The 57,671-nt window shown below is 57.5% G+C and carries 40 protein-coding genes and 1 pseudogene (2 of these 41 cut by a window edge); 27 read left to right on the forward strand and 14 right to left on the reverse strand.

What is annotated here, in order from left to right:
• The 5 genes from ACZ1GU_RS10495 to ACZ1GU_RS10515 form a co-directional block, all read left to right on the forward strand.
• Window positions 1-1,057: the end of a YadA family autotransporter adhesin gene (locus tag ACZ1GU_RS10495; RefSeq protein WP_472647939.1), read on the forward strand. The gene continues 2,063 nt to the left of window position 1, outside the view; 1,057 of the gene's 3,120 nt are visible here — the last part of the coding sequence; its start codon lies beyond the left edge, outside the window; it ends in the stop codon at window positions 1,055-1,057.
• Window positions 990-1,949, forward strand: coding sequence for a YadA-like family protein (locus tag ACZ1GU_RS10500; protein WP_472647940.1), 960 nt, complete (start codon window positions 990-992; stop codon window positions 1,947-1,949). Before ACZ1GU_RS10495 ends, ACZ1GU_RS10500 begins: the two co-directional genes overlap by 68 nt.
• Before the next feature lie 549 nt (window positions 1,950-2,498).
• The gene (locus tag ACZ1GU_RS10505; protein WP_472647941.1) at window positions 2,499-5,633 is read left to right on the forward strand and encodes a S8 family peptidase; all 3,135 of its coding nucleotides are present in this window, start codon (window positions 2,499-2,501) and stop codon (window positions 5,631-5,633) included.
• Window positions 5,634-5,658: 25 nt separating this feature from the next.
• Window positions 5,659-6,789 carry a tetratricopeptide repeat protein gene (locus tag ACZ1GU_RS10510; RefSeq protein ID WP_472647942.1) on the forward strand — a complete coding sequence of 377 codons (1,131 nt, stop codon included), beginning with the start codon at window positions 5,659-5,661 and terminating at the stop codon, window positions 6,787-6,789.
• A gap of 168 nt (window positions 6,790-6,957) precedes the next feature.
• Window positions 6,958-7,401, forward strand: a complete 444-nt coding sequence (locus ACZ1GU_RS10515) for an ion channel (protein ID WP_472647943.1) — start codon at window positions 6,958-6,960, stop codon at window positions 7,399-7,401.
• Between the two features lie 20 nt (window positions 7,402-7,421).
• Here the strand turns inward: ACZ1GU_RS10515 and ACZ1GU_RS10520 are convergent, their stop codons facing one another.
• Entirely contained in the window at window positions 7,422-8,516 is a 1,095-nt protein-coding gene (locus ACZ1GU_RS10520; protein WP_472647944.1) for a serine protease, read from the reverse strand.
• A 75-nt stretch (window positions 8,517-8,591) separates the two neighbouring features.
• Window positions 8,592-9,167, reverse strand: a complete 576-nt coding sequence (locus ACZ1GU_RS10525; RefSeq protein ID WP_472647945.1) for a hypothetical protein — start codon at window positions 9,165-9,167, stop codon at window positions 8,592-8,594.
• 90 nt (window positions 9,168-9,257) lie between these two features.
• On the opposite strand from ACZ1GU_RS10525, the gene ACZ1GU_RS10530 reads away from it, so the two are divergent.
• From ACZ1GU_RS10530 to ACZ1GU_RS10540, 3 genes are read left to right on the forward strand one after another with little or no spacing between them, the layout of a single operon-like run.
• The gene (locus ACZ1GU_RS10530) at window positions 9,258-12,605 is read left to right on the forward strand and encodes a caspase family protein (protein ID WP_472647946.1); all 3,348 of its coding nucleotides are present in this window, start codon (window positions 9,258-9,260) and stop codon (window positions 12,603-12,605) included.
• On the forward strand, window positions 12,602-14,638 hold the full coding sequence (locus ACZ1GU_RS10535) for a caspase family protein (protein WP_472647947.1): 2,037 nt from the start codon (window positions 12,602-12,604) through the stop codon (window positions 14,636-14,638). Before ACZ1GU_RS10530 ends, ACZ1GU_RS10535 begins: the two co-directional genes overlap by 4 nt.
• A 1-nt stretch (window position 14,639) precedes the next feature.
• Window positions 14,640-15,785, forward strand: coding sequence for a S1 family serine peptidase (locus tag ACZ1GU_RS10540; protein ID WP_472647948.1), 1,146 nt, complete (start codon window positions 14,640-14,642; stop codon window positions 15,783-15,785).
• 40 nt (window positions 15,786-15,825) lie between these two features.
• Here ACZ1GU_RS10540 and ACZ1GU_RS10545 read toward each other — a convergent pair whose 3' ends face one another.
• From ACZ1GU_RS10545 to ACZ1GU_RS10555, 3 genes are all read right to left on the reverse strand, one after another.
• Entirely contained in the window at window positions 15,826-16,086 is a 261-nt protein-coding gene (locus ACZ1GU_RS10545; RefSeq protein ID WP_472647949.1) for a hypothetical protein, read from the reverse strand.
• 34 nt (window positions 16,087-16,120) lie between these two features.
• Window positions 16,121-18,055 (reverse strand): TIR domain-containing protein, encoded by a 1,935-nt coding sequence (locus ACZ1GU_RS10550; RefSeq protein WP_472647950.1) that lies wholly within the window; start codon window positions 18,053-18,055, stop codon window positions 16,121-16,123.
• Between the two features lie 85 nt (window positions 18,056-18,140).
• Window positions 18,141-20,006 carry a hypothetical protein gene (locus ACZ1GU_RS10555; RefSeq protein WP_472647951.1) on the reverse strand — a complete coding sequence of 622 codons (1,866 nt, stop codon included), beginning with the start codon at window positions 20,004-20,006 and terminating at the stop codon, window positions 18,141-18,143.
• A 757-nt stretch (window positions 20,007-20,763) separates the two neighbouring features.
• Here ACZ1GU_RS10555 and ACZ1GU_RS10560 point away from each other — a divergent pair.
• Both ACZ1GU_RS10560 and ACZ1GU_RS10565 read left to right on the forward strand, forming a co-directional pair.
• A complete protein-coding gene (locus ACZ1GU_RS10560) occupies window positions 20,764-21,660 on the forward strand; it encodes a hypothetical protein (RefSeq protein ID WP_472647952.1) in 897 nt (298 codons plus the stop codon).
• Entirely contained in the window at window positions 21,609-23,186 is a 1,578-nt protein-coding gene (locus ACZ1GU_RS10565; protein ID WP_472647953.1) for a hypothetical protein, read from the forward strand. Before ACZ1GU_RS10560 ends, ACZ1GU_RS10565 begins: the two co-directional genes overlap by 52 nt.
• 561 nt (window positions 23,187-23,747) lie before the next feature.
• Here the strand turns inward: ACZ1GU_RS10565 and ACZ1GU_RS10570 are convergent.
• The 3 genes from ACZ1GU_RS10570 to ACZ1GU_RS10580 form a co-directional block, all read right to left on the reverse strand.
• Entirely contained in the window at window positions 23,748-25,727 is a 1,980-nt protein-coding gene (locus ACZ1GU_RS10570; RefSeq protein ID WP_472647954.1) for a tetratricopeptide repeat-containing sulfotransferase family protein, read from the reverse strand.
• 97 nt (window positions 25,728-25,824) lie between these two features.
• A complete protein-coding gene (locus ACZ1GU_RS10575) occupies window positions 25,825-28,494 on the reverse strand; it encodes a TonB-dependent receptor (RefSeq protein WP_472647955.1) in 2,670 nt (889 codons plus the stop codon).
• A gap of 351 nt (window positions 28,495-28,845) precedes the next feature.
• Window positions 28,846-30,543 carry a BCCT family transporter gene (locus tag ACZ1GU_RS10580; protein WP_472647956.1) on the reverse strand — a complete coding sequence of 566 codons (1,698 nt, stop codon included), beginning with the start codon at window positions 30,541-30,543 and terminating at the stop codon, window positions 28,846-28,848.
• Window positions 30,544-31,373: 830 nt separating this feature from the next.
• On the opposite strand from ACZ1GU_RS10580, the gene ACZ1GU_RS10585 reads away from it, so the two are divergent.
• The 5 genes from ACZ1GU_RS10585 (at window position 31,374) to ACZ1GU_RS10605 (ending at window position 36,732) form a co-directional block, all read left to right on the forward strand.
• Window positions 31,374-32,552, forward strand: a complete 1,179-nt coding sequence (locus ACZ1GU_RS10585) for a hypothetical protein (protein WP_472647957.1) — start codon at window positions 31,374-31,376, stop codon at window positions 32,550-32,552.
• On the forward strand, window positions 32,440-34,221 hold the full coding sequence (locus ACZ1GU_RS10590) for a hypothetical protein (protein WP_472648762.1): 1,782 nt from the start codon (window positions 32,440-32,442) through the stop codon (window positions 34,219-34,221). The genes ACZ1GU_RS10585 and ACZ1GU_RS10590 overlap by 113 nt, the downstream gene beginning before the upstream one ends.
• Before the next feature lie 25 nt (window positions 34,222-34,246).
• Complete coding sequence (locus tag ACZ1GU_RS10595; protein ID WP_472647958.1) at window positions 34,247-34,489, forward strand: YadA C-terminal domain-containing protein; 243 nt, start codon at window positions 34,247-34,249, stop codon at window positions 34,487-34,489.
• Window positions 34,490-34,774: 285 nt separating this feature from the next.
• A complete protein-coding gene (locus tag ACZ1GU_RS10600) occupies window positions 34,775-35,734 on the forward strand; it encodes an RICIN domain-containing protein (RefSeq protein WP_472647959.1) in 960 nt (319 codons plus the stop codon).
• A complete protein-coding gene (locus ACZ1GU_RS10605) occupies window positions 35,731-36,732 on the forward strand; it encodes a hypothetical protein (protein ID WP_472647960.1) in 1,002 nt (333 codons plus the stop codon). Before ACZ1GU_RS10600 ends, ACZ1GU_RS10605 begins: the two co-directional genes overlap by 4 nt.
• Before the next feature lie 46 nt (window positions 36,733-36,778).
• Here the strand turns inward: ACZ1GU_RS10605 and ACZ1GU_RS10610 are convergent, their stop codons facing one another.
• Entirely contained in the window at window positions 36,779-37,432 is a 654-nt protein-coding gene (locus ACZ1GU_RS10610) for a LuxR C-terminal-related transcriptional regulator (RefSeq protein ID WP_472647961.1), read from the reverse strand.
• A 221-nt stretch (window positions 37,433-37,653) separates the two neighbouring features.
• Here ACZ1GU_RS10610 and ACZ1GU_RS10615 point away from each other — a divergent pair, with 221 nt between their 5' ends.
• The 6 genes and pseudogenes from ACZ1GU_RS10615 to ACZ1GU_RS10640 all read left to right on the forward strand — a co-directional run bounded on the left by ACZ1GU_RS10615 (window position 37,654) and on the right by ACZ1GU_RS10640 (window position 45,033).
• Window positions 37,654-39,504 (forward strand): sensor histidine kinase, encoded by a 1,851-nt coding sequence (locus tag ACZ1GU_RS10615; RefSeq protein WP_472647962.1) that lies wholly within the window; start codon window positions 37,654-37,656, stop codon window positions 39,502-39,504.
• Between the two features lie 146 nt (window positions 39,505-39,650).
• The gene (locus ACZ1GU_RS10620; RefSeq protein ID WP_472647963.1) at window positions 39,651-41,564 is read left to right on the forward strand and encodes a hypothetical protein; all 1,914 of its coding nucleotides are present in this window, start codon (window positions 39,651-39,653) and stop codon (window positions 41,562-41,564) included.
• 863 nt (window positions 41,565-42,427) lie between these two features.
• A complete protein-coding gene (locus ACZ1GU_RS10625; RefSeq protein WP_472647964.1) occupies window positions 42,428-43,234 on the forward strand; it encodes a phospholipase D-like domain-containing protein in 807 nt (268 codons plus the stop codon).
• Window positions 43,207-43,878 (forward strand): phospholipase D-like domain-containing protein, encoded by a 672-nt coding sequence (locus ACZ1GU_RS10630; RefSeq protein WP_472647965.1) that lies wholly within the window; start codon window positions 43,207-43,209, stop codon window positions 43,876-43,878. The genes ACZ1GU_RS10625 and ACZ1GU_RS10630 overlap by 28 nt, the downstream gene beginning before the upstream one ends.
• Window positions 43,878-44,589 (forward strand): annotated as a pseudogene (locus tag ACZ1GU_RS10635) (endonuclease/exonuclease/phosphatase family protein). Before ACZ1GU_RS10630 ends, ACZ1GU_RS10635 begins: the two are co-directional and overlap by 1 nt.
• A 126-nt stretch (window positions 44,590-44,715) precedes the next feature.
• Complete coding sequence (locus ACZ1GU_RS10640) at window positions 44,716-45,033, forward strand: TraR/DksA family transcriptional regulator (RefSeq protein ID WP_472647966.1); 318 nt, start codon at window positions 44,716-44,718, stop codon at window positions 45,031-45,033.
• 34 nt (window positions 45,034-45,067) lie between these two features.
• Here the strand turns inward: ACZ1GU_RS10640 and lptB are convergent, their stop codons facing one another.
• A complete protein-coding gene (gene lptB, locus ACZ1GU_RS10645; protein WP_472647967.1) occupies window positions 45,068-45,835 on the reverse strand; it encodes an LPS export ABC transporter ATP-binding protein in 768 nt (255 codons plus the stop codon).
• Between the two features lie 136 nt (window positions 45,836-45,971).
• On the opposite strand from lptB, the gene ACZ1GU_RS10650 reads away from it, so the two are divergent.
• The gene (locus ACZ1GU_RS10650) at window positions 45,972-47,201 is read left to right on the forward strand and encodes a DUF8173 domain-containing protein (RefSeq protein WP_472647968.1); all 1,230 of its coding nucleotides are present in this window, start codon (window positions 45,972-45,974) and stop codon (window positions 47,199-47,201) included.
• Here the strand turns inward: ACZ1GU_RS10650 and ACZ1GU_RS10655 are convergent.
• From ACZ1GU_RS10655 to ACZ1GU_RS10670, 4 genes are all read right to left on the reverse strand, one after another.
• Window positions 47,191-48,267 (reverse strand): NAD(P)-dependent alcohol dehydrogenase, encoded by a 1,077-nt coding sequence (locus tag ACZ1GU_RS10655; protein WP_472647969.1) that lies wholly within the window; start codon window positions 48,265-48,267, stop codon window positions 47,191-47,193. The two genes, ACZ1GU_RS10650 and ACZ1GU_RS10655, sit on opposite strands and share 11 nt — an antisense overlap.
• A 90-nt stretch (window positions 48,268-48,357) precedes the next feature.
• On the reverse strand, window positions 48,358-49,290 hold the full coding sequence (locus ACZ1GU_RS10660; protein ID WP_472647970.1) for a 1-phosphofructokinase family hexose kinase: 933 nt from the start codon (window positions 49,288-49,290) through the stop codon (window positions 48,358-48,360).
• Window positions 49,291-49,313: 23 nt separating this feature from the next.
• Window positions 49,314-51,704 (reverse strand): phosphoenolpyruvate synthase, encoded by a 2,391-nt coding sequence (ppsA, locus tag ACZ1GU_RS10665; RefSeq protein WP_472647971.1) that lies wholly within the window; start codon window positions 51,702-51,704, stop codon window positions 49,314-49,316.
• 41 nt (window positions 51,705-51,745) lie between these two features.
• A complete protein-coding gene (locus ACZ1GU_RS10670; protein WP_472647972.1) occupies window positions 51,746-52,192 on the reverse strand; it encodes a DUF2267 domain-containing protein in 447 nt (148 codons plus the stop codon).
• 183 nt (window positions 52,193-52,375) lie between these two features.
• Here ACZ1GU_RS10670 and ACZ1GU_RS10675 point away from each other — a divergent pair, with 183 nt between their 5' ends.
• From ACZ1GU_RS10675 to ACZ1GU_RS10695, 5 genes are all read left to right on the forward strand, one after another.
• Window positions 52,376-53,398, forward strand: coding sequence for a sodium:calcium antiporter (locus tag ACZ1GU_RS10675; RefSeq protein ID WP_472647973.1), 1,023 nt, complete (start codon window positions 52,376-52,378; stop codon window positions 53,396-53,398).
• Between the two features lie 86 nt (window positions 53,399-53,484).
• A complete protein-coding gene (locus ACZ1GU_RS10680; RefSeq protein ID WP_472647974.1) occupies window positions 53,485-54,198 on the forward strand; it encodes an ABC transporter ATP-binding protein in 714 nt (237 codons plus the stop codon).
• Entirely contained in the window at window positions 54,195-56,102 is a 1,908-nt protein-coding gene (locus ACZ1GU_RS10685; RefSeq protein ID WP_472647975.1) for an ABC transporter permease, read from the forward strand. Before ACZ1GU_RS10680 ends, ACZ1GU_RS10685 begins: the two co-directional genes overlap by 4 nt.
• Window positions 56,099-56,560 (forward strand): ABC transporter permease, encoded by a 462-nt coding sequence (locus ACZ1GU_RS10690; protein WP_472647976.1) that lies wholly within the window; start codon window positions 56,099-56,101, stop codon window positions 56,558-56,560. The genes ACZ1GU_RS10685 and ACZ1GU_RS10690 overlap by 4 nt, the downstream gene beginning before the upstream one ends.
• On the forward strand, window positions 56,560-57,671 hold the 5' portion of the coding sequence (locus ACZ1GU_RS10695) for an efflux RND transporter periplasmic adaptor subunit (RefSeq protein WP_472647977.1). The gene runs 46 nt beyond the window's last position; only the first 1,112 of its 1,158 coding nucleotides appear in the window; it begins with the start codon at window positions 56,560-56,562; its stop codon lies off the right edge, out of view. Before ACZ1GU_RS10690 ends, ACZ1GU_RS10695 begins: the two co-directional genes overlap by 1 nt.

Genomic DNA, 57,671 nt, shown 5'->3' on the forward strand with positions numbered 1-57,671 from the left:
AGCGCTCGACCGCGACGCCAGCACCGGCATGAACGCCAGCGGCGGCGTGGCGATTGGCGATGCTGCCAATGCGGGCACAACGCGCACGATCGCAATCGGTCAAAACGCTAGCTCCACCGGAATCTCCGCTATCTCCATCGGCTCAGGCGCAAGCGCCGCCAATGGCAACGCCATGGCGCTTGGCGTGAACTCGGTGGCTGGTGGGAGCGGCTCGATCGCGCTCGGGAGAACCAGCTCGGCTCAAGGAATTGAAGCAATTGCGATTGGCGCTCAGGCGGAAGCGGACGGCCAAGGCGCCACGTCGGTCGGCGAGAACAGCGAGGCGATTGGCGTATTCGCCACGTCTTTGGGCGCGTTCGCGATGGCCAGCGCAGACGATGCAACCGCGCTCGGCAAGTTCGCACAGGCCAGCGCCACTGGAGCGGTGGCGCTCGGCGGCGATGGTGAAGACCTGAACAATGAAGGTGCGCGCGCAACTCAGGTGGATTCGACCGCGCTCGGCGCCGATGCCTTAGCAGGCCACGCCAATGCGGTTGCTTTGGGCGCAGGGTCGACCACCAACGCAGTCAACACTGTCTCGGTTGGCAATACGACGCTCAAACGCCGCATCACCAATGTCGCTCAAGGCACGGATGACAATGATGCCGTCACGGTCGGACAACTCAATACGGCGCTCGCCGGCGTCGGTGACGCCAATGCGGCTCAAGCCGATGCGACACAGGCTCTTGCCGACGCTGCTGCGGCCCAAGCAACAGCCGATGCGAATACAGCCGGTATCGCTTCAAACACTACGGCAATTGCTGGCAACACCGCTGATATCGCAACCAATGCGGCGGCGATTTCGACGAACACTGCGGGAATTGCGCAAAACTCGACCGATATTGCTGCTTTACAGGCGTCTTCGGGGGCTAATGCGGCTGAACTCGCCTATTTTGCTGTAAGCAGCACTGGCTCTGGAGCGACAGCAACGGTACGATGGCGCAATCGCTTTGGGCGCTTCGAGCAATGCAAGCGGCGTAGGCGCAATTGCTATCGGCGGCGACGGAGCGGATGCTGATGCAGATGGCGCGCAGGCGACTGCAGCTCGGGCTAGTGCTTTTGGTGCAGACGCTTTGGCGCAAGGCGAAGATGCAACGGCGATCGGCAGCGGAACGCGGGCTGGCGCTTTGCGAAGCGCAGCCTTTGGTCGTGGTTCGAGGGCGCTTGCAACGAGTTCGACGGCGGTCGGCGACACTGCCTTTGCTCTGGGCGGACGCGCCACAGCAATTGGTCAGCGCGCGCTCGCAAGTGGCGGTCGGTCAACCGCGGTAGGCTTTGACACCGAAGCAGGAGCCAATGCGACAGCTGTGGGCGACACGGCCAATGCCAGCGGTGTTGGCTCGACAGCGGTCGGCTTCCGCGCAACTGTCACGCACGCCAATTCGACAGCGGTCGGCGCGAACGCGACCACAACAGCTGACAGCCAGGTAACCCTTGGAGGCACGGGCTCAAGTGTTCGCATTGGCGACATTGATGCGAGCACCGCTGCCCAGGTCGGTCCGGTTGACGCGGTCACGGTCGATGCCAATGGCACGCTGGGCAAACAGGCGGTTGCAACTGCTGCGTCGGTCGACAATGTGCGGGTTGCGCTCAATCAGGTCGCGATGGTCTCGACCGCGCAATTTGATGCGCTGAGCGGACGGGTAAGCACTCTGTTCGATCTCACCGAGACGATCGACAAGGATGCGCAGCGCGGCATTGCCTCGATCGCTGCTCAGGCCAACCCGCACTTCCCGAGCGAAGCGGGCAAGACCAGCTATGCCAGCAATGTTGCAACCTATCGCGGCGAGGTTGGTGTCTCTGCAGGCCTGATGCACCGGTTCGACGGGGACTTCGCCATCACCGCTGGTGTCACATATGCAGGCGGCAACTCAACCAGCGTGCGCGCCGGCATCGCGGGCGAGTTTTGATCGGCTGAAAAGGATGGGCGGGGCGACGCAATCGTCGGCCCGCTCCCTCTTTGGTGCCAGTCGAACTTGAACAATTCACCAATTGACACGGCATGCCCTGTTGGCACTTCCGCATTCTATGCGGTCATGTTTCCAGCCCGTCCCTTCTTGCAGATCAGAGCGTCGGATTTCTAACGTCTTATTCAGGCACAAGCCCAAACGACCACCCGCTCTCATACAGTGAGACAAAGGGCCTGGAGCTTGCCCCCGAATCGCAGGATTGTAGCGGTTAGGCATTCCCGCTCGTCAAGGTCATCCGAACCGTCAAAACAGTTACCAATCATTTTTGGGCAGATTTGCCGCAACAGGGTTACTTTACTCGCCCTTAACGATCGAAAGCGGCGCGATCCGCTCAAACAGCCATATTTTCAGGTGCAATTGCCACCTTCATAAATCGTTCAAAATTCTTTCAATTTTAACCTTCTCCGCAAACCCAACTCGAGAACCTCATCGGCTAATCCAAGGGCGTGACTGGAGCAATTTGCTCCCAATAACCGATGGATTGAACTGATGAAGTCATTGTTTTTCAGCACCGCGACATTTGCCGTTGCCGTTTCGCTCGCCACTTCGGCGCATGCGAGCGAGAGCGATGCGCATGTGATGCCTGAGAATGACGCTGCTATTGACCGGGATGCAGCTGAGCCATGGCTCGATATTAGTGAGCTCAAATCCACTGACGCGATCACGTTAGCATCCGTTAACACTGACACGCCGCTTACCGTGCCTGCCTTACAAGTCGCGCCGCAGATCAACATCCAAGCGAATGCCGGTATCGTAACGCCTCGGACCCTTACTCCACGCTATGGTGACATTGACGCTTTTTATGGCGACATCGACGCTTTCTATGGTGACATCGATGCTTTCTGGGGTGACATCAATCCGTTCTACGGCGACATCAACCCCTTCTATGGAGACATCAATCCGTTCGAAGGTGATGTAAACGCACGCTACGGAGACATCAGCCCATTCTACGGCGATATCGGCGCGTTTTGGGGCGATATCGATGCTTTCTATGGTGACATCGGCGCTTTTGATGCGACCAACCTGAAGTTGCTAGGCGAGTTCTGGGCAGCAAACAGCGCGTCGATGGCAAACGCTGACGAGGTGTGGAGCGCGCTAAAGTATGAACGTGATGGCGGACGATATTTCCTCGAATACGATGGTACACCAAATCGGATTCTAAAAGCGCTCGGCGCAATGATTGATGAGGCCGAGACTCAGTTTGGTGCCAAATATGAAGCCGAAACGGGTAAGTCATTCCGCAACGACCTGGTCACCGAGATTTTCGCTCGTCATGGCGTTGATCTGAAAAATAAGACCTCACTCGCTGGTAAGTCTGCTGGCGACCGGGCCAAACTATTCCTCGATTGGCACGATACGCTGACCGGCTATTCCGGCATCGATGCTGTCGATCACTGGATGCATACGGTCAATTGGACCCCAGCAATCACACAGATCCAAGGCCGAGGAAAAGGGACCATTATCGGCATCGTCGATGGCAGCTTTGCCGCCGACGCAGACCTAGGGACCAACGTCATCTGGTCGGGTGGTTACAACAGCGCGGTTGGTGGTCACGGAGTGGGCGTGGCCAGCTTGATCGCAGGCGAGCATGACGGCCAAGGTGTGATGGGCATCGCGCCAGGCGTGAACATCGCGAGCTACAATCCATTCACAGCAGATGGCACTGCCTCTTACACAGATGTCACCAACGGCATCATAAGTTTGTTCGATCTCGATCGTCATGATTTGAACGAAACGGGGCAGGTGAGCATAATCAACCTGTCGCTTGGCGAAAAGGGCTGGGTCCTCGCGCAAGGCATGGCGGACGTCCTGCGGCACGACAAGATTAAGTCTGAACACAACAAGACGGTCTTCGTGATCGCTGCCGGCAATGAAGGCATCAGCCAGACAGCGAATGTCGAACTCAAAGACCCGGAAAAGCTCGCCTTGATCCTCGTCGGTTCGGTTCGCCCGGATGGCCAGATTTCTTCCTTCTCGAACCGGCCAGGCAGCGCCGTCCTGTTAGATGACGGACAGATCAAGGAAGGCAACGAGTTCTTCAAGCGCTTCATCGTCGCGCCTGGTGAATTGATCCTAATGTCCGACGGCAAAGGCGGCGTTGTGCGTCACTCGGGCACGTCATTCGCTGCCCCGCTAGTTTCTGGCGCGGTTTCGCTGCTGCATGACCGCTGGCCATGGCTCTCCAAGAAACCCCTTGAAACGACCGAGATCATCTTCCGCTCGGCCCAAGATTTGGGCGCACCAGGCCCCGATGAAGTATATGGTTGGGGACTGCTTGATGTGGCCGCTTCGCAATCGCCACTCGACTTCAACCAGATGAAGTTCAAGCTCTACAAGCGCGAAGGCTCTGGTTGGAAAGATGAGTCGCTAAACCCAGCGCAGCTTCTCAGTCTGGGCATCCCGACATGGTGGGAAACCAATGGTGTCTTCTTCACGGCGTTTGAGGACATCGGCAGTACCCACCGTGACTTTGCAATCCCAATGTCCTCTTTGACGCGTGGTCAATCGACTGATGAGCTTGGCAACGGCCAGCAGAGGCTGCAAGATTTCGTAGGCGGTCGTTTTGCGAAATGGTTACTCAGCGGCGGCAAGGACAAGAACGGAAACGGGAAAGCCGGTATTTCGCAAGTCCACTCCAGCTTGGCTGAGACGAGCGGCCAATGGAGCATGCGCTTTGATGCGATTGCACCGAATTTCGGCCAAGACGGCGCAGTACGCCCTGTCCACAACGCCGCTACGCTGACCGATCCAACGGGCGTGGTGTCGTTCACCGTGGGTCAGGGCCAAGGCGCGCTTGCCATTTCCGGCGGCGAGTTTGGCATGATCAGCGATCACAATCCGGTGACCGGCGGTGTGAACCCGGTACTTGGCTTTGCTTCGGGTGAAATGTTTGCCCAGGCACAATACAAGCTCGCAACGTCGACGACGGTGAGCTTTGGCTACAGCAAAGAGAACGAGGACTGGGAAGACCTCGAAGGCGTCTCTGAAATTGAACGCTCGATCCAGCGTCAGCTTGGTGCTCGCAAGGCCGAGGCCTTCACCGTGGGTATTCAGCAAAAGATCGCCGACGGTCTCACCGTCGATGCGCAATGGACCCGTTTGACTGAGAAGGATGCTATCCTTGGAAACCAAACGGGTATCGATGCCTTCCTCGGCGAAGGGTCAAAAACCGATGCACTCACGCTCACCGCTTCGATGAATCTGGGCGAAGGGTTCTCATTGGGCCTTTCAGCAACCGGCGGCGCAACAGAGGTTGACGAAGGACAGTTACTCGCAACATCGCAGCGCACGCTCAGCACTGCCGGCCAATTCTCGATCAACAAACGTGGATTGATCGGGGAAAGCGATCTTCTGCGGGTCTCGATTGGCCAGCCGCTCAACATTGACCGCGGCGAGCTGGAATTCAGCAGTGAGCAGGTGGTCAATCGCCTGACCGGAGAGCGCGGGGTCGTCACGCAGACGATCGGAATCGAGACCAAGCGCCGCCATACTGCGGAACTGGTCTATGCCGCACCTGTCAGCCGAAATTCCGAGTTCGGCTTGATCGGTCGCTACATTAGCGACGGTGTTCAGGGTGAAGAAGCAAACTTTATGGTCGGCGCAAACTTCGGTTTGCGGTTCTGAGATGGGGCTAAGGGGTATCAGAGCGATGACAAACAATAACGTCGATCAAGCGAAAATTGAGGGAAAACTGGGCATGATTAAGGGTGCGAACAAAGCGGTTGCGACATTGGCTGCTACTATGTTCCTCGGCCTTTCTACACCGGCCATTGCAGGTAGCGATCTCGGCACTGACGGTTTCGAGAGCACGATCGCACGGGCAAAATCGCAGATGATGGCCGATCCGGCTACAGCCTTGAACCTAGCGCGTGAAGCGAAGGTTTCAGTGGATGGCGATTCCCGAGTGTCAGCGCGCAACAGCCTGACGGCTCGTTGGCTCGAAGGTGAAGCGCTGATGCGGCTCAATCGCGGCGATGAAGCTTCGAGCCTGTTAGACGCTGCGCTTGCAGAGGCCTCTGCATCGTTCAGAGAAGAAAAGATCTATGCCGACCTTTTGCGTTCGGCTGCGTCATCCAAGGCTCGCGCCGGAGAGTTCGAAGAAGCTCTGACCCATTTCGAACTCGCAAGTGATCGCTACGCCACCCTCGGTGATTTGCGCAGCCGCGCAATCGTTCTCCAGAATATTGGATCGCTGTATTCCAAGGCGCGCGAATTCGAGAAGGTCCTGGGTTACTATCGCCAGGCGGTCGAAATCTTCACCGACGAAGGTCCACTTTCGCTGTCGGCTCACAATAATATTGGCAATGCCCTCAGAGGCCTTGAGCAATTTGACGAAGCCGAACAGGAATTCGAAAAGTCGCTGGCCATCGCGAAGAAGATGTCGAGCCCGCTACTTGAAGCGCGCATCCTCACCAACCTGGCTGCAACGCAGGTCCAGCATGGCATGGTGGAAAAAGCAGAAGCAACCGCTCAGCGAGCGCTTGCGCTTTGCGAAGAGCATGCTCCGCGCTGGCAGCCGTTCGCTCACGGTGTGCTCGCACAGGTCGAGCTGCAGCGCGGCAACATCGAGGCTGCCGAAAGCCATATCGCTCAAACGTTTGCCGACCAGCCCCTCGACAAGACAGACGCGCTGTTCAGGGACTTCCACGATACCGCCGCTCAGATCTATGCGCAGAGCAATGAAAACGAACGCGCTGGACTTCACGTCGCCGCATACGAGCGCATCAATCTCCAAGCTCAGGAGCTTCGCCTGAAGGGCATTGGTCAAGCAAGCCGCTAAGAAGTCGACGACCCTCCAATTTGCGGCGCAAACAAAGCCGCAACTCGGTTTTCGGGAAGCCTGTGCTTGCAGGCCGCATCCCTTGCGTGGCAAATGATTTGCTGCAAACGTAACGCTCAATGAAAGTCATGCTGGCGCGCTCAATCGTCGCCGCACATGGGGGATTGAGTGGGTCAGGTCATCGCCGGTACTTTGATTTCGTTCCTCCTGGTGGCGGCGAGCCTTTGCCTGCACTTGGCTGTTTTGCGCTCAATGAGCCGCCATTTCTCAAAGCCGGATCTTGCAGTGAAACGTCCGATGATCATCATAATGACGGTGATCTTCTTGACCCACGTGGTTGAAATCGCGCTTTTCGCAGCAGCATTCTATGCCATGGGCAATGTGGGCTTAGGACAGCTTTCAGGCGCCTATCACTCCACTGCCGTCGACTATTTCTATTTCTCTATCGCCACCTATTCGACGCTGGGGATTGGCGACATCGCGCCTGACGGCGCAATGCGAATGGTCGCAGGGATCGAGGCGCTGGCCGGCCTGCTCCTCATCGCGTGGAGCGCTTCCTTCACCTATCTGATGATGGAGCGATTGTGGGCGCGCGAAGAAACAGACGATTGAGCAAAGAGTAGCAGCCCTTTTTACCTGCGCCATACTCCGGGCCGAACCCCGACCTGCGCGGTCTCAATCCAAAGCGCGTAATGCGATACATCAACATAAACGCCCGGGAGCTTTTCAGACCCGCAGCCCTTGCCCCAGGACACTAAGCCGACGAGCCTTGCAAGGCCGTTTGACCGGCGTTGGATCAAAGGCCCGCCGCTGTCACCTCGGCATGAGTCGCCATAGACATCGGATTCCTGCGGGCGCGCCCACCCCAGGCCGCAGATCATGCCAGACGCGAGGCTTCGCTTGAGGTCCGAATATCTCCTACAAGCTTTAAGAGAGAGATAGTTCACCGGAACATATTGCAACTTCGACGGTGAGCGCTGGATATTACCGTCCTTGTCGAGACGCAGGTTTTCAGCACCGACTTCAAGCGGTCCGGTGACGCCCCAGCCATAGACAAATAGCGGTCGCTCTTTGAGTGATGCCTCTCCATGAATGTCTCGCTTGAAAAGCTTGATGCTCTTGAGCTGGCCAGACTTGATCGACCCCCGTTTTCCGCGAGTGGAAATTCTTATCATGGCGATATCATGCTTCTTGATGCCCGGCTTGTATTTGCGATGGATCACAACTGCATCGATCGGATAAGTGGCGCCTCCTGACGTCAGCGATTGCGTTCCCATCCTCACCCGCCGGTCCGTCAGAACCTTGCGCACTCTGTCGCCGTCGAAGGGCTTTCCAAACACGCAATGCGCGGCGGTCACGATCCAGAGTTCACCCAAATATGCGCCGCCACATCGGTGGTTCAGTTCGTATTCGTTTCGCTCGTTGAGATACTTCTTTTGCTCGCCATTCCGGTTGTTCGCGGCAATCGGTGAGAGCCGGGCATCGCGTGCCTTTTCAGCCGCAGTATAGGGCACCGTTGAATAGATCTGCACCTGCCATGGGGCAGTCCCGGGTGGTGCTTCCGAACCTCGAATGATCGGTTTTGCGCGGCGATTGGGATATTCATCACCTTCATGCTCAGGCAGCACGTTGGGATCAAACCGCTCTTCTTCCAGCGGTGGCGGAGGATGCCCGGGTTGGCCGGCAGCCATGGCCATAATGGCCAGCATTCCAAGAGACTTCTTCATTATCACAATCCGCTCGCTCTTCTGTTGCATCTGGCAGCGCGGTCCGCGGGGCTCTCATCGTCGAGAGCAACAGGCTCAGAACTCATTTGGAAACGGTTTATCTCCGCCGGGGACATCCAGTGCATGCCGTCGGCAGGCGCTGCTGAGATCGTAAACCAATAGAATTCGGTACGATACGCCGATCGCATTGAAGAAGCTCAGAAAGTCCTGATGGTCCTCATGGTCGCGCGGGAGATCGGTCGCTTGATATGCCGGCGGTTCTCCATCTTCCCAGCTGTGGACGCCGACGCATGCCCCCGGTTCAATGATCCGGCGTTTTCCAGCGAGGAAGAAGTCCGTGCCGCCAGAGGCAACCAATCCGTCCGAAGGGATTACTGTGGTGAAACCATCACGGTGCAGCTTCCACGCAGCATCCATATAGTCGTTGTCATCGTCCGAGCCGGGCACGAACTGCATAATCAGAACTTTGATCTCTGGGTGGTCACGGCGGGCCCGGTCGATGTGTTTGCCTGTCTCAGGAACCAGAGTTCCAATTGCAGAGAAGTAGCCGGACCCGGTCGCAAGCATCAATGGTTCAATATCTGCCTGCTGCGAGTTTGCACTCAGCACAAAGCAGGCCGGTAACAGCGCCAGAATCCTCGGTCGAAGCATGCTCACTCCCCAAGTTAGAAATCACCTGCGACCCTTGACAGGATAGGACAGGTTTGAAAGCATGTAAAACAACGTGGTGAGGGACAGATAATGGCATTTATTTCAAATGCTTACAGTAATGTCCGCATAATTATTGGAGCGCTGTGCCTGGCTGCGCTCATCTCATGCACGCCAGTCGAAGAATTCAAGCCCACACGCGAATTTGCCCCTACCCCAGTCGAGCTACGACCCAAAATCGTTCTCCAGAGTCTGCCGACCAAAGGGATAGAGGTCGCGGCGTGGACCCCTGATAACGAATACATCGTGACCGCAGTTGGGCCGACACGCTCCATCGCAATTTGGGAGGTGGCGAGCGGTAACATTGTCGACCGCATCAGGATGCCCGCCGAAAATGGCAGGACAGGCGCCCTGTTGCGATTGAGCGGGATGGAAGTGTCGCCCGACGGGAACACGGTCGTGATAGAGGGGCTGTCAGCACTATACGTTGCCGAGGGCGAATATGCGGCTCCCCGCAGCATGCGATACGAGCTGAATCTGGAAGAACGCACGGTCGAAATCGCGCAATCTACGTCTGATCCAAACGTCGATTTGGAGCAGGACAATATCGAAGCCGCGGTCGATGCCCTCGAAGCGGTGTTTGAAAATGACGACGAGCTATTCGACACGCCCGAAGATGCGATAGTCGGCCTACCACCTCTGCCTGATTCTCCCGATGGCATTTGGACGCTGGCCCGGCTCCCCGTCCCTTCGGAACTCGAAGAAGGGGGGATCCCGGAAGGCGGCCTCGTTCTGACCAACATGGTGGACGGATCGCGCCGCGAGCTGCTCCATCAGCCGATGCAGAAATATGATGCGGCCACGCTCTCACCCACGGGGCGTTGGCTCGCGATGACCAACGACAAAATGATTGATGATGAGGAGTCCGGCTTCGAGCAGTCGATTATCGAGATTTACGATATTCAGACCGCGACATTCGAGCCGCAGGTCAAAATCATCGGAGACTACAGCGACATCCAGTGGCTATCAGACGAACGCTTCGTCGTAACTGAAACCTCCGCCCCCAATGATGGCATGCGCGATGGCGCTCCAGATCAGGGACCTGCTCCCGATGCTATCGTGGTCAAGGCACAGGGCGGTGAAATTGAAGATCGGATTGAGCCGCGATGCTATCTGGTCGCTGTTGCCGATGGCGGCTTTGTCGGAGCGGGTCAGCAAATCTGCCGGTCCTTTCCCCAGGGTGGCTGGGGCTTACAAAAGTATAGCGCTCAATCTCAACAATGGAGCAGCTTTGGACCTAGCGAGCTAGCAGATAGCAGAGCCATTGATCTGATTGAAATCTCCGCGGACGGTTCGTTGCTGGCAGTGACGGAGGCAAACAGCTCTGACGAAGGCGGTTTTGCGCTGATCGGCCACATCCTCGATGCCGAGACTGGCCAACTACTTTTCAGCCGAACTTTTGAGGATCTGGCATACACCGAGATGGTCACGTTTTCCGCTGACGGGGAAGACGTGTTTGTCTCAGGAAACGGGCAGGTATTTCGCTGGCAACTGGCCACCGATGATTGGGGCCCGATGGAAATTTCAACGCTCGACACCACAGTACTGAACCAGAAAGGAGACCTGTTCGCAGTCGCAGGCGAAGCCGATGACGCGATCGGGCTGCTTGACTTTGCCGGAGGAGAGCTCTTGCCCTCGCTGGAGTTTGGCAATGTCTCCTCCGGCGGCTTCTTCCCAGACAAGCCTCTATTTTGGGCATTCTCTGCCGAAGAGGGGTTGAGGCTGTGGGATACGCGCGATTGGTCGATCGTGCTAACTACCTATTTCTTCGACGATCAGGGTTTTCTCGCGGTCACGCCAGATGGGCGATATGACAGCAATGTTCATCCCTATGGTGCGAAGTTTCGCTGGCTTGTTCCGGATCAGCCATTTGTCTCGCTTAACCCGGATGCTTTCAGTCGCGACTATTACACACCCGGCCTGACCGAGCGGTGGATCGCGTGTTCGGTCGACGAGAATTGCGCAGGCACATTCGAACCAACCAAACCGATTGCCTATCTCAACCGGCAATTGCCTAAGGTCGCGATTGTCGATGTCCAGCCGGGTGAAGTCCCCAGTGAAGCGATTGTCACAGTTGAAATCCGCCGTGATTTGTCGCCTGGTTCGGATGAAGAAGACTTGCCGTGGGTATTTGATCCGCGCGTATTTCGCAATCATCAGTTGGTGTTTCGCCAGCCCTCCAGCAAAGGCGAGCAGCAGGCTGATCTCGCCGACTGGCGAAGCGCAAATGCGATCCAGTCCGGAACAATCGACTCAAACGGCACCGTTCGCCTGACCAGCACCGTGTCGCTGGGTACGAGCGAGGCAGACATTGACACATCCCCGGTCTTCACAGCGTATGCCTTCAATGAAGACCGCATCAAATCTGAGACTGCCTTCTTCCGTTATGAACGACCTCAGGTCGAGCGGCGCGTGCCGAGAGCCTATGTGCTCACAATCGGCATCGACCACTATCAAGAAGCTCGTCTCAATCTCAATTTTGCAGGGAACGACGCAGTATTGATGGCGGAAAGCCTCAACCAGATTCCGGGATATGAGATGCGCAGACTGGCCGTGCGCACCCTGGGTGACACAACCTCATCGGATCCCAGCGAGCAAGAGGTGGGCTTGGCTGCGAACCAGCCCGATTTCATTGACCCTTCTGTCTTTCGCGACCTGCTTGAGGTTCTCTCGGTGGAAGACGCCAGTGATGCGCGCGCGCGGTTGATGAGCGTCGGCATTGATGCCTCTATGCTGGAGCAAGCGACGCCGGATGACTTGGTGATCATCTCATATGCAGGGCATGGCTGGACCGACGAAACGGACGAGTTTTTCATCGTTACATCGAACGCGGTCTGGTCCGATGAGGCCGGTACTCCAGATACCGATAGCCTCGTCTCCTCCGTCCAGCTTGCGACCTGGATGAGCAATATTGACGCTGGCACGATGGCGCTGGTGATTGATGCGTGCCATTCAGCTGCGAGTGTCGAAAACGGGACATTCAAGCCGGGCCCGCTTGGTGATCCCGGTCTGGGTCAACTGGCCTTTGATAAGGGGGTGTTGATCCTTACTGCGACGCAAGCTGACGACGTAGCGGTCGAAGATGCGAGCTTGAGCCATGGTCTCTTAACCTATGCGCTCGCCGCAGAAGGGATCAACGCGAGCGGGGGTATGGCTGATCTTGATGACGATGGGCAAATTCTGCTGACCGAATGGCTGACCTACGCGGTCGAGCGCCTGCCAGACATGCAGTCTGATCCACGCGTCGCAGGGCTGGCTGCGCGCACCTTGGTTTTCCACGATCAACCAGAAGGATGGACTAGCAAGAGGGTGCAGGAACCGTCGCTTTTCAACTTCAACGTTCTTCCGCACAAAACAATTTTGCGGAGCCTTAGACCATGAAGCGGGCTTTATCCTTCGTCTATTTGGCCGGCCTCGCCCTGATATCGCAAGGCTGTTCATCGGAGGAAACGGTTGAGCCCTATCAGGCCGTGAGCGTCCCGGAGAATTCGACGCCGCTTGCAGGGGAGCCACTGGAAAACGTTTACGGATTGTTTGTCGGTGTCGACAATTATCAGTTCTCCCGCGCTCAGCTCCGCTCAGCCGAATTCAACGATCTGCGAGGGGCCGTCGGGGATGCCCGACGCTTTAAATCTGCACTTGGTGAGCTGTACGGCCTGGAACTTGACCAGGCGCCCGAAACCGAATGCCGGTCCGAAAACGACCTGTCAGAGACCCTGCTGGATGCCTGCGCCACGCGCGAAGCAATCCTCTCTGCGCTCGACCGCAAGATCGATACGCTCGAAGCAGGCGATACGCTGATCTTCTATTTCGCGGGGCATGGCTCGCAATATCGCGACGATGAAAACTATGATCAGGATTCAGGCTATAATGGGACAATTCTGCCTTACGACGCGCGCAACCCCGATGGCTCGCCAGGGGAAATATTCGATATCGAATTGAAGCTCCGCAAGGACCGCGCGACGGCAAAAGGTATCTACTTCGTCTCGATATTTGATAGCTGTAATTCTGGGACAGCAACACGTGATGGCGCAAATGGTCAGTCCCGCAGCGTTCCTGTGTCGACCGTCGCCCCTCCCCCTGATTTGCAAGAACAGTCGAGTGCGACAGCCTCTGAAGCAAGCGGCTACTGGGTGCATCTCGCCGCCGCCCAAGATGGGCAGGAAGCGCAAGAAGCTGTGAGCGGCGAAGTCGGCGAGAGAGCCGGTCTCTTCACGAATGCGCTGATTGAAACACTTCGCATGCCCGCTATGCGACATGCCAGCTTCGGGGACATTATTCGCGAAGTTCGGCTGAGGGTTGCGCGCAAGGGGCATACTGCGCAAGTGCCGTCCGCTGAGGGAGCCTTGACCGCTGCTCTTGGGGCACAGGCGGGATCGACCATGGTGTTCGACGCCGTGTCTGATGGAAGCGAGGTCACGCTTTCAGCGGGATCGCTTTCAGGAATGACTAAAGGATCGCGTTTCGCACTCTATCGCTCGCAAAGTGACGCTGTCGCACGCGAGAATTCGGTTGCTGCGGCTGCGATCGTTTCGCTCACACCCACGTCGGCACGCCTGGAGGTAGAAGACGCATCAGGCGAACCATTGCCATCCCAGCTTTTCGCAGAAGAGATCGCGCATTTCCTGCCGCCTGAAAGCCTCCAGGTGAGCAACCGTCTTAGCAACGCTCCGATAGCGGCCATCGCTGACGAAGCATTGGCCAAAATCGAATTTGCACAATCCTCAGCTGACGGCGCAATCCAGATTGTCTCCGCGCCAAACGACCCTTCTGCGGCGCTGCTTCAGGCAAGCGACGGCATGCTTTATGCCGAGCTGGGCGATCCGAATGACGCAAAGTTCCCAGCGCGACTTGAGGCCGAACTCATCAAGATCGCGCGGGTCAATCAATTGTTGGCGCTCAGGACCACCAGCCGATCAGGCGATGCCGTCAGCGATGTGGGGCCGGTGGAATTCTGCATCGCGCAGGAAGGCTATCGACCGGGCGCCTGTCCCGAGCCTGATGATGGCGGAATACGCAAGATTGAGATGGGCGACATGACCTTCGTAACGGTCATCAATCGCAGTAGAGAACCTTCGTTTATCTATGTGCTTGCCGTCGATCCCTTGAACAGCGTCATTCAGGTTTTGCCAGCGGCTGGCGAAAACGATGGCAAGATCGAGCCCAACCGTCCCTATCGGCGCGGACCGATCTCTTTCGCCCAGCCGGGCAATTATCGCTTTGTGACCATTGCCAGCGATCAACGCATTCGGGTCGACGCCCTCCAACAAAGCGGCAGCGGCACACGCGATATCACTGCGTGCACAACGCCGCTCGAAAGGCTGCTGTGCTCCGCGAGCAAAGGCACGCGCGATACTTCTGTGGCGGCAATCGACAAGTGGCTTGCAACAGTCTCTTCGGCATTGGTGAATTAGAATGAAGATGCGAATTGCACATTTCGCTTCGCTTGGAATGATTGCGCTGGCATTGGGAGCGCTCTCCGCCTGCCAGCCAGCGGCCACGTCAGACGAGGGAGCCAAGGCCGGTTCCAAGACAGCAGACGCGCAAGGCTCATCACGTCGCGAGCGTTGTCAGGCGCGGCTCGAAAAAGAGAGCGGCGGGCGGGTTGTTGGCGGGGAACCTGCGCGGCCAGGTTCAGCTCCGTGGCAAATCGCGATCATGTCCGAACCGGATTATAGCGAAGCCGAGCGCAGGTTTGACGCCACCCTTGACGACGGAGACGAGTGCAAAAGCTATCTGGCTGAGCGTGAGGATTTTGAGCTCGCCCACAAGTGTGGTGGTTCTTACATCGGTGATGGCTGGATCGTCACTGCTGCGCACTGCGTCGTTGGGATCAAGGCGCCCAATGGCACGGATAGCGATGCGATCAAACATCGCCATATCATACTCGGCACCCAGAACCTGACTGTGCAGGACGACAAGTTCTCGATTGGATCGGTTGTTGTTCACTCCGGCTATTCCAAGGCCGACAAGATGGATGACATCGCGCTGATCCGCTTGTCTGACGATGCGAAAACGCAGCAGCGGCTGGATGCGCTACTCGCTGATGGCCGGTTAGAGCCTATTGCGTTAATGCAGCCAAGCGATCGCGGTTTTGACGAGCAGGAAGAACTCAGGGTTACCGGCTGGGGTTACATGGGGCAGCGCAACGCGAACCGCGACTGGGAGCGTCTGCGCGACAGCCAGGGAGAGCTCCAACGAAAGCCGGCTGCTCTCCAGCAATTGTCGATCAATTATCTCGACGATGCCATGTGCGAGGATAACTTCGCCGACTTCGGTCAAGGCAGCCTCTGCGCGGGCGCTGTAATCGAAGACGGAACGGTCGGCACCGGCAAGGACAGCTGTCAGGGAGACAGTGGTGGCCCCCTGACCCGCCTTGAGAATGGTGGCGAGCGCCGGCTAGTTGGTCTCGTCTCGCTAGGCAAAGGCTGCGGAGCGCCCGGACTACCTGCGGTTTATGTCCGTGTTTCTCATTATGCAGACTGGATTGCTCAAGCCAAGCAGGCGGCGCGCACGTCAACCGTCAGCACTTGGCCAGAGCCAGCGCAGCAGGAACGGTAACTCCGAAAAGTGACCAAAGCTCCGAGGAGCTAGGTCAAGATCAACGGTCGTCCTCGCCGGTGCGATCATCTTCGCCAGTACGATCATCTTCGCCTGTTCGGTCATCCTCGCCGGTGCGATCATCCTCGCCGGTGCGATCATCTTCACCAGTACGATCATCTTCACCAGATCGATCATCTTCGCCGGTGCGATCGTCGGACGCGGCGGTGGTATCCTCGCTGCCATCGTCTGCTGCCTGATTGCAGGCAGACAAACCCAATGATGCTGACAAAAGTGCCGAAATGAAAATCGTCTTGCGCATAATTTTTCCCCTCTACTCGCAGACTACACGTCTTTTACACGAAACCCATCGCGCTTACCAATTTGCCATATTCGCCTCGCTCACGAACCGGCTCCAATAACGGGTCGACGTAAAGCGCTGCCAATCCACCGTCACGCAGTTCCCAAGCCTTCTCAAGCGCTTGAACAGCTCGATCTTGATCCCCCCACTGCGCATAGACCTGCGCATATTGGTAATGGCTCTTGTCGCCATATTCAGCGATCAGATCGGCGAGATGAGCCTCCGCCTCCGATTGGTTTCCGCGCCTGTGGGCGATGATCGCATATCCCGGCAGCCGCCGAACATTGCTCATTTCCTGCGAAAAAGATGCGTAAGCGCTGTCGAGATCGCCCAGCATCAATTGCGTTAGGCCCAATTGCGAATGGTAGGTGCCGTCATCAGGCCTGATCGCCAGCGCACGCTGAAATTCAGGGATTGCGAGTTGGTATTGACGACCAAAGAAATGGATCTCTCCACTAGCTCGAAATACCCGAGAGTTGAGCGGATCCAACTGCGCCGCACGGGTGATCGCTTCATTCGCAGCAGCATACTCTCCGATCTTCGAACTGAACCTTGCGAAGCGGGCAACGGTATCCGCATCCCCTGCCCCGAGTTCATAAGATCTTTGAAATGCCGCCCTGCCCGATTTCATATCGAGCTTTCCGTTCGAATACGCCCAACCCAGCGCCGAATAGCCATCGGCAAAATCCGGTGCCAGTTCAGTTGCCTTTTGGGCTGTCACCACGGCCTCGTCATAAAGCCGGGAGCGCTCCTCGAAGGCTGCATACAAATTCGCAATCAGGACCAGTGTGCGCGAGCGAGCAGCAGCCGCAGCGGCATAGGCTGGGTCAATCGATAGCGCCTCATCAAACTTGGCGAGCGCAAGCCTGTCAGAGGCTTCATCTGCTGCAGATTCGTATAGGTCCTTGCCTCGTAAATAGGCATCGAACGCCGCAATGCTCTTGGTTCCGCCCAACTCGGCTTGGCCCTGGTCATTGCCTTCGATTGCCGCTGCCAGAGCCGATGCCACAGCCTGCGCAATCTCTGACTGGACTGCAAAAATGTCCGTCAGCGGCCTTTTAAAGCTCTGGCTCCAACGGCTCGAGCCATCGCGGTCGTCACTCAAATCCGTGGTAACTTTGATCGTATCGTCCGCCTTCTGGACATTGCCTTCCAGCAAAAACGACACCCCGAGCTTGGACGCAATCTCCCGCGCGCCACCTTCAAAGTTGCGAAACTCATTTGATGACGTCTGACCGACTACCTCCAGAAGAGCATTGCGCGAAAGGCGGCTTCTGATTTCCGAGGTCAGACCTTCAGAAAAGTAGTCTTGCTCTTCTTCACCGCTGAGATTTTTGAAGGGCAGCACCGCAATCCCTTCACCTCCGGCACCTAGCGTGAAAAGCCCGCTCTGCCAGGCTCCTACGCCTGCAACCGCGACGGCAGCCAAGCCCCCGCCGATCATGATTGTACGCCGAGAAACGCCCGCCTGCGAGCGCGCCGCAGGAGCCTTTATAGCAGGTGCATCTTCACTATGCATGGCGGCCACAGCGCGCACCATTTTGATCATGTCAGGATCGGATGCGGTGAAATTGGACTGCGAAAGATCTAGGCATTGGAATTGGCCGAAACCGAGCGGCGGCATCGCCCTGCCAAGCGAAATTGGGACCAGCCGGCCGCTGTCACGCCCCCTTGTGGCTTCGTCATGGACCCAGTGCGATTTCACCGATGTCTCTGTCCAGAGGACGACGACAGCCTGTGCTCTGTCTAAAGCAGCTTCGGTGGTATTTGCGAAGCGCTCTCCGCCTTCAAGCAGGCCATCCCACCAGACGGTATATCCCGCCTGCTCCAGGACTTCGATGATGGGTTTGGCCTTGTCCTGATCGGCGCGTGAATAGCTGAAGAATACGGTCGAAGCCCTTGCGTCCGCTGGAACGCCTTGGTCTGACATATCTATCCCCCACCTTGAGCCACTCTTTGAAAACAACGAAATTGCGGCCCATTACGCTCACCATGCACCAAAATTTGCCGGCGAGCTAGACCGGTATCGTTATATGCTTGCCTCCGAAAACAGCCTGCCAGTTTTCGATCTCCGCAAAGACCACGTCATCAGCCGCGTGCGCCAGTTCGCGAACAGATCCATAATTGAGCCTCTCATCGGGAGCCTGAAGGAGTACATTGATCCGGCGGCTGATGGCATCGAGTTTTTCCGAGGTTACTTCAGAGATCGAGGCAAAGCGCTCAAAATCGCCAAAGTAGCGTATCCCTGCGATCGAAGCGCCAAGCGTCGGGAACAACACACCGAGCACTGTAAATGTCTTGGAGAGCTTGGTCACGAAACCTCCGTCCCACAGCCCCGCCGCTGCCCCTCCCTTGAGGACGAGATATGAGGCCACCGAAATCAGCGCCAGCTTGAAGAGGAACTCAGAAAATCCATCGAGGTTGTCATGGATATTCTTCAACCGCTGCGCCTTGCCCTGATGGTAATCACGCTGCGGGCTGACGTGATGCTGGTCGAGCATTTCCAAGACTGACCGCAGATAGGGCGCAGTGACTTTGGCTCTTGGCAGCCCGATGCCGCGCAGCGCCTGCCGCACATACCATTCCGGCCATGACGAATCCGCACCTCTTGGCCAATGCCCCGTAGGCCTCGCAACGCCAAGACTGAGCAAGAGCGGGCTGTGCCTAAAATATTCAGCGACGCGGCGCGTCTCGAACCATCTTGCATGCCAGCGATATTTGCGCCCGCGATAGGTGATGATGACTATAGCGACGAGAACGAGAAACTCGAACAGCGCGAAGCCCCATTTCTGCTCGGGACTGACCAATGGAAGGTACAGAATACCTCCAACGATCGCCAAGGCAGACAAGAGAAAGTTGACGACCATGCCCGATCGATAATGATCGGACAGGCGCGATGAAACGCCATCTGCCCATGCGAAAGGCTGCAAGGCCTGGCGTTCGATCCGGTCGGCCAATTCTTCGTCACCGCCGGGCAATTGCTTTATTGCCTCCGTCAATTCTGCTCCGCTTCCCGAGGCAACTTCATCGGGGTTCTCATACTTGACAACCAGCGATCGAAAGCGCGCTTCATCCCCGGCGAAGAGAGCTTCGATCCGGCGATAAGCGTGGACCCAGCGCGAGCTCTTACTCTGCCAGGTTTCCGTCTTCAGGTCCGCCAGCGCGTCCTCATCTAACGAACCAATCTCTGACGGGTAAACCGTTGTTGCCACATGCTTCTTCAAAGCGCCGATCGGGTCTTCGCGCATCCGTTTCGAATGGAGCGCTACGAGGGTTTCAGGCGAATGACGAATGCACCAGTCTTCCGGGTTTGCAGGATCGATCCAGATTACCGGCGTTCCAAGCTCCAGCGCCTGAAGGACGGTATGTCCCGTGCCGCCTACATTGGTGGTGCTAGCCCCATCCCAGACTGCGACCAATATATCGGCCTGCTCGATCAAAACCTGACCCGCCATTTCGGCCCGCTTCGCGCTCTCCAATGCGAAGGCTTGAGCCTTGTCGAAATCATCCGGAGATTCGAGAGCGGTAAGGAACAAGCTCTCTATCGCTGCGTCTTGGTCCGCGAGTTCGAACAGGCGCGCTTTCCGTGTAACTGAAGAAATATTGTCTCTGCGCGCCTTTGTTTCATCATCGACAGGGTCTTTACCACCGAGCAACCGTCGGGCGTCCTCGACAGTCTTCGGTAAAGCATTGATCGCGAGATTGAGGGTCTCGCCAAAGGGCAGTGGACTGACAAGCTCCCAGCCACAAGCGAGACCCAGCCGAGCTGCCAGCTGGTCTGATCCGTCCACCATCAGCGTGTGCAGCCGGATTTTCGGCTCATCCTGAGCCTCGATTGCCTTCGGCGCGCTCTTAGCAGCGGCGTCGATGTGACCGAACAATTCAGCAATAACTGAGCTGATGCGCTTCGCATTCTGGTTAAAAATACGATGCGACGCCCGATGTCCTGTTACCCCCACACTGAAACAGACTGCCGGCAACGCCGTAGACAAGGTTTCTTCGGTCGATACGGGATGCTTTGCGATAGAGCGGATCCTTTCCCAGCCGTGAGCATGACATGTGGCGCTGTGCTGAGGTTAGATGAACCGTTTGCATTGCACAAACAACGGGCTTCGGTCGATTATCGAAGCCTTAGCTTGTATCAGTATTTACGGGCAACAATGCCGACGGTTCGACCTACGCCGCCGGGTTGGCGATATTGCTCGAATGACTGCCTTAGCTGACCGTCTCTGACCGCCGCCACTCGATGCCATGCAGGATCATGGTTCCGACCAAGACACCGCTCGCGCTTGGTTGCGCGGGCGGCCTGATTCGTTTGCCGAGCTCCGAACCCGCGAATTTTCGCGCCGATCAGCCAATTTCGCTAAAAAAACGCACTTTTTTGCAAATTAACACGCTTTTGGGGGCGTTTTAACACGGCCTAACACGGTTTTTAACACGCTCTCTAACACGCTAGGCCTTTAGCTAGGGTCCCCGCAGGAATGGTGTCCCTGCCAGTGAGTGGGCGTGTTTTGGCTCTTATCGACCCTTTGGGCCAGATGCGTTCACTCACTGATCGGGCACTCTTTGCGCGGGGCTTTCCCCCGACGCGGATGCCGTCCCTGCATTGTGAAACACCAATGAGGGGACACCTTCGATATGAAAAAGCTAACTCTACTTTCAACCACTGCAGCCAGTGCAACCATCGCCGCGCTGACATTCCAGCCCGCACCCGCCGCGGCTCAGTCAACACAGGTTGGCACGAATGCAAACGCCAACGGCGAAAATTCCACAGCCGTCGGAGGGGCTGCCAGGGCGGAAGGCGATGAATCAACAGCGGTTGGCCATGCTGCAGTGGCTGATAACGACCGCTCAACGGCTATAGGCACGTTCGCACAAACAAGAGACGGCGCTGTGGATGCCACTGCGGTCGGCGTTTCTGCAGTGGTGAACGGAGACCGAGGCACAGCAGTTGGACGCAGCGCTTTTGCCCAAACCGATGGTGCAGCGCTCGGGCATGCCGCTCGTGCCCTAGCCACAGCCACAGCAATTGGACAAGACTCTGATGCAAGTGCCTTTCAAGCAATTGCGCTTGGTCAACTTGCCAATGCGTCCGCAACCGGTGCCACCGCGCTTGGAGGAGGCTCTGCTGCATCTGGCACTCAAGCAATTGCACTTGGCCAAGATGCCAATGCGTCTGCAAACGGTGCCACCGCGCTTGGAGGAGGCTCTGATGCGACAGGCATTCAAGCAACCGCGCTTGGCCAAGATGCCAATGCGGCGGGCAACAATTCGGCTGCTATCGGTTTTGACTCAAGCGCCTCAGGCGTGCGTTCTCTTGCACTGGGCGCTTTTTCCCAGGCCGGCTCAAGGGCAGTTGCTAACGGAGACTCGGCTATCGCATCCGGCACTGCTTCGATTGCCATTGGTTCGGAAGCAGAAACGAGCGCCGAGAGTGCCATCGCGATTGGCAGCCTTGCAAATGCGACGGTACCGTTGAAGCGGTGGCGATTGGCGACAATGCAAATGCAGCGGCCAATGGCGCAATCGCGATAGGCGGCGGCGCTAACGAAGACGGCGTTGGCGCGGCCACTGCCACTGGGGTGAATTCGGTTTCGCTTGGTCTAGGGTCTTTTGCCGGCGGAGATAACTCGGCTGCGCTTGGAGCCCAAACTAACGCTGTCGGCAGAAATTCGCTGGCGCTGGGCACACAAGCGGTCGCCACCGTCGAGGACGGGTTTGCTGGCGGCGCGCGTGCGCAGGCCACAGCCACAGCCTCGGTTGCGCTTGGCGCAGATACGGCAGCGACAGCAACGGGCGCTGTCGCCTTGGGTAACGGCGCCGAGGCATTCGGTTTCAGCAGCTTTGCTGGCGGCGCGGGTTCTCTTGCTGAGGGTGGTTCTTCTGTCGCGATTGGCACAAACTCATCCACGACATTTGCCGACACGGTTGCTATCGGGTCATCTGCAAGGGCATCATCATCAGCGGCGATCGCTCTTGGCACAGTCGCAGCGGCTAACGGACTGACGAGCGCCGCATTGGGTGAAAGAAGCCGGGCTGATGGGGACTTTTCGCTTGCCCTGGGGTCCAGAAGCACGGCATCAAGTGACGATGCGATCTCTATTGGATCTTTGAGCGCTGCAACGGGTGAGGCAGCGGTCGCATTGGGGGGAAGCCTCAGCAATGACGGCCTTGGCTCGCAGGCGACGGGTCTTGCTGCAGTCGCAATCGGCGCTGATGCGGTGGCGAGCGGCGAAGGCAGCTTTGCCGGGGCTGTGGGTTCGAGCGCGACCGGAGCCGGTGCAATCGCGCTTGGTTCGGATGCTTTGGCGCAAGGTGCAGAGTCTACGGCCATCGGAACGGCTACCCGCGCTGGCGGGCTGCGTAGTGCAGCCTTTGGTCGAGGATCGCGCGCGCTGGCAACCAGTGCGACGGCAGTCGGTGACACGGCGTTTGCCACTGCGGGCCGCGCCACAGCGATTGGTCAGCGTGCCTTGGCGAGCGGCGGCCGAGGAACGGCAGTCGGCTTTGATACCGAGGCTGGAGCAAACGCGACGGCAGTTGGGGACACGGCGGTTGCGACTGGCGCCGGTTCGACTGCAGTTGGATTCCGCGCTGCAGCGGCGAATGCGAATGCCACCGCAATTGGTGCAAACGCGGCGACAAATGCCGACAATCAGGTGACGCTCGGCGGAACCGGAAGCTCGGTTAGGGTTGGCGACATCGACGCCAGCACCGCCGCGCAAGTCGGTCCGGTTGACGTGGTAACAGTCGACGGCAATGGCACACTCGGTCGTCAAACGGTTGCTACCGCTGCCTCGGTCGACAATGTGCGCGTGGCACTCAACGCGTTCTCGCAGGTCAGCACAGCTCAATTCGATGCGTTGGCAGGCCGCGTGCAGGACTTGGACTTCCGCTTGCAGGATCTCGACGAAAGCACACGCGGCGGTATCGCAGCGGCGGCAGCTATTGGCAGCGCGATTGCGATGCCGGACAAATCCTTTACCATTGCCGGTAACATCGCGACCTATCGAGGTGAGCAAGGCTTCGCGGCTAGCTTTACCGGTACGGGTAAACGATAGCTTTGCCATCGGTGCCGGCATCGCAGGCAATACGGGCGACGGCTCAGTGGTTGCGCAGGCCGGCGTGGCGCTCGGCTTCTAAAAGTCTCGTAGCGTGCAGGCGGGCGCAACAATCAAATTATGCAAACCCGCCTGCACCTTCAGCCTTGTCGTTCGGCTCCACGGCGTTCTTGAAGAAGAAAAGTGCGGCCTTCTTGCATCTTTTTCTAATGACGCAACTCTGGGTGGTCTCGCCCCCCGGCTCAAACAGCCATGACTCAGCGTTTCGTGAGTCTTGAAGAAATCGGGCATAGATAATCACCATCAGGCGCATCAACATTTGGGGAGAAGGTGTCAGTCGGTTCGCAACTGGTCTCCCATTTCCGTACCGATCCCATAGACCAACATCGTGAAGCCTCAGGGACTGCAATTAGGCGGTGAGCAGATTCTTGTTTCCAAAGACTGGGCTGGCGCAAAGTTCGATCCCAAGGGGCCTATCAGTCAGAAGCAAATCAAGGTTATACAATCGAGACGCATTCGGACGCGAGCCAAAGGTAGAATTGAACCTCGCGCATCATCGAATTAGCGGGCCAAATCTCCCAGCGCCTCTTTCAAGTCACCGAGATAAGGCTCGAATGGCTTCCACGCTCCCTGCCCCTTGCGATTGATTGGCTGGCGCACTTGCTCGCTGGAGGCGGTGCGCACAGCGCGATCGGTCTTGTGAAATTCGAGGCACGCCTCTTCAAATGGCAGGCCCAGATAATCGAGCATCCGCCGCGTCTGGCCCTCCAGATCGTCAAGCACATCTTCGTGCTGCACGCGCAGCACCTTGCCCGGCAGCACGTTGTCCCAATGCTCCATCAGATCGACATAATCACGGTAATATCGGCCAACCTCAGTAAGCCCGTAGGTGAACTCCTGCCCCTCAGCGAAGAGCTGTTTGAAGCCAGAGAAACAGCAATCCATCGGGTCGCGCCGCGCGTCGATGATCTTGGCATTGGGCAGGATCAGATGGATCAGGCCAATATGTCGGAAATTGTTCGGCATTTTGTCGATGAAGAACGGTGCGCTCTGCCGATGCACGCGGGTATTGGCGATGAATTCTTCGCCAAATTTGCTTATCTGCTTATCGCTGAGATCGTGAAGAACCTGCGGGTAGTTCGACTGGCCCGCCTTGCGCCCCCGCAATCGGTGCGCGAGCGCGAGGATATCGGGCAGCTCCAGCGTTCCATCCACCTGCGAATGGCTGGCAAGGATCTGTTCCAGCAGGGTCGAACCCGCGCGTGGCAGACCGAGAATGAAGATCGGATCGGGCGCGTCGTGTCCTGCCTCTTTGTGCCTTTCAAAAAGCTCTGCCGTGCAAATCTCGCGCTGTTTGGAAAGCTCTGCTGTCATGGCGTCAGCGCTGTAGCAGGTCTGCGCGCGCTTTAAGTCATTGCCCTGTTTATACGCCTCAAAACTGGCGGCGTGATCGCCGCGATCCTCGAGCGCTTTGGCCATCGCAAACAGGATGTGTACGCGGTCCATAAAGGCGAGATCGCCGCGCGCGATTTGCGCCTGCATCGCGGCAAGCTCCTCGTCCGAAAAATGATAGGTCTTTAGGTTCGCGAGCGCATAATACGCATCGCCTTGGTCGGGCTTGGCCGCGATCGCCTCGCCGTAGCGAGCAATCGCCTGCTCGCTCTGACCCATCGTTTTGAGCGCGTGGCCCATGCTGGTGAGTGTCGCAGGGTCTTGCGGCAGTTTTTCGAGCACCTGCTCGAACAGCGCAAAGGCGCGCTCGTAATCACCCGTCTGCATGCTCTCGATCGCGAGACGCGATTGGAACAGCGGGTTTTCAGGGTCGCTTGAGTAAAGCTTCTCTGCCTCCACATAGGCACGCTCGAACTTCTGCCGGCGCCGCAGCGCATCGACATAGTCTAAGCGCAATTGCAGATTGTCAGGCTCAAATGCCACTGCGCTTTCAAGGAGGAATTCTGCGTCGTCGAGAATGCCGAGTTCCATCCCGATCTTGCTGAGCAATCGCATCCCTTCCACATGTCCGGGAGCAGGATGCGGATGGGTGCGAAGGAAATGGCGGCAAATCTCTTCGGCGCGCAGCAAGCGCCTTTCAGCCAGATGATTGGTCACGGCCAGCAATTCACGCGGGAGCGCCGCTAAGCGGTCGAACTGCGCCTTGGCATTGGCAGCCTCGTTCGCACGCCCCTGCTCGCCCGCCAATCGAGCAATCTCACGCCAGCTCGCAGTAAGCGCAGGATTGAACTTTACCGCGCGATTAAAAGCGTCGAGCGCTGCTGTACTATCGCCTTTCGCGAGGGCCAAATGCCCCTCTTCCTGCCAAGCCCGGCCATATTCCGGCATCGCTAAATGGAGTGCGCGCAAGTGCGCCGCAGCGTCTTCAAAATGCTTCAGATAGCGGCATGCGACAGCGGCGATATACAGCGCATCGCCATCGCCACCATCGTCGCCAAGCAGTGCTTCGGCCAGCGCAAGACCTCGCTCAAAGTCGCCCGATTGCAGCGCCTCTTGCGCGGAATTCAACTGCTCTTCGCGTGTCGCCATCTGCGTGCCTTACTAGCGCTGTGCATCAACGCAAAGCGGCGGAGGTGGACCGCATTGATCCACCCCCGCCGCTTGCGTTCGATTATGCGGCTCCCGATCAGTAATCGTAGCCGATGCGGATGCCCACGGTAAGCGGACGGTTGGTCACAATGCGCGGACGGTCATTGCCGAAATTGCCCGAAACCTGAGCGCGTTCGTCGCTCAAGTTCTCGCCGAAAATCTCGAACCGCCACTGGTCCGCCTTCACACCGGCCGAGAGATCAAAGGTGGTGAAGCTATCAAGCTCCAGCTTGTTGATCTCGATAATATCGGTGAACTTCGAGGCCGAGTGTGTCATCTGTGGCTGGACGAATGCTTCGAGCGTGTCGCTCAGATCCCACTCATAGCGGACCCGCAGATTGCCTTGGAAGCCTGGCGCAAATGCCAACTCCCCGCCTTCGATCACGTCATTGGTCGGCGTGAGAACATCGGTGATCTCGGTATCGAGCACCGAGAATGCGCCCGCAACCGTCAGGCCCGGCGTTGCATAAGGCGCGACGGTGAAGTCTGCCTCAAGCCCGTAGATCTCAGCATTGGCCGCATTGTCCGAGAAAAACAGATTGGTGATGCTCGGATCGAAGATCGTCGTTTGCAGGTTGCTGATATCGACGAAGAACGCGCTGCCATTGAAGCGGAATTGCCCGTCGAGCAGGTCCATCTTCCAGCCCAGCTCGTAATTCTGCACTTCATCGGTCTCAAGCTCGAACGGAACGGTAAAGCCGTTCGGCCCTTGCGCGCCGCCCGGGCGGTTGAGCAGTCCTGGACGGAAGCCTTCCGAATAGGTTGCGTAGAACAGCAGATCCTCGGTCGGGGTAAAAGTCAGCGTGCCTTTCACAATGACCCCACTGGTCTCGGCCACGTCAGGTGCCTGAAGCGCGTTAAAGACCTGCGTTGCTTGCGCCGTGCTGAGTCCAGCAGCTTCAATATCGGCAATGCTCTGACCCAAAGTGAAGGTCTGTCGCAGCGCCGCATTACACGATCCGATGAAGGTGAACTCGCCATCACCGTCATAGAGATCGTTGATGTCGGTGCCGAATGCGTTCGCATCCTGCGCCGCACCCGAGTTGCAGAATGATCCGTTGGCGCTGCCCTCGAAATCAACCTCGATATCGTAGTAACGCGCGCCAAATGTCGCAGTCAGCACGTCCGGCACAATGTCAAAGCTCGCTTCGCCGAAGATGCCGAATTGCTCATCTGTCCGGCGGATATCGTTCCGGAAGATGGTCTCTGCCGGGAAGGGTCCGGGATCGGTGGTGAAGCCTTCCTGCGGGAAGTTTGGTGCAAAAGGGCCGAATGGTTGCGCCAGAACATTGCCAGGATAGGCAAAATCGACGCGCTCTTTCAGCTCAAGGTCGGAGTAAAAGCCACCAGCCGTCACGCGGAAACGCCAGTCTTCAGGAGTGCTGAAGCGCAGCTCTTGCGTGAAGACCTCAGTCTCGCTCACCGAGTTGATGTAGAGGTTTGGCGCCTGACATGTGCCGCTCGGTCCGCCCGCACCCGGATAGGTCACGCTGCCATCACAGATGTAATAGGGCAGGTACTGACCGACAAAGAGATAGTCAGTGTAGTCCGAACGCTGATTGGCTTCACGTTCAGTATATGCCCCGGTGTAGACCACATCGAGCATCGCGATGCGCCCTTCGACGGTCCAGCTGGTGTTAGAGAAATCGTCTTCGAGACGATCTTCTTCGAAGCGTTGAATCTCAAGGTCATCAAGGCCGTCCAATTCCGGATCGGCGAAGAACACGCCGTCGGATTCGATGCTCTGGCGTTGGTGAGCGACCGTGACAGTCCAATCAGGCGTCACTTCCCAAAGGCCGCTGACGCGGAAACCGGCATATTGCGTGTCGTTGAAATCGTCCTGAACGAGGCCAGCATTGTCGGCCTCGATGAAGGTCACGTTCGCATCGATCTGCGCAAGCGTCGCCGGGTCAGATTGGAAGCCACCGCGATTTGCATTCACTGGCAAGCCATTCGAACGCACCGTTCCTGATGGACGGAAACGACCGCTTTCACGCACCGAACGCGTGCCAGCCACATTGTCGATATAGCCGCCCTGGTCGTCAAGGTAGACGACGCCGCGCAGCGCGAAGCTGTCTGACACGGGCACGTTGACCATTGCCTCTGCCTGATAGCTTGTTTCGCCGCCCTTGGTGAACGAGACCCCGCCAGAGAAACCAGCGTCAAAGCCCGACAAGCTTGGCTTGTTGGTAATCAGACGGACAACACCGGCCTGCGAACTTGCACCGAACAAAGTTCCCTGCGGGCCGGAAAGCACCTCGATCCGCTCAAGGTCAGCGGCATAAACATCGAGGTTGCGGCCTGGCTGTGCGAGCGGCTGCTCGTTCAGATAGAGCGCCACGTTTGGCGCGAGACCTGCGACACCTGCGACCGAAAGGTTAGGCGTGGTCGAGGCAAGTCCACGAATATAGATAGTGCTCTGACCCGGGCCGCCGCCACCAGCCGTGACGGTTGGAAGCTGATCGAGATAATCATCGAATGTGTCGATGTTGAGCTCTTCGAGCTGCTCTTCGCCGATGGCCGAAACCGATACCGGCACGTCCTGCAAGTCTTCGGTACGCTTCTGCGCGGTCACGACGATGGTCTGGACACCGCCACGCTGTTCGGTCTGCTCGGCTGGATCAGCTGGCGCATCCTGCGCGAGTGCGGGAGATGCGACAGCAATAGCCAGCGCACTCGCCGAGGCGCTGCTTGCGAATGATTTCATTATGATTGTCCCCTGTAGAACATTGGTCGACCAGTGGTCGAAAGGCATGAAGCCAGTAAAAAAGGCGCAAAAGCGAAATATTCCGCGCGCTCACCAACGGCCCTAACAAGCACATGATGGCTCGGCCACAGCAGGACTTCGAAATTCTCGGACTCGATTTCAGCGTGTTGCACAATAACAACATCGACGTGGGTGCTGAAATACAATCGAAATAGAAATCTCTGATTTTATGTATTGATAGTTTTATTGGTATTTTTGCCAAAATATCGAAAAGTATGATCCTATTTATTTTTCAAGTAGAGGCAAATGGCAATCGCTTTACTCTTCATACCAATGAATCAATTCTACAAACTATTCTTTTGCCAATACTTTTTCGTTCCACTCTTCGCACGCCTCAGCAGTAGTGGGCACGCCGTGCCGCTTGCGCAGAATGTCGAAAATGATCGCTTTCCCGATCGATATAACCATCAAAGCCACCACGAGAGAGAACGGCAAAGCGCCGATGATCATGGTTATGCGGATAGCGTCGATACCGCCGAGGATAAGCATGGATCCGACCACAAAGGCCAATGCCGCGCCCCAGAACAGTATGTGATAGCGGCGCTGACCTTCCTCTTCACCTGCCCCGTTGATCGTGTTGACGATCAGGATCGCGCTGTCGACCGAAGTCACGAGATAGGTCATCAGCAAAAGCACTACGAGCGAGGATACTATCAGCGCCGCACCCGGACTCAGCAGCACATCAAGCGTCGCGTAGAGTTGGTCCGAAATACCGGTGTTGACGATCGCGCCGCCAGCCGTACCTGACAGCTCAAGATCGATCGCGGTTCCGCCTGCCAGAGCCATCCAGATGAAGCACATTAAGGAAGGCACGAGCACCACCCCAAAAATGTATTCGCGGATTGTGCGCCCGCGCGAGATGCGCGCGATAAACATGCCGACGAACGGGGCGAAGGCGATCCACCACGCCCAATAGAAGACTGACCAGTCAAGCTGCCATTGCACCAGCGCGTCACCCGCCTCGCTGCCGTCGCTGCTGAAAAGCGTGAGCGCCATTTGCGGCAGAGTGCGAATGTAGTCCCACACGCCCACCCCAAGAAGCTTCAGCCCAAACAGGCCAGACCCCACGATGGCGAACAGCGCGAGCAGCCCGAACGACAGCCCCATATTGATGTTGGAAAGCCATTTGATCCCACGCCCCACGCCCGAAAGCGCACTTACAGTCGAAGCCCCCACCAGCACCAGCAGAGCAACAACGATCGCGGCTGTGCTGGCCGAGCCATCGCTATCGAGCAGCCAATCGCCCAATCCGACGCGATGCAGACCTGCAACAAACTGCTCCACTCCCAGCCCCATGGTAACAGACACGCCCAATATGGTAGCCACGACCGCGACTATGTCGACGAGATGTCCTGCTGGCCCTGACATTGTTTGACCAAAGAGCGGAGCGAGCGCTGAACGGATGGTCAGCGGCAAATTGCGGCGATAAGCGACATAACCGATCGCGAGGCCAACCATCGCGTAGGTACCCCAGGCAGCGAACCCCCAATGCAGAAACGTGTAAAGGTACGCGCTGCGGACCGTCTCTTCGCTGCGCGGTTCAACGAGACCGCGAATGATATCAGGGTTGTTGCTGAAATGGGCAAGCGGCTCTCCGGTCGAATAGGTCAGCATCCCGATGCCAATCCCTGCACCAAACAGCATGGCGAACCACGAGAAACGGGAGAATTCAGCTTTTTCGTTGGGAGAGCCGATACGCAGGCGGCCAGACTGCGGGATGATTGCGAGCACTAGGCATGCCAGCATTAAAGCCGCAACGAGATAGACATACCATCCCGAGAAACTCGCAATAATCGACGTGTTGGCCGCGGACAGCGTTTCGTTCGCGCTGACCGGGAAAAAGATCGCCCACATAATTATCATCGAAACTATGATCTTCGATGGGATCGTTACCGCTCGACTGAAACCATCGTAAAACCCTCTATCGTGTGTCTCGATGGGAAGTTCGACAATCGGAGGGCTAATCGGAAAATTTTGGTCAGAAGGCATTTGTAGAGGTCATGTCTCGCTGCTTGCATGGCACAGCGACCCGAAGCTGAAAGCGAGCCTGAATATCGTGCCGATCATGGGAATTAGCCGCGAGGTATAGAGATGGCTGCCTAGAATGCAAAATTCTGGCCAAATCGATTGTGACTTGCAGTCCGAGGACCTGCAGCCGGGCCCGGTGAGTGAGCCGGTCCCCAGCCAACTGAATTCTTCAAGCCTTTTCGAATTGTAAGTAGCTCAGATTGTCAGTCGGATCGCAAGGGCACCCGCAACTATATTGACCATTCGGTGAATGGACTCAACCAGTGTGCGTGCAGGCATCGGGGGCGAATTCTAGGAACCGCCACCCAATTGCTGGAAGATGAAGAGAAGTGGACGCCGTCTGAACGGTGTCCACCTTCGCCCTATCCCAGTCGAAAACTTCTGGCTCAAATTGGGCCGTGAGCTGACAGTCCGCCTATAGCGGGTTCCGAGGGAAAAGCAGCATTTCCGCCAACGACCCAAGTGAGGACATTCCGGCCAAGAACCAGGCCTGCTGCCAAACTGTTGTGCTGATGTGGTACGATGATCTCCCGGCAGGCGCTTTGGCGCCCCGGCCAAGTGGGCCAGCCGTTCTGAGGGTCAGTGTAGATGTCTGTATTGTAACTCTACTCAAAACCGTGATCGTGCGTGGTGGATAATGTCGCTCAAATACAATGAGACCTTACACTTTTTGTTAATATTGCCTTGAGGACAGGGGGCGATTCTTCACACAGTGGCGAGTCGAAAAGCCGTTTTCTGGCTACATTAAAATGTGATTCCCCTTTCCAAGACTCGGAAAAAGGGGGAGCCCCATGAAAAAGAATCTGCGTTTGTCGACGGCCTTGTCACTCGGGATGGCAGCCGCGTTTGCGTTAAATACCGCGCCCGCTCAGGCAGATGATTGTTTGCTTGATCGCGATGATGATGGTGAAGTGGGCCAGACGACTGATAATGACGGAGGGGCCACGTCAAGCGATGATGATACCCGGCTTGCGTGCGGTGTCGGCGCACAATCAACGGGCGCGCGGTCCGTTGCACTAGGCAACAATGCAAGAGGATCAACGAGTGCAGTTTCGGTTGGATTTAGCGCAGTTGCAGCAAATGAAGCTGTTGCATTGGGACGCAGCACAATCGCAACAAACAATGCGATAGCAATTGGTGCTTTTAGCCAAGCTCAGGCTTCCGGAACAATCGTAATTGGCTCGCGCACAACAGGACCAGGAGCAGTGCCCGCTCAGGCTTTTGGTGTCGATGCAATTGCAATTGGTACTGGCACTCGGGTGTTCGCGGATTACGCTATCGCAATTGGTGGGGATGGCCTTTTTGGCGATGAACTAGGAGCATTCGCCGGAGCAACCGGCAATGTCGCGATTGGAGCAGACACCTTTGCGAATGAGCCCAATTCGGTTGCCATTGGCCAAGGATCGGTCGCTGATCGTTCCAATAGTTTTTCGGTGGGTGCCAGCGACAATCTTCGTATTATCACCTATGTAGCCGACGGTGTTCAGGACACCGACGCGGTAAATGTTCGTCAGCTGAATGCTGCATTGGCTGGCGGTGGTGGAGGCGGTGCAGTTGGCGTTGTCGTGAATGATGCATCGGGCGCGGAGCCCACTGCTATTGGCGCGAATTCAATCGCAATTGGCGCGCTTGCTTCTGCTAACAATGATGAAGCGATCGCGATTGGCGGCTTGGCAAACGCTGACGGTATCAATTCAACCGCCATTGGTGCCGGCAGCTCTGCATCAGGAATTGGTTCATTGTCGTTAGGTAGTTCGAGTGCGAGTGCCTCTAACGCGGTGTCTATTGGTACAAGCGCCAGCGCACAGGCTGACAACTCGGTCGCTCTGGGATCCAACTCGGTCGCAGATGAGGCCGATACAGTATCGGTTGGAAGCTTTGGCTCTGAAAGGCGCATTACAGAATCTCGCAGAGGGCGTCAATCCGAACGATGCCGTTACACTGGCGCAACTAGAGGCGGCAACTGCTAGTGGCGGCGGAGGCAGTGCTTTTCTTGCAGTCAATTCGACGGGGAATGGCGCGAATGCCTTGGGCGATGACGCGGTTGCGATCGGTCTTGAAGCGCGGGCTGAGGGCCAGTTCTCAATAGCGATTGGAGCGGATACAGCCGATCCCGGCGATGCCGGGACGGTTGCAAGCGGCTTTGGGTCAGTAGCAATCGGAGCCGAAGCGCAAGTCAACACTGCGGAAAACTCTGTTGCTTTGGGTTTTGGATCGCTTGCTCTCCAAGATGACGTTGTGTCGATTGGTCGGTCAGGCGAAGAACGCCGGATAGTGAATGTCGCAGATGGGTGGAATGACACGGATGCGGTGAATAAACGGCAGCTTGATGAGGCCCTCGCTCAATCGGGCAGCGCTTTTGTCGCCGTCAATGGAGCAGCAGGCACGGCCAATGCCCTTGGCGTGAACGGAATTGCTATTGGATCAAACGCTAATGCAAATGGCGCGGGATCCATTGCGATCGGCGCAGACATACAAGGATTTGCAAATGAAACGCGTGCTGATGGTGTTGGTAGCATAGCAATCGGATCGCTGGCTCAGGCAAATTTTGGCGACGATGCCATTGCTATTGGTGCATTCTCAGACATTGCCGGCGATAGAGCGGTTGCGATAGGCGGCGATAGCTCCGCTGCACAAGATTCGGTCGCAATTGGTCACATGGCTTTCACCAATGTTGCCAGAGCAACGGCGATTGGCCGCGCCGCCATTGTAACCGCAGACAATGCCGTCGCGATTGGCCAAGATTCCTTCGCAGGTCAGGCCAACACGGTATCCTTTGGCCGCGCGGGGCAGGAGCGGCGGCTTGTCAACATCGCAAATGGCACCGCTATGACCGATGCTGTCAATCTGGGGCAGCTAAATTCGGCCATCCAAAACATCACCGCTGGTGGCAATCCGTTTGTCGCCGTCGACTCATCAGGCGGCGCGGCACCAGCCTCAGCGGCGGGCACGCGAGCCCTGGCAGTGGGAGCCAACGCGAGCGCTCAGGCCCAGGATGCTTCTGCGTTTGGAGCGGGGGCTGAGGCGACTGGTGCGCAATCGCTCGCGCTGGGTGCCGGTGCTGATAGTTCGGGAGACGGATCTAGCGCGGTGGGCGAGGCAACTCGCGCGAGTGGCTTACGCAGTGCAGCCTTCGGGCGCGGATCGCGCGCTTTGGCAACCAGTGCGACGGCGGTTGGCGACACAGCATTTGCCACTGCAGGTCGGGCCACGGCAATTGGTCAGCGGGCGCTTGCCAGCGGGGGCCGCTCGACGGCAGTTGGGTTTGATACGGAAGCGAACGCTAACGCGACGGCCGTAGGTGATACGGCGGTTGCAACTGGTGTCGGTTCGACAGCGATCGGCTTCCGCGCAGCAGCAGCGAATGCCAATGCAACGGCTATCGGGGCGAATGCGACAACAACCGCCGACAATCAGGTGACGTTGGGCGGAACAGGCTCCAGCGTGCGGATCGGCGATATCGACGCCAGTACAGCGGCTCAGGTTGGCCCGGTCGATGCGGTCACCGTCGATGCCAATGGCACGCTGGGTCGTCAGCAAGTCGCCACCGCAGCCTCGGTCGACAATGTCCGCGTTGCGCTCAACCAGGTTGCGATGGTCTCTACCGCGCAGTTCGATGCGCTAAGCGGTACGGGTTGATAGTCTCGCGTTCCGCTTGGAAGACTTGGACGACGATATGCGTTCAGGTGTTGCCGCTGCGATGGCGCAGGCAGAGGCTCCGTTTCCGCCCGAGCCGGGCCAGACCGGCTATGCCGTGCGCGGGGCGACTTTCCGCGGGCAGCAGGCATTTAGCCTTGGTCTGTCGCATCGTCTGAATGTCGATATTCCGATCACGATCAACGCTAGTGTCAGCCATGCCGGTGATAGCAACACTGGCGCCAGCGTCGGCGTGGCCGGGATATTCTGACGGCTCGAGTCTGAGTATGATGGCGGATGTCAGGCGCAAAGCCCGATGTCTGCCTTCACGCCCAATTGCAGACAAAGCGTGATGGCTCGAACTGGGCCGGCAGCGGCCAGTCTGCTTTTTGGATTGATAACCGACAAAGCAGAAATTCGGCATTTTCTCCCAGTATCCAACCTTCATCTTCGATGCGTTCGAGTGTCTAGTTCTGTGGCAAATTGGGGGATGCACCTCATTCGCATGGCTTGCAATGCGCTGCATAAGGGCTGTCATAGTGGGGAGGCAGCGGCAGTGCTTAAGACTATCGATCAGAACAATCAGGACCATAGGCGCCATTGGCTGTGGGTGATCTTGGCGGCAATTGGCATGGGAGTCGCGGCTCCCGCTGCGCAGGCGCAGGACAACCGACCGCGCGCTGCGCTGAGTGATTACACCCAAGTTACCCCGGGTGATCCGCTGCCGATTGACGGTGTCTGGCGCCTGCGCGAGCTTGGCAAACAGGTGATCATTGAAAACGGCGTTGTCATCGCAATGGAGGAATGGACCCACCTGTTTATCTGGGTGGTAGAGGCCGGCATGGTCACTTCGTCTCGCTTGCGCCAGACCGACCGCCAAAAACTGGTCGCTTATGATGAATTGCTCCAGCGAGAGATGGAGTGGACACTCCGCGAAGATGGCACTTTGTTCGCCTCAGGAGGCGAGGGACTGCTCGATCCGAAATTCTCGCTTGCCCCGGTTGAGCTTTCCTATCCCAGCGCATTTGAAGCGATGCGGATCGGCGAGGAGATTGTGCTCACCGAAGATGGCTTTGCTGGGCGCAGCCGACCGGATCCGATGGAGCTGCCCCCTGAGATGACCAGCCCGATCCGGAGCGGCGATGGCATGTGCCTTGATCTACATGGACCCGATGAAGGCAAGCAGGGCGGCAGAATGCAGGTTTGGGAATGCCTTGGCGGCGCCAATCAGAACTTCATCTATCTCGAAGACGACGGCTTGATCGTGACGGCCAGCGGCATGTGCCTGGAGGCAGTTGGACCAGACAACGGCGCACCCGTGCGCGCGTTTGGCTGCGATGGGAACCCGTCGCAAATCTGGTCGGCAAGGAGCGCAGAAGCGCAAGGCGCGGTGAGCTTTGTGAATGAGAACACCGGGCGCTGTCTTGATGCGCATGGGCCGGAGTCGAAGACCAATGGCGGCAGAATTCAGCTTTGGGATTGCTTTGCCGGTAACAACCAAAGCTGGAGCCAATGATGCGCGGCCTTGGGGTATTCATAGCATTGGGACTCGCGCTTGGCGGCCTGACTTCCAGCCCTGCGCTTGCTGGACCGAAACATCGCCCGATTGAGCTGGTGCGTTGTCACACGCCGCTTGGTTCGGCTGCTGTGATCGAGGGCGAGGCTCGAAGTTGGGTCGACAAGAACCTAGGCAGTCCCAAGGCCATGATCGAGGCTCTGGTGGAGCAGTCGGGTTGCTTCACGATTTACGATCCAAGCAGCGGGGAACCTGCGCAGTTCATGCTGAACGTCGTGGCCGGTGACAAGGTTGAGGTCGCGACAGCCACCAATCTCAACAATGCGGGCGTCGCGAATGCCGCCGCGCTAGCGCAGAACAGCGGTTATCGCAGCGGCATTGGCACAGCTGGCGATATCGCTGGTATGGTCCCGCTGGCCGGAGCAGTGGTCAATGGGCTGGCTGGCATGGTGGGTATCGGCAAGAAGAAAACGGTGATTACCGGCCTCACGCTGGTCGATACGGCACAGAACGCCGCAATCGCTTCGGGCACCGGGCTGGTTCAGAAAACCAAGCTCAAATTCCATGACGACGATAAAGATGCCATGGCCCGGTCACCAGAAGGGTTTTGGATGCCGGCGGTCGAAGAAGCGGTGAAGAGCGACCGCTACACCAAGAAAGAAGACGGGCGCGAGATGATAAAGGGCTTCGTCATCGCCTACAACAACATGGTTGCCCAGGCGCAAGCCTTGGGCGTTGGGCAGAAGGCTGGCGATACTGAGCTGTCCGAGGTTCAGGAGGTCGCAGAGCTCGAGCCAGTTGAACCTGCCGGGCCGCCGCCCGTGGTTGTTGCCGCGGCATCATTCCTTTATCTAGAGCCGACCCGGGAAGCTGAGCCAGTGCGCAGCATCCGTCCGGGCATGGAGCTCACGCCGATCGGTGATTTGCAGGGCATCTTTCTACCTGTCAGCGATGCCTATGGCGTGTTGGGCTGGGTCAGTGTCGAAGACCTGCGCTAACAATGCCGTACACGCTGGAGAGCAGTGTGAACTCCGATGTGCTGCTTCAAGTGGAGCTCGCCTCAACCAAGCCTTCGCGCAAGGCATAGGCGATCAGTTCGGCGGCAGAGCGCGCCCCGGCCTTGCGCATCACGCTGGTCCGGTGCCGATCAACTGTCTTGATGCTGATACCCAAAGTCTCACCGATTTCTCGATTGGTTTGCCCGCTAACGACGAGGTTCAAAATCTGCCGTTCCCGGCTGGTCAGCGGTTCAATGTCCGCTGCGCTTTCGAGCACCTCGGTAAAGCGCCGGCAGATAATCCGGTCGCCTTCCATAATGCGCGGGATCGCGGCGGCGAGCTCGTCAAGATCATCGCTTTTGCAAAAGAGCCCGTCCGCGCCGACCTCTACAAGTTCAGCGATCTTTCCACTTGCCTCGACACCGGTGAAGACAACCACCTTGCAATCCGGCAACCACCGCCGGGCTTCGATCAGCACCTCGGTGCCGCCAGCATGCGGCATGGTGACGTCCAGCAACAGCAGATCGGGTTGGTGCTTTCGGATCGCGCCAATCGCACGAATGCCGTCGCAAACTTCATCGGAAACGGTAAAGTTATAGCCTTCCAGCGCGTCGGCATTGCTCAGCAAGTGCGCCAAGGCGCCGCGAATGATGCTGTGGTCGTCCGCGATCACAGCTTTGAATTCTCGGCCAAATGTCATGGAGCCCCCCGCGCCGTCACGATCTCCCCCTGCTGCCCACCAGCAAAATGTGTATAGCACAAGAGATGGGTGAAGGGGCAAATCTTAGGCTTGGGCGCGCATGGGCATTTTGGCTGCTCGCCGCGATCATTTGCGCGATTTTGGGTTCCGCCGCGATAGCAGCACCAGCAGCGGTTTCCGTTGCAACTGGACAAAAAGCCTTAGCCAGTGACGGAAATTCAGTGCTGCTGAAGCGGGGAGAACCTGCCGAGCAGGTCGAGGGCAGTGCCTGGTATTTTGTCACGCGGGAGGGCGAAGAGCTCACCAGCCAGCAAGCCTTGGCTCAATTTAGAAGCGGCAGTTTTTCGCGTGAATACCAATCAACGCGGTCCGAAATTCGGGACGAACGCCGGCTGTGGATTGCACTGCCGATTGAGGCGGCGGCGGACAATGAAACGAGCATCCGCCGCAGTGTTGGCCTAGGCGGCGTGTTCTATGTCAGACCCGATGTTTATTTGGTGCGAGGCGATGCCGCACCGAATCAAATTCTCGGCGGTGAAGCCACCGATAGTGCGGAGCTGTTAGCGCGTAAGCTCACCTATTTGCACTCCTCCAGTTTCATGCTTGACCCCGGCGAAAAGGCGACAGTGCTGGTCAATCTGGCGCTGGTCGACCGTCCTTCGATTGGCCTGTTTCGCGAGGGAGAGTTGGGCCGCAATCAGATCATCGGCACGATGCTCAAGGCAATCGTATTCCTGTCGTTCGTCGGGGTCGGGGTTTGTCTGGTTGTGCTGGGCGTTTTGGCGAATCGAAAGATCACGGCGTTGCTCGGCATCGGCCTGATGCTTGCTGCTATCCAAGCGGATGTCTCGCTGTTCGTGACGACCTTAAGCCCCGATTTTGAAACCGCCCGCGCGGCTTGGCGGGCCTGCATTGCGATTGTCTCCTTGAGCAATCTCTACATCGTGCTGTTCGCTTTCAGAGGACATCTTGATCGCTTTGCCAATCCTGCGGTGCGCCTGGCCATCTGGTTCCTGCCGCTCTCGCTTGTGGCTGGGCTTTTCTACCAAAAATACGACGCCTACCTTCTAATGCTGTATTACAGCCTTCTATTGGCGCTGGTGGCTGTGATCGTATTTCGGTTGGAGATGGCCAAGCGGCTGCGGCAAATCGTGGTTGGCATTATTGGACTTTGTCCGGTGGTGTTGATCGCTGTTGAGCCGGATATCGTCGGCACGGTCATTCCAGAGCTCTCGGTCGGCTTCATTCGCGATATGGTACGTTTGGTTGTCGCTGGCACGCTCTTGGTGTTCGTCGTCGTCGACATTCGCCGAAGTTTGGAAGAGCGTGACCGCTTGAGACTGGAGAGAATTTCAGCGCTGGAGGCGAACGCACAAACAAGCCGTCGACTGCTGGAGACCGAACGGGAATACTCGCGGGCGCGCGAAACGGCTGCTCGGCGCAAGCAGCAACTCGCCTCGGCCAGCCACGACATTCGCCAACCCTTGGTAGGGCTCAGGGCCTCCATCCGTGCAGAGGCGGACAATTTGTCTCCTGTGCTGCAAGAGCGCCTGAGCGAAGCGGTGGACTATCTGGAGGAGCTAACGCGCGAGTACAGCGATCAGGAGGGGGCAGATCAAGCTTTGTTCAACGCAGACAAAGAGGCTTATTCGTTGGAACTGATTGTTCAGACGGTCGAGGACATGTTTGCTCAGGAGGCCGCCAGCCTTGGCGTTGAGCTAAGAATTCTGACTGAGCCGTGCGAAACATCGGTCCCAGCTTTGGCTCTGATCCGGTCCGTCAGCAATCTGGTCGCCAATGCGCTGCGCCATGCCAGCCCCAGTGAAGTGCGGGTTAGCATCCGACATGAAGACACTTGGCTCATTGAAGTGCGTGATGATGGCAAGGGTATGGACCAGCAGGCTCTTAGCAAGGCTCAGCAGCGCGGGGGCAAGGATGAAGACTCGAGCGGTGACGGCCTGGGCCTCGCGATTGTTCACGATCTGGCGCAGCGTCATGGCTTTGCCTTCAGGCTAACCTCTCAGCCGGGCGAGGGGACTGTTGCTCAGATCAAACTGCCCCCAGCAAGATAGCACCCGCGATACGCGTCGTGCGGCAATTTAGAGGCTGTAAAACAATTGGGGTGTTCACCTCATTCTAGACAGCCAGACCTTTCCCTAAACAGGATCCAGACAAACCCGGTGGGCCGGGTGATTGGAAAGATTTGGGGAGTGAGAAAATGCGGTTTTCAAAGATCACAAAGGGATTGAGCGTTTCGGCCTTGGCGATTGCCATGGCGGCAACGCCGGTGATGGCTCAGGATGCTGGCGCCACGGACGAGCAATCCGGTCCTGGCTCAGACGTCGCGTTCGACGGCGAATTGTCGGATGAGGAGAAGACTCTGATCGTTGCAGGCGCAATTGGCGTCGCTGGCAAAGAGATCATCAGCCCCAGCAAGAGTATTGCCAACATCGCCAAGACAATTGGCGAAGCGCAGCGCAAGGGCGGGCCAGCACCTCAGGTTCGTCAGCTGCCAACGTCGACCAATGTTGCGGGCCAGAATCTGCGCCAAACAGCGACCTCAACACGGCCGACAAGCCTGCGCGACTTGCAGGCGCGCGGTGAAGCCGCGAAAGCCGGCCGGGCAAACCGAATTGCTGGCAGTGCGGACGAACTGGCCGATATGGAGCGCCGCGGCGACGCAGCGCAAAACGCTCGCAAGAAACCGGCGGCCACAGGCCGATCGGCAAATGCGCGTCCTGCCAATATCGCCAATTCTGACCTTGGCAGGGTTATTGAAAAGGGGGAAGCCGCACAGAACGCTCGCCGGGCACCCACTAGTAGAACCGCAGCTGACGTTTTGCGGGCTCGCGATACTGCGGAAGGCCCACGCAATATCCGCAAGCTCAATACGCCAGCTGGCAATCGCGCGGCCATCGGCAAAGGCTCTCAGCTTGATGATCTGGTGGCGCGCGGGAACAAGGCGCGCAGCTCTCGCGAAGCGCTCAAAGCCGGCGGCCAAGCCGTTCGCGGCGAACAAGCTCTTGGTCGCAAGCTGATTGGTAAGGGTGCAGATGTGCCGAACTTGCTCGCCAAAGGTGACGCGGCGCAGGCCGTACGTAAGGCAGCCCCCATCAACGAAGCGCAATTGGTGCGCGGCGTTGCCGACAAGGGCGGTGATATCAGCAAATTGAACAAGGCTGGCCGGTCGGCTCAGGCAGCACGCGGAGCGGGAGGCTTGAGGGCGGCCAAAACTGGCGCCCAAGCAGCCAAAGCGACCCGAACTGGTGCCAGCGCTGTCAAGGCTGCGAAGATGGCGAAAATCGCGAAAACCGGCGCGACCGCAGCCAAAGCAGGTAAGGGTGCGCGCGCAGTTGTTGCCGGATCAGGTGTAGGACTGCTGGTTGTAGCCGCTGAGGCCGGCGCGGTGGAAGGCACAAAGGCGCTGACCGGAGTCGAACTGACAGATCCAATCAGCAAGGCCTTTCTTTATGGTTCGGCGATTATCGACAAAGACGTCTCAGTTGCAGATGTCGCGAAACAGCGCTGGGAGCATCACAAGAAGAACTTTGGCAGTTTGAAAGCCACTCTCACTGAGAAGGGTCGCCTTCAGCAAAACTTGAGCGACTACGGCGCGGAAAAACGCGAAAGCTTCGCCAGAGGAGTAGAGAACACCCGCGAATTTGGCGAAAAGGTCGACGCGTTTGATCGCAATGCCCGCAACGCCATTGAGGGTGAAACAGGCGTCAAACTGGAGCGCCGCGGGGAAGTAGCAATGCGCTATGGCGAAGCGCTGCAGAGCGATCAGAAGCTCAAGGCAATTGGCGAAGTCGCCAAGAGCCGCGCTGAACACCATCTCGGCAACGCCAAGGCCGCTACCAACTACGCGACCGAACAGTTCCGCGCGGCAGGTGCCCAAAATCGCGCAGCCGTCAGCCAGGCAACTGGAGCGAACATACGCAGTGTTCGGGAGACCACGAACCGTTATGCCGACGCGGCCAAGAGCGACAAGCCTGTCGCGGCTGTGGCCTCAGTCGCCGCTGATCGCGCGAAGCACCACACCGAGAATGCCAAGAAAGTGACCGGCAATGTGATGTGCAATGTGGGCAATGTCTTCCGCAAGAAGGACAAGGATAAGAAGTGTAAGAAGTAGCTTGGCCACTTTGTGAGATGTATGGAGAGCCTTTTTCCAGCTACGACCGCCGCGTCTTGCTCGTTGCCTTACTCGCACCCGACATCGAGCGCGCCATTCTCGACAGGCGCCAGCCGCTTCATCTCAACCTCGAAGCGCTCAAGAAAATGGATATTCCTCTGGCCTAGTTCAAGCAGCGCAAAGTTCTGGGATTTGGCGGAGCAAACGCTCCCTACTTTGGGTGACTAAACTCCCTGTTCCGTCGAAAAACAGGGAAACCTCTGTTTCGTACCGCCTAAGCCACTAAAAAGTCGATGGATTATGCGGTCGGAGCGAGCCAAGTTCGACAAAAAATGGCCTGTTGTGAAGCTCAATTTGCAAATTTCCCGGTTCTTTCCTTGCTAAACAGGCAAACCAAACCGATGTTCGTACCCGCAGAGACGTACCGCGAGAAACGCCCCAAAAAACGCTCGAGAGACCGTGAAAAGGATTCCTAAGTTACAAATACAGCCTGAGTAATCGCCTGTTCTCAGCGATTTGCAAGCGGCCCTAGAGCCAGAGACTAGTGCTGGAGGTGTGTGGCGGTGCTGTCAGTCTAACGCGAACTCGTCTTCGTTTGCCTTAGCGCTCTCTACTCTCACCTCTGCGCGATAATTAGGTCCGCGCGCCGAGCCGACGCAATCATAGGGATCGCTGAAGGCTGTGTATTTCAAGAGTGAAGATCAGTTTTGCCATGATGCTAGTGGCCTGGAGCAAGTGCAGTGTTCTTGGCCTCTTGCGCGGGCAGACTAGCCAGCTACCTTCGTGCATTCAGTTAGAAGAGGAGGCAGAAATTCTGGCGGCGCAATCTAGCACGACAAGACCCGATGCATTCAGCCTCTGCTATGGGTGAACTATTTCAACTGATCGGCGAGGTCAGTACGTGGGTGTGGGCCAACGCCTTTTCGCTGCTCGGCTGGAGCATTGCGATCATCGCATTCGTGCTAGTGCCGTTTCGTCGTCCACCGGCCGAGGCCCGCAATTGGCTGCTTGTATTCTTCGCTCTGCCATGGATCGCAGTTTTTGCCTATTGGTTGATCGGGCGCCCTTATTTCGCCAGCCGAAGGTTGAAGAGGATCGCCGAACTTCCTCGACTTGCCGACGATATAAATGCGCTGACCGGTGAATATTACCGCGAGCCGGACCTCCCATCTGACAACCGCGCCGTTGCGCGACTAGCCGAAGGAATCGGCGGCTTTCCCGCCACCACCGGCAACCAGGTAGAACTGCTAGATGATTACGAGGCCGTGTACGACACGCTTATCGCGGATATCGATCACGCGGCGCATCACGTGCATCTCGAATTCTACATATTTGCCAATGACCGGATCGGCGATCGCGTAATGGCGGCGATCGAGCGTGCGAGCAGTCGCGGTGTCGATTGCCGTGTCCTTATCGACGCGCTCGGCTCCTACCGCTCGATCCACTCCATCAAGCGGCGTCTAAAACGCTGCGGAGCGGAAGCGCACGAAATTCTGCCTTTCCGCCGCCGACTAAACAGCTCACGCCTTGACCTCAGGAACCACCGAAAGATTGCAGTGATCGATGGCACGATAGGCTACACTGGTTCGCAGAACATCTGGGACCCCGCAGAGCGCTCCGGTACCGTGCCAATTGTGATGCGATGCTGCGCATTGCCGGGCCGATTGTAGCGCAGCTCCAGTCAGTCTTTTCGGCGGACTGGTATCTCGAGACACTCGAGGAGCTAGTTTCGCTCGAGTACTTCCCTCCCCCTACCACGATCAATGGCCGTCCGGGCCAGCTGATCCCGACCGGCCCTGAGAAACCGGAAATAGGCGTCGACCTTATCTTTGCTCAGGCGATCTACAACGCAGCCGAAGAGATCGTCTTCGCGACCCCCTATTTCATTCCAAACGACGCGCTGGTCTCTGCGATCCAGGCAGCTGTCCTGGGCGGCGTTCGCGTGCGGCTCATTACGCCAAAGCGAAGCGATCACCGGATCGTGGGCCTTGCCCAGCAAAGCTATTATTCGGAATTGCTGGCCGCCGGGGTTGAAATCTATCTTTTTGAACCAGAATTCCTTCATGCAAAGCACTTCCGCGTCGATCATGAAGTGTCGATTCTGGGAACCAGCAATCTGGACGTGCGGTCATTCGAGCTGAATGCGGAAATTGATTTCATTTCCTATGACTCAGATTTTGCAGAAGAAATCCGGCTGTTGGAAGCTAGGCACTTGGTCAGCTGTGAGCGCCTTCATCCCGATAAATGGACAAAGCGCTCTTTGCTTTCGAAAGTCCTCGAAAACTCCGCGCGGATGATGAGTGATCTGATCTGATGGGAGAGACCGACATCAAGATTGCGAGCTACAATATTCGCAAGGCGATCGGCACCGACCGCACGCGCCGGCTCGCTGCGCATTCTTAATGTGCTCGAAGAGATCGATGCAGATATCGTCGTTCTCCAAGAGGCTGATCGGCGCTTTGGCAAAAGAAACGCGGCCATTCCAGAATTCCTGATTGAAAACCATAGCGACTACCGGCCCGTTCCACTTGATGTGCAACGCGATTCCATGGGCTGGCACGGCAATGCGATCCTGGTTCGAAGCAATATCGAAGTCCAGCATCACGACATAATCCACATCCCATATCTTGAGCCTCGCGGCGTGATCATGTCGACGCTAAAATGCGGAAACAGAAGCCTGTGCGTGTTTGGGATGCATCTTGACCTCTCGGGTCTGTGGCGCACGCGTCAAGCCCATGTGATCGCCGAACTTGCGCGCAAACAACAACAGCAGCATCCCACCGTACTCGCTGGCGACCTGAACGAGTGGCGGCGCAATGCCGGATGCTTCAAAGCCTTTGGTAATCACTTCTCGGTGCTTGACTGCGGGCGCAGCTTTCACAGCCAGCGCCCGGTGGCCAGGCTCGACCGGATCATGCACTGTGATCGGTTGGAAGCGGTCCAATGCGGTGTGCATCATAGCTCGCTCGCGTCGCAGGCGTCGGATCATTTACCGGTCTGGGCCAAGCTGCGTTTCCAGCAATAGGCTCGCTTTCGTCGTCAGGGGTTTTGACGACCAGTGCAAGGTGGTCCGCTACTAAGGAAATTGCCGTAGTGTCAGCAACGTCGCTATTGTGGTTCACGGCACACGAAACCAGAAAGGGAGTTTCGAATGATCGACCACAATGAAATGGCGCAGCAGCTACGCGCGCGCTTGGACAACTTGCTTGAACGCACTGGAGTGATCGAAGATGACCTTCGTCACGCGCTGGATGCCGACTGGAGCGAGCAAGCGATCGATCTGGCTGACGATGAGGCCTTGGAAGGCGTTGACGATGCATTGCGGGCCGAAATCCAGCAGGTCCGCTTTGCCATGGCCCGGATCGAAAATGGCACATACGGAAGCTGCGCCAAATGCGGCAAAGATATTAGTGCAGAGCGACTTAAAGCGCGCCCGATTGCAACACGGTGCATTGAGTGCGCAACCTGATTTTTCGGCAACAGGTATGGCCCAGTCTACGCGGTTAATCGTGTCGGCCAAGATAACGCGAAATGACGTTTTCGTCGTGAAGCAATTGGTCTGGTGATCCGGAAAAAACAGTTACGCCTTCATCGATCAGATAAGCGTTATCAATCACCGCGAGCATTTCAGGCACGTTCTGATCCGTGATCAGAACGCCAATTCCGCGCCTTTTGAAATCGAGGATCATTTCCTTGATACTCGCGATGGTCAATGGGTCGATGCCCGCAAACGGTTCATCGAGCAGGATAAAGGCAGGATTGAGAGCCAACGCTCGTGCCACTTCGCAGCGCCGCCGCTCGCCGCCTGATAGCGACGTTGCGGTTGCATCACGCAAATGCTCAATCCTGAGGTCAGCAAGTAACTCTTCCAAACGCCGATCCTGCACCGACTTATCCGGCTCAACGATTTCGAGCATCGCTCTGATGTTGCCCGCGACGGTCAATCCGCGGAAAATAGATGGCTGTTCCGGCAAATAGCCCAATCCCAATAGTGCGCGACGATAAAAAGGGATTTGGGAGATATCACGCTCCCCGAGCATGATCCGTCCGGCGTCAAACTTTGTGAGACCCAAAATACAATAAAAGGTGACTGTTTTGCCTGCCCCGTCACGGCCAAACAGGCCGACCACCTGTCCCTTTTGGACCTTTAGCGAGACGCCTCTCAGGACCTCACGTGCGCCAAAAGCCTTGTGGATTTCGACCACCTCTAAGTACTCGGGTGCTGAGCCAGAATTGTGTCCCGACACAGCCGCTTGGTCTTGAATTGCCATATCCATCGATTTTCGCTCGCGGTCATTGCTTGGCTTTTCGAAATAGCTCGCATGATCATTCGATGACCTCCGGTTATTTACGGATGTTGGCGAGATGGCCTTCGCGCCAGAATTCCCGGAGTAGGAGGAATTCGCTATGCCAATTTCACGTTTTGGGTCACCCAAATGCCTAGCTGCCCCGTTCATGATCGCCGTGGGCGCTCTAATGTTGCCGGCAAGTTCTATCGGACAAGACGATACAGCACCGACAGCGAACGCTGCCAATGCCACGCAAGAGACAAACGCTGAAGACGACATGGTCTTTCTTGCAGGGGAAAAAGTCACCGCCTCGCAAAGCACGAGCGATGATCTGTTCGCGGCGGGCAGCACAGTCGAAGCCAAAGGAGCTAATGCCGACCATCTGTTCCTCGCCGGTGGAGATGTGACAGTCTCAGAGGCTACCGTCCAAGATGTGATCGCTGCGGGCGGCAATATTCAGCTGAACGCAGCCACCGTCGCCGATGATGTCATCGTTGCCGGGGGCGAGATTGTCGCAGGGGAGAATTTCAATATTGCCGGGACCGCTGTGATTGCAGGAGGCGAGGTACGATTTGATGCGCCTGTGGGGCAAGACCTGCGCATTGGTGCGAACGAGATTTTCATCAATTCGACCGTCGGTGGCAATGCACGGCTTACCGGGAATTCTATCGTGCTCGGCCCACAAGCCCGCATCGCTGGTGACTTGCTGTATCGCGGAGAAGCGCTGACGATAGATCCGGCAGCAGTGATCGAAGGTGAGCAGACAAAACTAACTTCAACGGATAGCTACAACGCCGAAGAGTTCGGTACTGGGCTCAGTTCTTTCTTTGTCCATTTCGGCCTCTCAATCCTTATCAGCTATTTCGTGATCGCTGCATTGCTCGTGATCGCCCTGCCGGGATTGATGCAGCGCACATCACACATGCTCCAGACCACACCTCTCAAGGCGCTTGGCATCGGAGTGCTCTTCGCTGTCATTGTACCAGTGCTCGGGTTCTTCTTGTTTTGGACGGCATTGGGCATCCCGCTTGCCGCATTCCTTTTCTTCGCTTCACTTGTGCTCACGCCAGTGGCGGTTGCCGTCACAGCACATTTTGTCGGCATGGCTGGCCGCACTGCCTTGACGAAGAAGACAGGTCCTGCCCAGAGCCTTGTCGAGCGGATAGGATGGCCCTTGGGCGGGGTGGTTGTCCTGTTCGCGCTCGCCATGATCCCGTTCCTGGGACTGCTCGTTATGCTGTTTACGATGCTGTTTGGGCTTGGGGCGTTGCTGCGCCAGGCGGCGGGAACTCTCTCGGCAGCTAAGCCAGGTTCTCCCACAGCCGGGCCATCGCTCGCTACGGCCTGATCGCGACCTTCAGCACACCATCACGTTGGTGCGAGAAGAGTTCGTAGGCGTCTTCGATCGAGTCGAGCGGGTAGTGGTGGGTTACCAATTGCCCCGCATCGACCCGGTCGGAGGCGACTACATCCATCAGCCGCCGCATGCGCTCCTTGCCTCCGGGGCAAAGCGTGGTGCGGATGGTATGATCGCCGAGGCCAGCAGCAAGCGGCTCCAAAGGAATGGTGAGATCGCCCGAATACACGCCGAGTGACGACAAGGTGCCGCCGGGACGCAAGACGCGCATGGCCCCTTCGAATGTCTCTTGCAATCCCAAAGCCTCAATTGCGACATCGACACCGCGTCCATCAGTAATTTTCATAATTTCATCGACGGGATCAACCTTGTTGAAATCCACGATATGGGTGGCTCCCATCTTGCGGGCCATTTCCTGCCGCTCAGGCAGGGTCTCAACGCCAATGATCGTGGTGGCACCCATCATGTGAGCCCCGGCGGTCGCGCACAGGCCAATCGGACCTTGCGCAAACACGGCAACGGTATCGCCGATCTTGATTTTGCCCGATTCCGCCCCGCTAAAGCCGGTCGACATAATATCGGGGCACATTAGCACTTGCTCGTCGGTAAGACCGTTTGGAATGGGTGCCAGATTTGCCATCGCATCGGGGACCAGCAGATATTCAGCCTGACACCCGTCAATCGTATTGCCAAAGCGCCAGCCGCCAATCGCCTTGAGACCGTGCTTGCCTTGCCCGCCGCATTGCGCGTGACAGCCGCAAAGCGAGCCATAAGATGTTCCTGATGGCGTTATTGCCCCTGCGATGACCCGCTGCCCCTCTTCATAGCCGGTTACGGCGGAGCCGAGCTTCTCAATAACGCCCACCGGCTCATGCCCGACGGTGAGGCCTTTTTCGACCGGGTATTCGCCTTTCAGAATATGAACATCGGTTCCGCAAATTGTTGTCGTGGTGATACGAATGAGCGCGTCGAGCGGTCCCACATTGGGTATCGGCTTCTCCCCCAACACGATCCGCCCCGGTTCGATAAAGATTGCAGCTTTCATGAGTTCGGCCATTGTCTTGCTCCTTAAGTGAATTGCGGAGCGAACATTGCCGCTTTGAATTTCGAGGGTAATTACGCAGATCGCCTTAGCGATCCGGTAGCGTCAGCATGCTGCATGCGACCTTTGGTAAAGGGCCTCGATGTCGTCGGCGGCGGCGAGACCAGTGCCCGGTGTAATGAGAGCTGCCGTCCCGGAAGCAACGCCCAGCCTGAAGGCGTCCTCGTCGCACAAACCGCGCGCAAGTCCATGCACCATCGCAGCCACACAGCTATCCCCTGCACCCACCGTGCTCTTCGTTTCGACCTCGGGCGCGTCGACGAAGGTAACGCCGTCTCTTCTCGCTAGGACACCGCCGCGTTCACCCATACTCACCGCGACGAGCCTGGCACCGCCAGCGATGACGATTTCTCGTGCTGCTTTACCAACCGCTTCAAGATCGGTCAGCTTTTCGCCAATGAGTTCCTGGAATTCCTTGAGGTTTGGCTTGACCAGCTCAAGCCCTCCACCTGCGACAGCCGCTTTAAGGGCTTCGCCTGATGTATCTAGCACCGTTCGAATTCCGCGCCGATGCGCAATTGTAGCGGCCTTGGCATAGAAATCGGCTGGCACCCCGCGCGGAAGCGAACCGCTCATCACCAAGTAATCGCAATTTATCTCGCCAATGCGGTGGAGGCACTGGGCGCACTCGGCCTCGCTTACCTCTGGTCCGGCGGGCACGATGCGATATTCATCACCGGTCGACGCGTCGCAAATAACGGTGCTGATACGCGTCTCGCCGGTGATTGCAATTTTCTCGCGGACCAATTGGTGCAGGTCGAGCAGCGCATCGAGCGTGACGCCCGTGGCGCCTCCGGACAGGTAAATGCAGCGAGCATTGCCGCCCATGCGCACAAACACACGCGCGACATTCAGCCCGCCACCGCCCGGATCGACGATTTGCGGAGGGGTGCGCAGCTTGTCAGTGTGCGCTAATTCTTCAACGGTGTACGCGATGTCGATGGTCGGGTTGAGCGTCAGCGTGGCGATGTTCATCATGGCTTGGCAGCTCCTGCTTGGCCCTAATCGTTGGTCTGTGCCGCTTCCGCGACCGCAACATGGTTTTTAACCGCGACGAAGCTGTCCGGAGTGACAGAGATGGAGTCGATCCCGCAGCCGACCAAGAACTCGGCAAATTCGGGATGATCACTCGGTGCCTGTCCACAGATTCCGACCTTCGCGCCATTCCTATGCGCCTCAGCGATGACGTGCTCGATCATCCATTTGACCGCAGGATCCCGCGCATCGAATTGCTCAGCCAGCAGCTCGGAATCGCGATCAATCCCGAGTGTGAGTTGTGTTAAATCGTTGCTGCCAATCGAAAAACCGTCGAAACGTTGAGCGAAGTCTGCGGCGAGTATGACATTGCTGGGCACCTCGCACATAACGAGCACTTCAAGTCCGTCTTTGCCACGTTCGAGGCCGTTGGAGGCCATTTCAGCCAGCACCTGATCCGCTTCACCCACCGTGCGGCAGAACGGAACCATTACTGCGACATTGGTGAAGCCCATTTGGTCTCGCAATCGCCGAATTGCCTCGCATTCGAGAGCAAAGGCTTTTTGGAACAGGGGCGAGATGTATCGCGATGCCCCACGGAATCCGAGCATTGGATTTTCTTCGAAAGGCTCAAAAGCACGGCCACCGACGAGATCGGCATATTCGTTCGATTTGAAGTCGCTGAACCGGATGATGACGCGATTCGGGAACTGCAGGGCAGCGATCCGCGCGAGCCCGCGTGAGAGACGATCAACAAAGTATTCGCTCGGGCTTTCAAAACCGCGGGTCAATTGCCTGATCACGACCTTCTCGCGAGGGTCAGCGATACGCTCGGGCTCGAGCAGTGCCATTGGATGCACCTTGACCCGATTGGAAATGACAAACTCCATCCTAGTTAATCCCACACCATTGGCGGGCAGTTTCCACCAGCGATAGGCCGCACCGGGATCCGCGAGGTTGAGCATAACCTTCGTGCGAGTGTCGGGCAGAGATGAAAGGTCGATGCTCTCTTCCCTGATTTCAGCCGCACCATCATGGACCAGACCGCGATCCCCCTGCGTGCAATTGACGGTGATTTCCTCCCCTTTTCCCAGTTTGGCTGTTGCGTCGCCGCATCCGACAATCGCGGGGACGCCCAGCTCGCGACTGACGATAGCAGCGTGGGATGTGCGCCCGCCATGATCAGTCACAATCGCCGCCGCGCGCTTCATGATCGGAACCCAGTCGGGATCGGTGACGCCCGTGACAAGAACCGAGCCCTCGACGAAGCGTTCAATCTCGTCTGCGACCGAGATGATGCAGACCGGACCGCTGGCCGCGCCCGACCCGATAGCCTGTCCCCTGGTCAGCACGCGTCCCGGCTCAAGCACCTTGGATGTATTCAGAACACCTACACGGCCATGAGCTTGCACCGTCTCTGGCCGAGCCTGAACGATGTAAAGATCACCATCTATGCCATCCTTGGCCCATTCGATATCCATCGCACAGCCATAGTGCTGCTCGATAATTGACGCCCAGCGCGCAAGTGCCAGGATTTCTGCATCGCTCAATACGTGAGATTGGCGATCGGCGCTGCTTGTATCAACCAAGCGTGTGCCGCCTTCTTCCTTGGAATAGACCAGCTTGCGCTGCTTCAATCCGCATCTCTTCTCGATAATCGGGATCAGCGATTTGTCCTGAAGAAACGGTTTAAACACATGGTATTCGTCGGGTTCGACTGTGCCCTGCACCACGCTTTCACCCAGACCCCAGGCCGCATTGATGAGCACCACTTGGTCGAACCCAGTCTCAGTATCGATGGAGAACATGACCCCTGCCCCCGCCTCATCGGCACGGATCATTTGCTGCACACCGACGGAGAGAGCGACTGCCTCGTGCGCGAAACCTTTCAGCTCGCGGTAGACGATAGCGCGATCGGTGTAGAGCGAGGCAAAACAGCGCTTACACGCCTCCAGCAAAGCCTCCTCTCCGACTACATTAAGGAACGTCTCTTGCTGACCGGCAAAGCTCGCATCAGGCAGGTCTTCGGCTGTGGCACTAGAGCGGACCGCGACACTGGTTATCTCTCCACCGGCACGATCACAAAGCTCCCGATAGGCGGCGCGGATCGCCTGCTCGATCTTCTCTGGCCACGTGCCTCCAGCGATCGCATTGCGGATCGTTTGACCTGTTTGAGGCAATGAATTCCGGCCATTGTGATATTTGGCCAATTCCTTCTCAAGCAGTGCATCAAGATTGTTGATTGAAAGATATTCGCGGAACACGCTCGCACTCGTTGCAAATCCCGGTGGAACCCGAATACCTTTTTCAGCAAGCGTTCCGATCATCTCCCCGAGTGACGCGTTCTTGCCGCCCACGATTGCAACGTCACCACGAGAAAGCGTTTCGAACCAACGAATGATCTGATCAGCCTTCATACTCGCCCCAGCCTTTCTGAGCTTTCCGACAATGTCTGGGATCAATCCTGCTCAGCCACCTCTGCCTCTGGCCACATCGCTCTAATCCCGCGCGGTAGCGAGCGGATGACCTTGTCTATCTGGCCGCGCGACAGATGGCGGTCGAGAACACCGAATACGGCATGCACCGCTTCGCGCGGATCAACGCCGCGTGTGCCCATAAGATCGCGGGAAATCGAAGCCAGAAAATCTTCCGCGCTGTCCGACTTCTTTGGAATGCCGGTGGGGTCGAACCGCTCATAGAATGTGCCACGTACGATCATCGGTAACTGCGCGCCGAAGTGAGCGGTCAGTTCTAAAGGCAAGTGATCGCGCAGATTTTGCAGCACAACCGACAGGACCCGCCAGGCGAAAGCCCGGTCGGGGCCGATCTCAGACTGGATCTCATCCAGCCAGATGGCGGTTGTCTGCAACGATTTATCGAACAGAGGTAGAATTGTGGTGCTCATGAGGTTCTCCGATCTGATCCTCGCCAAACGAGGCATTTCTGGAGGCTATGTGCGGCGCGCACGCGCGTAACTACGCAAATGACCGAGGGTGGCTGGTTTGCCTGAACGCGCCTCTGGATTGTGTGGGCGGGCCACGGACATCTACGGATATTTGGCTCGCGAGATTGCGCAGAATGTCAAAGGATGAGCGTTCTCTGGCAGACAGTTTTTGTCTTCATTCTCGCAGCGTCGGCAGTCTGGTGGGCGGGCACGCGTTTGCCAGGCTATGTCGTAGCATTGAGCGACAAGACTGGCGTTGGACAGGGGCTGGCCGGAATGCTCGTGCTGGGAGGGATCACATCCCTGCCCGAACTAGCAACTGGCACGACCGCCGCCGCCATCGGCGTACCATTGCTATCGCTGAACGACATTCTTGGTAGTGCGAGCCTCAACCTGTTGCTTCTCGCGCTGGCAGATATGGTGCTGGGCAGCCGTGCACTGACATCGGTGGTCGCGCGCCCAGTAACTCTGATTCAGGGCGTTTTAGGCATGACCTTGTTCGCCTTCGTCGGCGCGGCCATTGGCATAGGTGGTGGAGATTTTGGCGGACTCGCAAGCTTCTGGTCGATCGCAATTTTCGGCTGTGTTCTGGTCGCTCTGTTCATCTCTCACCGCGCTGAACAACGTCCGATGTGGCAGGTCATCAATCCGCCCGACCTGGAAGTCGCCGAAGAAACACGAGAGAAATCCATTTCCACGACAAAGTTGGCGCTGGCTCTTACCGGTCTTGCATCGGTCATTCTCGTCGGCGGCGTTGCGCTGGCCAATGCGGGCGAGACGATAGCCGAGGAGACCGGCCTTGGCGCCAGCGTCGTCGGCCTGCTGATCATCGCTGCCGCAACCTCGCTCCCCGAGGCCAGCGCGATTGTCGGAGCAATGCGCCACAAGCGTTACGAGCTTGCGATTGGCGAAATTTTCGGATCGAACATGTTCAATCTTGCCATCATTCTGGCGATTGATGTGGTTGCGCCCGGGCAAGGCGTGATTGAGCAGGCTGGAGGTTTTGAAATTGCCGCCGCTATGCTCGCGCTGGTTCTCACGGGTATTTTCGTGATCGGTTTGATCGAGCGGAGAGACCGGACTGTCCTGCGTATGGGGCAGGATTCGATCGCGGCGATATGCGTCTATTTTGGCGGTGTCGCATTGCTTCTCTCACTTGCGCGCTAGCAAGAGAACCTGTGGCATTTACGTAACGCGCCAGTGGCAGCACCCGCTATTCTTGTGTCATGCAAGGCGAACCCCAATCCGGAACCATGCAATTGGAAAGGCACGCTTTTTCAGGGCGTGATCTGCGCAAAATCTATGTCACGGGCGAAACTGAGGTTCATGCTTTGCGCGGGGTCGATTTCGACATTCGTAAAGGAGAGGTCCTCGTCCTGCTTGGCCCATCGGGCAGCGGGAAGTCTACGCTTCTGAACATAGTCGGTGGTTTGGATCAGCCAACATCGGGCACACTCCATTACGATAACACTGAACTTACCGCTCTCGATGACCGTGACCTCACGAAGTTTCGGCGGACGCATATGGGCTTCATCTTCCAGTTCTATAATTTGATCCCCAGCCTGACAGCGGAAGAGAATGTCCGTCTGGTGACCGACATTGCGACTGACCCCATGGATCCGGCAGATGCGCTGGCTTTGGTCGGGCTCGCCGAGCGTAAACATCATTATCCCGCTCAGTTATCAGGCGGCGAGCAGCAGCGGGTCGCCGTCGCCCGCGCCATCGCGAAACAGCCCGGCGTGCTTCTCTGCGACGAACCCACCGGCGCGCTCGACAGTCAGACAGGGGTGCGAGTACTCGAAACGCTCGAAGCAGCCAATCGAGAGCTCAACACAACGCTGCTGATCATCACGCACAACGCTGGGATCGCCGCGATGGCGGACCGGGTGTTCCACTTTCTCGATGGCACTATCGCGCGGATTGAAACTAATCAGCATAAGATCAGACCGGCGGAGATCAGCTGGTGAAGGCGCTGGACCTCAAACTGCTGCGCGATCTGTGGCGGATGCGCGGCCAAGCCTTTGCCATCGCCATCGTGCTGGCTGCGGCATCGGCGACCTTTATCCTTTCGGTGGGCGTTCACCGCTCGCTGTTCGAGACCCGCGAAGCCTATTATTCAGAAAACAATTTCGGCGATGTGTTCGCTAATATGACCCGCGCTCCGCGCAGCGCGGTCGACCAGATCGCCGCGATCGAAGGCGTGCAGCAGGCACAAGGTTCGATCATTCAATATGCCATTCTCGACTTTCCGGAGCGGGTCGAAGCGGTGCGCGCACTGTTGCAATCAGTCGATGAGCGTGGCCGCGACCAGATCAATCTTGTCACGCTGAAAACCGGACGCATGCCGGCGCTCAATCAACCGGGAGAAGTCGTCGTGGACAACGCGTTTGCGATCGCCAACAATGTCGGGCCCGGCGACGAATTCGACGCGATCATCTACGGTCGCAAGCAGCGCCTCAAGATCGTCGGCATTGGTTTCGCGCCCAATTACGTAAATGCCCTCGCCCCCGGCGATCTTATTCCGGACGACACGCGTTTTGGAGTGTTCTGGATGGGGGAGAAGGCGCTCGAGGCGGCGACCGACAGGACGGAGGCGATCAACGCGCTGTCGGTGAAACTACAGCGCGGCGCGTCGGAAGCAGATGTGATCCGCGCGATCGACCGAATCCTTGAAAACTATGGAGGAACTGGTGCCTTTGGCCGCGAAGACCACCCCAGTCAGATATTTCTAGACAGCGAGCTTGATCAGCTCGAAGCGATGGTGACGATCTTTCCGCCTGTTTTCCTGCTGGTGGCGACCTTCCTTGTTTACGTCGTACTGGGCAGGATGATCCGCACGCAGCGATCGCTGATTGGACTGTTCAAAGCTTTTGGATATTCCGACACGGCGATTGCCGCGCACTACCTGAAATTCGCCATCGCCATTGCCATCCTGGCAACCATACTGGGCGCGCTCGCGGGAGTCTGGATGGCTCGCGAACTGACAGAGCTTTACGCGCGCTATTATCATTTCCCGATCCTGCGCTTCAATTTCGCGCCGAGCGTCTTCGTCGGAGCGGGAGCTCTTGCCATCGTCTCGGCCAGCATTGGGGCGATCAGCGGAGTTTGGTCCGCAGCGCGGCTGACACCGGCCGTCGCCATGTCGCCGCCGCCTCCCCCGGTCTATCGAGCCGGTGCCGTTGAGCGTCTGGGTCAGAAAGCGGGCTTCACCGCGATCGGGCATATGATCGTGAGGCATATCGCGCGCTGGCCTGCGCGTTCGGCAATGACCGTCGGCGGAGTAGGCCTTTCAATGGCCCTGCTTTTCTCGACACTCCAATTCATCGATTCCAGCGAATTCATGCTCGAATCCTACTTCTTCCGGTCGCAGCAGCAGGACATTTCGGTCACCTTTACCGAAGCGCGCAATGAGGATGTGCTGTTCGAATTGGAGCAGATGCCTGGCGTTTTCAGGGTCGAACCAGTCCGTGGGCTTGCCGTCGAAATGAGCAACGGCAACAAGTTGGAGCGCACTGCCCTAGAAGCAATTTCTCCCGACGCGCAACTGAGCGCGCGGATCGATCAATACGGCAATGTGATTACGATGCCACCCGGCGGGTTAATGCTCAGTCGCCAGCTCGCCGATCAGCTGGAAGTGGAAGCTGGCGACAGCGTGTATGTAAAAATGCTTGGGGGAAGGCGGACCGAAGCACTGCTCCCGGTCGGTGCCATGGTCGATGAGTTTATCGGCGCGCGCGCCTATGCGACCGACGAAACGATCAGGGCGTTGACCCGGGATGGCGCGCCGGTTGGCGCAGCAATGCTGCTGATTGATGCTTCCGAGCGCGAGAATATCTTGACCGACCTGAAAGCGATGCCGGTACCGTTTTGAGTATTGGCGACCGCGATCTTGAAATGTCGCGGTTTGAGGAGATGATCGACGACAACATCAACACGATGATCATCTTCTATATTGCTTTCGCCTCCGCCATTGCGGTCGGGGTTGTCTACAACAGCGCGCGGATCCTGTTTTCAGAGCGTGCGCATGAGTTGGCGACGTTGCGCGTGCTTGGCTATCATCGTCTCGAAGTCGCCATTGTGCTGATTGGCGAGATCGCCCTCTTGGTGGTCATATCAGTGCCGGTCGGCCTCCTCACGGGATATTGGCTCGCCCAATTCATGCTGCGAGCCTTTGGATCAGACCTGTTCCGCCTCCCCTTTGCCCCCTCCAATGCGACCTACGCCGAGTCTGCTATCGTCGTGCTGATCGCAGCCATGCTCACTGCAATGGTTGTGACGCGACGTGTCATGCGGCTCGATATGGTCCGAGTACTGAAAGCACGTGACTAATGATTGAATGGATCAAACGCTGGCGCTGGGCTCTCTTAATCACGGCATTGCTGATTGCTGGCCTGGCGTATTCGTTTTGGCCCGAGGCAGTGGCGGTCGATACCGATACGGTCTCTCGGGGTGAAATGCGTGTCGGCATTACCGATGACGGCGTGACCCGCGCTGACGAACTCTATGTCGTATCCGCGCCTGTTACCGGCTATCTCTCGCGCATTGAGCTTGAAGCGGGCGACACGGTGAAGCAGGGTGCACTGGTTACGCAAATGACTGGACGGCCATCAAGCCCGCTCGACCAGCGCACCCGCGATGAAATGCGCGGCGCGCTTGCTGCAGCACAGGCGGCTGAAGCTGGTACGAGCGCAGCATACCAGCAATCACAACGTGATCTCGAACGCGCAGAAGAGATCTATGCACGCGGTTTTCTGCCAAAGGCACAACTTGAAGCCGCCCGCACCCGCGTCGCTACTGATCGCTCTGCTCAGCAACAGGCGCGTGCCGATGTCGCCCGGCTGCGTGCCATGCTTGCCAATCCGAGCGGCGAAGGCAGCGGCGGCAATGTGAGCGTTCGCACGCCCGCCTCTGGAGAGGTGTTCTCCGTCATCAACGAAAGCGAAGGGGTGATCGCAGAAGGGACCCCCTTGATGACGATCGGCAATCCCGACACAATCGAAATTGTCGTCGACTTACTCTCTCGCGAGGCGGTTCGAGTAAAGCCCGGTGATCGCGTCGAAATCACGCAATGGGGTGGCCCCAATGCTTTGGTCGGCACGGTCGAGCGTATCGAGCCCTTCGGACAGTTGCGGATTTCAGCGCTCGGCATCGAAGAGCAGCGTGTGAATGTGGTGATCCGGTTCGATGAAGCCTCAGCGTCACAAGGCGCACGACTTGGCCACGGGTACCAGGTCGACGCCACCATTGAACTCTGGCGCGATGACGATGCGCTGAGGCTACCGATCGGTTCGCTGTTTCGCGGACCAAACGGTGAATGGCAGGTCTTTGCCGTACAGGGCAGACGCGCCCGTGTCGCGACCGTGAAACTGGGTCAGCTGAACGATGAGCATGCCCAATTGCTCAGCGGGCTCGAAGAAGGCGCAACAGTCATCCTCAATCC

The sequence above is a fragment of the Erythrobacter sp. HA7-11 genome (assembly GCF_055693605.1).

Excerpts from the sequence above, each read along its gene's own strand:
- ACZ1GU_RS10625 (WP_472647964.1), top strand. The coding sequence starts at position 42,428 with ATGGGTGAACTATTTCAACTGATCGGCGAGGTCAGTACGTGGGTGTGG.
- ACZ1GU_RS10510 (WP_472647942.1), top strand. The coding sequence starts at position 5,659 with ATGACAAACAATAACGTCGATCAAGCGAAAATTGAGGGAAAACTGGGC.
- ACZ1GU_RS10540 (WP_472647948.1), top strand. The coding sequence starts at position 14,640 with ATGAAGATGCGAATTGCACATTTCGCTTCGCTTGGAATGATTGCGCTG.
- ACZ1GU_RS10585 (WP_472647957.1), top strand. The coding sequence starts at position 31,374 with ATGAAAAAGAATCTGCGTTTGTCGACGGCCTTGTCACTCGGGATGGCA.
- ACZ1GU_RS10605 (WP_472647960.1), top strand. The coding sequence starts at position 35,731 with ATGATGCGCGGCCTTGGGGTATTCATAGCATTGGGACTCGCGCTTGGC.
- ACZ1GU_RS10570 (WP_472647954.1), bottom strand. The coding sequence starts at position 25,727 with ATGGCGACACGCGAAGAGCAGTTGAATTCCGCGCAAGAGGCGCTGCAA.
- lptB (WP_472647967.1), bottom strand. The coding sequence starts at position 45,835 with ATGGCAATTCAAGACCAAGCGGCTGTGTCGGGACACAATTCTGGCTCA.
- ACZ1GU_RS10560 (WP_472647952.1), top strand. The coding sequence starts at position 20,764 with ATGAAAAAGCTAACTCTACTTTCAACCACTGCAGCCAGTGCAACCATC.
- ACZ1GU_RS10580 (WP_472647956.1), bottom strand. The coding sequence starts at position 30,543 with ATGCCTTCTGACCAAAATTTTCCGATTAGCCCTCCGATTGTCGAACTT.
- ACZ1GU_RS10640 (WP_472647966.1), top strand. The coding sequence starts at position 44,716 with ATGATCGACCACAATGAAATGGCGCAGCAGCTACGCGCGCGCTTGGAC.
- ACZ1GU_RS10660 (WP_472647970.1), bottom strand. The coding sequence starts at position 49,290 with ATGATGAACATCGCCACGCTGACGCTCAACCCGACCATCGACATCGCG.
- ACZ1GU_RS10650 (WP_472647968.1), top strand. The coding sequence starts at position 45,972 with ATGCCAATTTCACGTTTTGGGTCACCCAAATGCCTAGCTGCCCCGTTC.
- ACZ1GU_RS10610 (WP_472647961.1), bottom strand. The coding sequence starts at position 37,432 with ATGACATTTGGCCGAGAATTCAAAGCTGTGATCGCGGACGACCACAGC.
- ACZ1GU_RS10675 (WP_472647973.1), top strand. The coding sequence starts at position 52,376 with ATGAGCGTTCTCTGGCAGACAGTTTTTGTCTTCATTCTCGCAGCGTCG.
- ACZ1GU_RS10670 (WP_472647972.1), bottom strand. The coding sequence starts at position 52,192 with ATGAGCACCACAATTCTACCTCTGTTCGATAAATCGTTGCAGACAACC.
- ppsA (WP_472647971.1), bottom strand. The coding sequence starts at position 51,704 with ATGAAGGCTGATCAGATCATTCGTTGGTTCGAAACGCTTTCTCGTGGT.
- ACZ1GU_RS10550 (WP_472647950.1), bottom strand. The coding sequence starts at position 18,055 with ATGTCAGACCAAGGCGTTCCAGCGGACGCAAGGGCTTCGACCGTATTC.
- ACZ1GU_RS10575 (WP_472647955.1), bottom strand. The coding sequence starts at position 28,494 with ATGAAATCATTCGCAAGCAGCGCCTCGGCGAGTGCGCTGGCTATTGCT.
- ACZ1GU_RS10535 (WP_472647947.1), top strand. The coding sequence starts at position 12,602 with ATGAAGCGGGCTTTATCCTTCGTCTATTTGGCCGGCCTCGCCCTGATA.
- ACZ1GU_RS10655 (WP_472647969.1), bottom strand. The coding sequence starts at position 48,267 with ATGGCCGAACTCATGAAAGCTGCAATCTTTATCGAACCGGGGCGGATC.
- ACZ1GU_RS10520 (WP_472647944.1), bottom strand. The coding sequence starts at position 8,516 with ATGAAGAAGTCTCTTGGAATGCTGGCCATTATGGCCATGGCTGCCGGC.
- ACZ1GU_RS10545 (WP_472647949.1), bottom strand. The coding sequence starts at position 16,086 with ATGCGCAAGACGATTTTCATTTCGGCACTTTTGTCAGCATCATTGGGT.
- ACZ1GU_RS10525 (WP_472647945.1), bottom strand. The coding sequence starts at position 9,167 with ATGCTTCGACCGAGGATTCTGGCGCTGTTACCGGCCTGCTTTGTGCTG.
- ACZ1GU_RS10630 (WP_472647965.1), top strand. The coding sequence starts at position 43,207 with ATGCTGCGCATTGCCGGGCCGATTGTAGCGCAGCTCCAGTCAGTCTTT.
- ACZ1GU_RS10620 (WP_472647963.1), top strand. The coding sequence starts at position 39,651 with ATGCGGTTTTCAAAGATCACAAAGGGATTGAGCGTTTCGGCCTTGGCG.
- ACZ1GU_RS10680 (WP_472647974.1), top strand. The coding sequence starts at position 53,485 with ATGCAATTGGAAAGGCACGCTTTTTCAGGGCGTGATCTGCGCAAAATC.
- ACZ1GU_RS10530 (WP_472647946.1), top strand. The coding sequence starts at position 9,258 with ATGGCATTTATTTCAAATGCTTACAGTAATGTCCGCATAATTATTGGA.
- ACZ1GU_RS10505 (WP_472647941.1), top strand. The coding sequence starts at position 2,499 with ATGAAGTCATTGTTTTTCAGCACCGCGACATTTGCCGTTGCCGTTTCG.